At 71.1% G+C, this 51,517-nt stretch carries 46 protein-coding genes and 1 tRNA gene; 13 read left to right on the top strand and 34 right to left on the bottom strand.

The window, feature by feature from the left end; genetic code table 11:
- Positions 1-91 precede the first annotated feature (91 nt).
- From atpD to ACZ5XZ_RS04400, 23 genes are all read right to left on the bottom strand, one after another.
- On the bottom strand, positions 92-1,534 hold the full coding sequence (gene atpD, locus ACZ5XZ_RS04510; RefSeq protein ID WP_468974556.1) for a F0F1 ATP synthase subunit beta: 1,443 nt from the start codon (positions 1,532-1,534) through the stop codon (positions 92-94).
- Between the two features lie 5 nt (positions 1,535-1,539).
- Entirely contained in the window at positions 1,540-2,484 is a 945-nt protein-coding gene (locus ACZ5XZ_RS04505) for a F0F1 ATP synthase subunit gamma (RefSeq protein WP_468974554.1), read from the bottom strand.
- Between the two features lie 20 nt (positions 2,485-2,504).
- Positions 2,505-4,097 carry a F0F1 ATP synthase subunit alpha gene (atpA, locus tag ACZ5XZ_RS04500; protein ID WP_468974552.1) on the bottom strand — a complete coding sequence of 531 codons (1,593 nt, stop codon included), beginning with the start codon at positions 4,095-4,097 and terminating at the stop codon, positions 2,505-2,507.
- Between the two features lie 212 nt (positions 4,098-4,309).
- The gene (locus tag ACZ5XZ_RS04495) at positions 4,310-5,125 is read right to left on the bottom strand and encodes a F0F1 ATP synthase subunit delta (protein WP_468974549.1); all 816 of its coding nucleotides are present in this window, start codon (positions 5,123-5,125) and stop codon (positions 4,310-4,312) included.
- Positions 5,122-5,670, bottom strand: a complete 549-nt coding sequence (locus ACZ5XZ_RS04490) for a F0F1 ATP synthase subunit B (RefSeq protein ID WP_468974903.1) — start codon at positions 5,668-5,670, stop codon at positions 5,122-5,124. The genes ACZ5XZ_RS04495 and ACZ5XZ_RS04490 overlap by 4 nt, the downstream gene beginning before the upstream one ends.
- A gap of 55 nt (positions 5,671-5,725) precedes the next feature.
- Positions 5,726-5,977: an ATP synthase F0 subunit C gene (atpE, locus tag ACZ5XZ_RS04485; RefSeq protein WP_030414140.1), complete on the bottom strand. Its 252-nt coding sequence runs from the start codon at positions 5,975-5,977 to the stop codon at positions 5,726-5,728.
- A 77-nt stretch (positions 5,978-6,054) separates the two neighbouring features.
- On the bottom strand, positions 6,055-6,852 hold the full coding sequence (gene atpB / locus ACZ5XZ_RS04480; protein ID WP_384434221.1) for a F0F1 ATP synthase subunit A: 798 nt from the start codon (positions 6,850-6,852) through the stop codon (positions 6,055-6,057).
- A gap of 279 nt (positions 6,853-7,131) precedes the next feature.
- Complete coding sequence (locus ACZ5XZ_RS04475; protein WP_468974547.1) at positions 7,132-7,569, bottom strand: hypothetical protein; 438 nt, start codon at positions 7,567-7,569, stop codon at positions 7,132-7,134.
- 288 nt (positions 7,570-7,857) lie between these two features.
- Complete coding sequence (locus ACZ5XZ_RS04470) at positions 7,858-9,195, bottom strand: MraY family glycosyltransferase (RefSeq protein ID WP_468974546.1); 1,338 nt, start codon at positions 9,193-9,195, stop codon at positions 7,858-7,860.
- A gap of 99 nt (positions 9,196-9,294) precedes the next feature.
- Entirely contained in the window at positions 9,295-10,683 is a 1,389-nt protein-coding gene (locus ACZ5XZ_RS04465) for a serine hydroxymethyltransferase (RefSeq protein ID WP_468974544.1), read from the bottom strand.
- A gap of 134 nt (positions 10,684-10,817) precedes the next feature.
- Positions 10,818-11,501 (bottom strand): arsenate reductase/protein-tyrosine-phosphatase family protein, encoded by a 684-nt coding sequence (locus ACZ5XZ_RS04460; RefSeq protein WP_468974543.1) that lies wholly within the window; start codon positions 11,499-11,501, stop codon positions 10,818-10,820.
- The gene (locus tag ACZ5XZ_RS04455) at positions 11,498-12,145 is read right to left on the bottom strand and encodes an L-threonylcarbamoyladenylate synthase (protein ID WP_468974540.1); all 648 of its coding nucleotides are present in this window, start codon (positions 12,143-12,145) and stop codon (positions 11,498-11,500) included. Before ACZ5XZ_RS04455 ends, ACZ5XZ_RS04460 begins: the two co-directional genes overlap by 4 nt.
- 70 nt (positions 12,146-12,215) lie before the next feature.
- Positions 12,216-13,055 (bottom strand): peptide chain release factor N(5)-glutamine methyltransferase, encoded by an 840-nt coding sequence (gene prmC / locus ACZ5XZ_RS04450; RefSeq protein WP_384434218.1) that lies wholly within the window; start codon positions 13,053-13,055, stop codon positions 12,216-12,218.
- A 113-nt stretch (positions 13,056-13,168) separates the two neighbouring features.
- Positions 13,169-14,248 carry a peptide chain release factor 1 gene (gene prfA / locus ACZ5XZ_RS04445; protein WP_468974538.1) on the bottom strand — a complete coding sequence of 360 codons (1,080 nt, stop codon included), beginning with the start codon at positions 14,246-14,248 and terminating at the stop codon, positions 13,169-13,171.
- 165 nt (positions 14,249-14,413) lie between these two features.
- On the bottom strand, positions 14,414-14,635 hold the full coding sequence (rpmE, locus tag ACZ5XZ_RS04440) for a 50S ribosomal protein L31 (protein WP_468974534.1): 222 nt from the start codon (positions 14,633-14,635) through the stop codon (positions 14,414-14,416).
- A gap of 166 nt (positions 14,636-14,801) precedes the next feature.
- Entirely contained in the window at positions 14,802-15,926 is a 1,125-nt protein-coding gene (locus ACZ5XZ_RS04435) for an LCP family protein (protein WP_468974532.1), read from the bottom strand.
- Between the two features lie 390 nt (positions 15,927-16,316).
- Entirely contained in the window at positions 16,317-18,407 is a 2,091-nt protein-coding gene (gene rho / locus ACZ5XZ_RS04430) for a transcription termination factor Rho (protein WP_468974530.1), read from the bottom strand.
- 374 nt (positions 18,408-18,781) lie between these two features.
- Positions 18,782-19,699 (bottom strand): homoserine kinase, encoded by a 918-nt coding sequence (thrB, locus tag ACZ5XZ_RS04425; RefSeq protein WP_384434119.1) that lies wholly within the window; start codon positions 19,697-19,699, stop codon positions 18,782-18,784.
- Between the two features lie 342 nt (positions 19,700-20,041).
- Positions 20,042-21,127, bottom strand: a complete 1,086-nt coding sequence (gene thrC / locus ACZ5XZ_RS04420) for a threonine synthase (RefSeq protein ID WP_468974526.1) — start codon at positions 21,125-21,127, stop codon at positions 20,042-20,044.
- A gap of 8 nt (positions 21,128-21,135) precedes the next feature.
- On the bottom strand, positions 21,136-22,428 hold the full coding sequence (locus tag ACZ5XZ_RS04415) for a homoserine dehydrogenase (protein WP_384434112.1): 1,293 nt from the start codon (positions 22,426-22,428) through the stop codon (positions 21,136-21,138).
- A 160-nt stretch (positions 22,429-22,588) separates the two neighbouring features.
- Positions 22,589-23,980 carry a diaminopimelate decarboxylase gene (lysA, locus tag ACZ5XZ_RS04410; protein WP_468974524.1) on the bottom strand — a complete coding sequence of 464 codons (1,392 nt, stop codon included), beginning with the start codon at positions 23,978-23,980 and terminating at the stop codon, positions 22,589-22,591.
- A gap of 29 nt (positions 23,981-24,009) precedes the next feature.
- Positions 24,010-25,059: an ArgS-related anticodon-binding protein NrtL gene (gene nrtL / locus ACZ5XZ_RS04405; protein WP_468974522.1), complete on the bottom strand. Its 1,050-nt coding sequence runs from the start codon at positions 25,057-25,059 to the stop codon at positions 24,010-24,012.
- A 237-nt stretch (positions 25,060-25,296) separates the two neighbouring features.
- On the bottom strand, positions 25,297-25,815 hold the full coding sequence (locus ACZ5XZ_RS04400; protein WP_468974520.1) for a response regulator: 519 nt from the start codon (positions 25,813-25,815) through the stop codon (positions 25,297-25,299).
- A gap of 223 nt (positions 25,816-26,038) precedes the next feature.
- Between ACZ5XZ_RS04400 and ACZ5XZ_RS04395 the strand changes: the two genes are divergently transcribed.
- A tRNA-Arg gene (locus tag ACZ5XZ_RS04395) sits at positions 26,039-26,110 on the top strand.
- Positions 26,111-26,527: 417 nt separating this feature from the next.
- On the opposite strand, the gene ACZ5XZ_RS04390 is transcribed toward ACZ5XZ_RS04395, so the two are convergent.
- Entirely contained in the window at positions 26,528-26,797 is a 270-nt protein-coding gene (locus tag ACZ5XZ_RS04390; RefSeq protein WP_468974518.1) for a hypothetical protein, read from the bottom strand.
- A gap of 317 nt (positions 26,798-27,114) precedes the next feature.
- A complete protein-coding gene (locus ACZ5XZ_RS04385) occupies positions 27,115-28,410 on the bottom strand; it encodes a cytochrome P450 (protein ID WP_468974516.1) in 1,296 nt (431 codons plus the stop codon).
- A gap of 924 nt (positions 28,411-29,334) precedes the next feature.
- On the opposite strand from ACZ5XZ_RS04385, the gene ACZ5XZ_RS04380 reads away from it, so the two are divergent.
- From ACZ5XZ_RS04380 to ACZ5XZ_RS04355, 6 genes are all read left to right on the top strand, one after another.
- Positions 29,335-29,715, top strand: a complete 381-nt coding sequence (locus ACZ5XZ_RS04380) for an SH3 domain-containing protein (protein WP_468974514.1) — start codon at positions 29,335-29,337, stop codon at positions 29,713-29,715.
- An 83-nt stretch (positions 29,716-29,798) separates the two neighbouring features.
- Positions 29,799-31,202, top strand: a complete 1,404-nt coding sequence (locus ACZ5XZ_RS04375) for an FtsW/RodA/SpoVE family cell cycle protein (RefSeq protein WP_468974512.1) — start codon at positions 29,799-29,801, stop codon at positions 31,200-31,202.
- On the top strand, positions 31,199-32,650 hold the full coding sequence (locus ACZ5XZ_RS04370) for a penicillin-binding transpeptidase domain-containing protein (RefSeq protein ID WP_468974510.1): 1,452 nt from the start codon (positions 31,199-31,201) through the stop codon (positions 32,648-32,650). The genes ACZ5XZ_RS04375 and ACZ5XZ_RS04370 overlap by 4 nt, the downstream gene beginning before the upstream one ends.
- A 45-nt stretch (positions 32,651-32,695) precedes the next feature.
- Complete coding sequence (locus ACZ5XZ_RS04365) at positions 32,696-33,184, top strand: HD domain-containing protein (RefSeq protein WP_468974508.1); 489 nt, start codon at positions 32,696-32,698, stop codon at positions 33,182-33,184.
- A gap of 86 nt (positions 33,185-33,270) precedes the next feature.
- Positions 33,271-34,152: an ABC transporter ATP-binding protein gene (locus ACZ5XZ_RS04360; protein WP_468974506.1), complete on the top strand. Its 882-nt coding sequence runs from the start codon at positions 33,271-33,273 to the stop codon at positions 34,150-34,152.
- Between the two features lie 28 nt (positions 34,153-34,180).
- Positions 34,181-34,492, top strand: coding sequence for a hypothetical protein (locus ACZ5XZ_RS04355; RefSeq protein WP_468974504.1), 312 nt, complete (start codon positions 34,181-34,183; stop codon positions 34,490-34,492).
- Positions 34,493-34,578: 86 nt separating this feature from the next.
- On the opposite strand, the gene ACZ5XZ_RS04350 is transcribed toward ACZ5XZ_RS04355, so the two are convergent.
- Complete coding sequence (locus ACZ5XZ_RS04350; RefSeq protein ID WP_468974502.1) at positions 34,579-35,688, bottom strand: ferritin-like domain-containing protein; 1,110 nt, start codon at positions 35,686-35,688, stop codon at positions 34,579-34,581.
- 164 nt (positions 35,689-35,852) lie between these two features.
- Here ACZ5XZ_RS04350 and ACZ5XZ_RS04345 point away from each other — a divergent pair, with 164 nt between their 5' ends.
- The 3 genes from ACZ5XZ_RS04345 to ACZ5XZ_RS04335 all read left to right on the top strand — a co-directional run bounded on the left by ACZ5XZ_RS04345 (position 35,853) and on the right by ACZ5XZ_RS04335 (position 37,914).
- Positions 35,853-36,800 carry an AurF N-oxygenase family protein gene (locus ACZ5XZ_RS04345; RefSeq protein WP_468974500.1) on the top strand — a complete coding sequence of 316 codons (948 nt, stop codon included), beginning with the start codon at positions 35,853-35,855 and terminating at the stop codon, positions 36,798-36,800.
- A gap of 73 nt (positions 36,801-36,873) precedes the next feature.
- On the top strand, positions 36,874-37,614 hold the full coding sequence (locus ACZ5XZ_RS04340) for a TetR/AcrR family transcriptional regulator (RefSeq protein WP_468974498.1): 741 nt from the start codon (positions 36,874-36,876) through the stop codon (positions 37,612-37,614).
- A 36-nt stretch (positions 37,615-37,650) separates the two neighbouring features.
- Positions 37,651-37,914: a hypothetical protein gene (locus tag ACZ5XZ_RS04335; RefSeq protein WP_468974496.1), complete on the top strand. Its 264-nt coding sequence runs from the start codon at positions 37,651-37,653 to the stop codon at positions 37,912-37,914.
- Between the two features lie 13 nt (positions 37,915-37,927).
- On the opposite strand, the gene ACZ5XZ_RS04330 is transcribed toward ACZ5XZ_RS04335, so the two are convergent.
- From ACZ5XZ_RS04330 to ACZ5XZ_RS04310, 5 genes are all read right to left on the bottom strand, one after another.
- Positions 37,928-39,178, bottom strand: coding sequence for a styrene monooxygenase/indole monooxygenase family protein (locus ACZ5XZ_RS04330; RefSeq protein ID WP_468974494.1), 1,251 nt, complete (start codon positions 39,176-39,178; stop codon positions 37,928-37,930).
- 95 nt (positions 39,179-39,273) lie between these two features.
- Positions 39,274-39,948: a GTP-binding protein gene (locus ACZ5XZ_RS04325; protein ID WP_468974492.1), complete on the bottom strand. Its 675-nt coding sequence runs from the start codon at positions 39,946-39,948 to the stop codon at positions 39,274-39,276.
- Entirely contained in the window at positions 39,929-40,327 is a 399-nt protein-coding gene (locus ACZ5XZ_RS04320; protein WP_468974490.1) for a DUF742 domain-containing protein, read from the bottom strand. Before ACZ5XZ_RS04320 ends, ACZ5XZ_RS04325 begins: the two co-directional genes overlap by 20 nt.
- Positions 40,324-40,815, bottom strand: coding sequence for a roadblock/LC7 domain-containing protein (locus tag ACZ5XZ_RS04315; protein ID WP_468974488.1), 492 nt, complete (start codon positions 40,813-40,815; stop codon positions 40,324-40,326). The genes ACZ5XZ_RS04320 and ACZ5XZ_RS04315 overlap by 4 nt, the downstream gene beginning before the upstream one ends.
- Entirely contained in the window at positions 40,815-43,865 is a 3,051-nt protein-coding gene (locus tag ACZ5XZ_RS04310) for a sensor histidine kinase (RefSeq protein ID WP_468974486.1), read from the bottom strand. Before ACZ5XZ_RS04310 ends, ACZ5XZ_RS04315 begins: the two co-directional genes overlap by 1 nt.
- A 482-nt stretch (positions 43,866-44,347) precedes the next feature.
- On the opposite strand from ACZ5XZ_RS04310, the gene ACZ5XZ_RS04305 reads away from it, so the two are divergent.
- Positions 44,348-45,193 (top strand): hypothetical protein, encoded by an 846-nt coding sequence (locus ACZ5XZ_RS04305; protein ID WP_468974484.1) that lies wholly within the window; start codon positions 44,348-44,350, stop codon positions 45,191-45,193.
- 321 nt (positions 45,194-45,514) lie between these two features.
- Here ACZ5XZ_RS04305 and ACZ5XZ_RS04300 read toward each other — a convergent pair whose 3' ends face one another.
- Entirely contained in the window at positions 45,515-46,018 is a 504-nt protein-coding gene (locus ACZ5XZ_RS04300) for a MarR family winged helix-turn-helix transcriptional regulator (RefSeq protein ID WP_468974482.1), read from the bottom strand.
- 278 nt (positions 46,019-46,296) lie between these two features.
- Between ACZ5XZ_RS04300 and ACZ5XZ_RS04295 the strand changes: the two genes are divergently transcribed.
- Positions 46,297-47,157 (top strand): lysozyme, encoded by an 861-nt coding sequence (locus tag ACZ5XZ_RS04295; protein WP_468974480.1) that lies wholly within the window; start codon positions 46,297-46,299, stop codon positions 47,155-47,157.
- 117 nt (positions 47,158-47,274) lie between these two features.
- On the opposite strand, the gene lon is transcribed toward ACZ5XZ_RS04295, so the two are convergent.
- Together lon and ACZ5XZ_RS04285 are read right to left on the bottom strand one after the other, a co-directional pair.
- On the bottom strand, positions 47,275-49,731 hold the full coding sequence (gene lon, locus ACZ5XZ_RS04290) for an endopeptidase La (protein ID WP_468974479.1): 2,457 nt from the start codon (positions 49,729-49,731) through the stop codon (positions 47,275-47,277).
- Between the two features lie 162 nt (positions 49,732-49,893).
- The gene (locus ACZ5XZ_RS04285; RefSeq protein WP_384434054.1) at positions 49,894-50,739 is read right to left on the bottom strand and encodes a pentapeptide repeat-containing protein; all 846 of its coding nucleotides are present in this window, start codon (positions 50,737-50,739) and stop codon (positions 49,894-49,896) included.
- A gap of 181 nt (positions 50,740-50,920) precedes the next feature.
- On the opposite strand from ACZ5XZ_RS04285, the gene ACZ5XZ_RS04280 reads away from it, so the two are divergent.
- Positions 50,921-51,424: a YfbM family protein gene (locus tag ACZ5XZ_RS04280; RefSeq protein ID WP_468974476.1), complete on the top strand. Its 504-nt coding sequence runs from the start codon at positions 50,921-50,923 to the stop codon at positions 51,422-51,424.
- Positions 51,425-51,517: the final 93 nt, after the last annotated feature.

The raw sequence follows: 51,517 nt of genomic DNA, 5'->3' as shown, positions 1-51,517 counted from the left end.
TCTTTTTTTTTGTTTGTCTTCTTTGCCCCCCCCCCCCTCCCCCCCCCCCCCCCCCCCCCCCCCCCCCCCCCCCCCCGGGACCGTGCCGGGGTCAGGAGACGCCCAGCTCCTTGGCATTGGCCTTGAGGTCCTCGATGCCACCGCACATGAAGAACGCCTGCTCGGGGAAGTGGTCGTAGTCACCGTCCGCGATCGCGTTGAACGCGGTGATCGACTCGTCGAGCGAGACGTCCGAGCCGTCGACACCGGTGAACTGCTTCGCCACGTGGGTGTTCTGCGACAGGAACCGCTCGATACGACGGGCGCGGTGGACGGTGAGCTTGTCCTCCTCGCCCAGCTCGTCGATACCCAGAATCGCGATGATGTCCTGGAGGTCCTTGTACTTCTGCAGGATCGTCTTGACGCGCGAGGCGCAGTTGTAGTGGTCCTGCGAGATGTAGCGGGGGTCCAGGATCCGGGACGTCGAGTCCAGCGGGTCCACCGCCGGGTAGATGCCCTTCTCCGAGATCGGGCGCGACAGAACGGTGGTCGCGTCCAGGTGGGCGAAGGTGGTGGCCGGCGCCGGGTCGGTCAGGTCGTCCGCGGGGACGTAGATCGCCTGCATCGAGGTGATCGAGTGACCGCGGGTCGAGGTGATGCGCTCCTGCAGCAGACCCATCTCGTCCGCCAGGTTCGGCTGGTAACCCACCGCGGACGGCATACGGCCGAGCAGCGTGGAGACCTCGGAACCCGCCTGGGTGTAGCGGAAGATGTTGTCGATGAAGAAGAGCACGTCCTGCTTCTGCACATCGCGGAAGTACTCCGCCATGGTCAGACCGGCCAGGGCGACGCGCAGACGGGTGCCCGGCGGCTCGTCCATCTGACCGAAGACCAGCGCGGTCTTGTCGATGACGCCGGAGTCCGTCATTTCCTCGATGAGGTCGTTGCCCTCACGGGTGCGCTCGCCGACACCGGCGAACACCGACACACCGTCGTGGTTGTTCGCCACGCGGTAGATCATTTCCTGGATCAGAACGGTCTTGCCGACACCGGCACCACCGAACAGACCGATCTTGCCGCCCTTGACGTACGGGGTCAGCAGGTCGATGACCTTGACGCCGGTCTCGAACATCTCGGTCTTGGACTCGAGCTGGTCGAACGACGGGGCCTTGCGGTGGATGGGCCAGCGCTCGGTGACCTCGGAAGCCGCCTCCGGCTTGTTGAGGATCTCACCGAGGGTGTTGAACACCTTGCCCTTGGTGACATCGCCGACCGGGACGGTGATCCCGGCGCCGGTGTCGGTCACCGCGGCCTGGCGGACCAGACCGTCGGTGGGCTGCATGGAGATGGCACGGATCAGGCCCTCGCCCAGGTGCTGGGCGACCTCGAGGGTCAGGACCTTCTTGGCGCCGGCCTGAGCCGGGTCGGCGACCTCGACGGTCAGCGCGTTGTAGATCTCCGGCATCGCGTCGACGGGGAACTCCACGTCGACGACCGGGCCGATGACCCGGGCGACGCGGCCCGTTGCCATGGCCGTTTCAACAGTGGTGGTCATAGTGGTCAGTCACTCCCCGCGGTCGCGTCGGCCAGAGCACTGGCGCCACCGACGATCTCGCTGATTTCCTGGGTGATTTCGGCCTGTCGGGCCGCGTTGGCAAGCCGCGAGAGCGACTTGATGAGCTCTTCTGCGTTGTCGGTCGCCGACTTCATCGCACGACGCGTGGCGGCGTGCTTGGAGGCGGCGGCCTGCAGGAGCGCGTTGTAGATCCGCGACTCGACGTACCGCGGAAGCAGGGCGTCGAGGACGTCCTCGGCCGACGGCTCGAAGTCGAAGAGCGGAAGGATCTCGCCCTTGGACGACTCCGCCACCGGGGCGTCAGCCCCTGATGTCGCAGCCGCGGCCGTCTTGTCGAGGGACAGCGGCAGCAGCCGGTCGTCGAGCGCCGTCTGCGTCATCATCGAGATGAACTCGGTGTAGACGATGTGGAGTTCGTCCACGCCGCCCTCGGCGGTGTCCTTCTGGACGGCCTCGATCAGCGGCGCGGCGATCGCCTTGGCGTCCGCGTACGACGGGCTGTCGGTGAAGCCGGTCCACGACTCCACGACCTTGCGCTCGCGGAAGCTGTAGTACGACACCCCCTTGCGCCCGACGATGTACGCGTCGACCTCCTTGCCCTCGGCCTTGAGCCGCTCGGTGAGCTGCTCCGCGGCCTTGATGACGTTGGAGGAGTAGCCGCCGGCCAGACCGCGGTCGCTCGTGATGAGCAGCAGCGCGGCCCGGGTCGGCTTCTCCGCCTCGGTCGTCAGCGGGTGCTGGGTGTTCGAGCCCGTGGCAACCGCCGTCACCGCGCGGGTCAGTTCACTCGCGTACGGCGTCGACGCCGCCACCTGGCGCTGCGCCTTGACGACGCGCGAGGCGGCGATCATCTCCATCGCCTTGGTGATCTTCTTGGTCGCGGTGACGGAGCGGATGCGACGCTTGTAGACCCGGAGCTTGGCTCCCATGGATCAGGTCCCTTCCGTCGTCACTTGCTCGTGCCGGCCTGGGCGTCCTCGCCGAGCAGCTTGCCGTCCGAGGTCTCGAACTGCTGCTTGAAGCCGTCGACGGCCTCGGCGATGGCACCGATGGTGTCGTCGGACATCTTGGCGCCCTCGCGGATGCTGGTCAGCAGGTCCTTCTTCTCCCGGTGGAGGTGGTCCAGGAGCTCCCGCTCGAAGCGGCGGATGTCCTCGACCGGCACGTCGTCCATCTTGCCGTTGGTGCCGGCCCAGATGGAGACGACCTGGTCCTCGGTCGCGTACGGGGAGTACTGCGGCTGCTTGAGCAGCTCGGTCATGCGCTTACCGCGCTCCAGCTGCTGCTTGGAGGCCGCGTCCAGGTCGGAACCGAAGGCGGCGAACGCCTCCAGCTCGCGGTACTGGGCGAGGTCCACGCGGAGCCGGCCGGAGACCTGGCGCATGGCCTTGTGCTGGGCGCTGCCACCGACACGGGAGACGGAGATACCCACGTTCAGCGCCGGACGCTGGTTGGCGTTGAAGAGGTCCGACTCCAGGAAGCACTGGCCGTCGGTGATGGAGATGACGTTGGTCGGGATGAACGCCGACACGTCGTTCGCCTTGGTCTCGACGATCGGGAGGCCGGTCATCGAGCCGGCGCCCATCTCGTCGGAGAGCTTGGCGCAGCGCTCCAGCAGACGCGAGTGCAGGTAGAAGACGTCGCCCGGGTAGGCCTCACGGCCCGGCGGACGGCGCAGCAGCAGGGACACGGCGCGGTAGGCGTCGGCCTGCTTCGAGAGGTCGTCGAAGATGATCAGGACGTGCTTGCCCTGGTACATCCAGTGCTGGCCGATGGCCGAGCCGGTGTAGGGCGCCAGGTACTTGAAGCCCGCCGGGTCGGACGCCGGGGCGGCGACGATGGTGGTGTACTCCAGGGCTCCGGCCTCCTCCAGCGCACCGCGCACGGACGCGATGGTGGAGCCCTTCTGGCCGATGGCGACGTAGATGCAGCGGACCTGCTTCTTCGGGTCGCCCGAGCGCCAGTTGTCGCGCTGGTTGATGATCGTGTCGACGGCCAGGGCGGTCTTGCCGGTCTGGCGGTCACCGATGATCAGCTGACGCTGGCCGCGGCCGATCGGCACCATCGAGTCGACGGCCTTGTAGCCGGTCTCCATGGGCTCGTGGACCGACTTACGGACCATGACGCCCGGAGCCTGCAGCTCCAGGGCGCGGCGGTCCTCGGACTCGATCTCGCCGAGGCCGTCGATCGGGTTGCCCAGCGGGTCGACGACGCGGCCGAGGTAGCCCTCGCCCACGGCGACCGAGAGCACCTCACCGGTGCGCTGCACCGGCTGGCCCTCCTCGATACCGCTGAACTCACCGAGGACCACTGCACCGATCTCGCGCTCTTCCAGGTTCAGCGCAAGACCGAGCGTGCCGTCCTCGAACTTCAGCAGCTCGTTCGCCATCGCCGAGGGAAGGCCCTCGACCTTCGCGATGCCGTCTCCGGCCTCGCTTACCGTGCCGACCTCCTCGCGCGAGGCCGCGTCCGGCTTGTACGCCTGGACGAAGTTCTCCAGCGCGTCCCGGATCTCCTCCGGCCGGATCGTGAGCTCCGCCATCTGGGTTCCCTGCTCTCCTTGTTGGGCCCGAAGTTACTTGCGGGGGTCTGGGGGATGTCCCCAGGGGGTTTCCGCCTACGGCCCAACTCGGGCCGCCGTCATGCTTGTGCTGGTCCCCGGGGCTTCTTCCGGACCGCAGCCGGACCTCTCGGTCCGGCCGGCTGGCCCGGCGCCTGGCCGCCGGTTGTGCAGCTCTTGAGTTGGTGGCTGGGTCAGCCGGCCATCCGCCGGGCCGCCTCGTCGAGGCGCTCCGCGATGGTCCCGTTGATGACCTCGTCGCCGATCCGTACCTGGACGCCGCCGAGGACCTCGGGGTCCACGTCGAGGTTCAGGTGGATCTGCCGTCCGTACAGCGAGGACAGGGAGGCGCTCAGCCGCTCCCGCTGCCCGTCGCTGAGGGGCACCGCGGAGGTGACCACCGCGACCATGCGGTCCCGGCGGCTCGCCGCCAGCTTGGAGAGGGCGTCGAGCCCCGCTTCCAGGCTACGGCCCCGCGGCTGTGCGACAAGACGGATCACGATCCGCTCGGTGACCGGGTTGGCCCGGCCGCCCAGCAGCGAATGCAGCAGCTCCGTCTTGGCCGCGACCGTCGCGTTCGGGTCGGTCAGCGCACGACGCAGCTCGCCGTTGGAACCGACGATCCGGCCGAACCGGAACAGCTCGTCCTCGACGTCGTCGAGCCCGCCGGCCCGCTGGGCCGCGACGAGGTCGGCGCTGTAGGCCAGCTCCTCGAGCGCGTCCGTCAGGTCGCGCGAGCGCGACCAGCGGGCGCGGACCATGCCGCTGATCAGGTCGAGGGCCGGTCCGCCGACCTGGCCGCCGAGCAGCCGTCCGAGCAGTTCGGCCCGCGCCTCGCCGGCCTGCGCCGGGTCGGTCAGGACCCGACGCAGCGACGCCTCGCGGTCGAGCAGAGCGGTGACGGCAGCCAGCTCCTCGGCGAGCTTCGCCGCGTCGACGGCAGCATCGTCCGTCAGCGCGTTGAGCTGCTCGCGTGCGGAGGCGAGTGCCTCGCGGCTCGCTCCGTTCATCGGCCGGCCTCAGCCTTCGTCGTGTCCGACGCCGCCTGGGCCTCGAGCTCGTCGAGGAAGCGGTCGATGGTCCGGCTCTGCCGGGCGTGGTCCTCGAGGGACTCGCCGACGAGCTTGCCGGCCAGGTCGGTGGCGAGCGTGCCCACGTCCTGACGCAGTGCCTGCGCGGCCGCCTTACGGTCCGCCTCGATCTGGGCGTGACCGGCAGCGATGATCTCCTCACGCTGCCGCTGGCCCTCGGCGCGCATCTCAGCAATGAGAGTTGCACCCTGCTCCTGCGCCTCCTGGCGCAGGCGCGCGGCCTCGTGGCGGGCGTCGGCCAGCTGGGCCCGGTAGTCCGCGAGCACCTGCTGGGCCTCGGCCTGAATCGCCTCGGCGTCCTCCATCCGGCCTTCGATCAGCTTCCGACGCTCGTCCAGAACCTTGTTGATGGTCGGGAGGAGCTTCTTGGCCAGGATGCCGAAGACGATGAAGAACGCGATCAGGCCGATGACCAGCTCCGGAATCGGCGGGACCAGGGGGTTCTCGGGAACCTCCGCCGCCATGTTCACCAGGGGCTTCACATCAGTGCCTTCCGTCTAAATGGGTGTCGTGGTTCGTTTACTTGAAAACGAAGCCCATGACGATGCCGATGAGGGCGAGCGCCTCACAGAAGGCGAAACCCATGATCTGGTTGGTGCGGATCAGGCCGGCGGCCTCGGGCTGACGAGCCAGGGCCTGGGTGCCGTTACCGAAGATGATGCCGACGCCGACGCCGGGGCCGATCGCGGCGAGGCCGTAGCCGATGGCGCTGGCACTGCCGGTGAAGGCGGTCGCGGAGGCGAGGTTGACAGTCTCGAGAGCAGCGGACATGCCGTTACTTCCTTCTCATTTCACGGACCGGTGGGGGTTGGCCACCGGACAGCTGTTGGGGCTGGGAGGCGGGGTGCTCAGTGGTGCTCGGCGAGCGCGCCCTGGACGTAGTTGCAGGCCAGGAGGACGAAGACGTACGCCTGGACAGCCTGGATGAAGAGCTCGAAGGCCGTCATCGCGAGGGTCATGGCGAACGAGGCGCCGGCGTAGACGATGCCGATGCCGTTCAGCAGGTACCAGCTGGCGATGGTGAACATCAGGATCAGCAGGTGGCCGGCGAACATGTTCGCGAAGAGCCGGACCGCGTGGGTGAAGGGCCGAATGATCATGTTCGACAGGAACTCGATGACGACGATCAGCGGCAGCACCCAGCCGAGCGACTTGTCATAGCCCGTGATGTTCTTCAGGCCGCCGACGAACCCGTGCTTCTTGAAGGTCAGGTAGACCCACAGGATGTAGACGATCGCCGCGAGGCCGATGGGGAAGGCGATGACCGACGTCACCGGGAACGCCATGACCGGGATGATCGACCACAGGTTCATGATCCACACGAAGAAGAACAGCGAGACCATCAGAGGGACGTACTTCTCGCCCTCCTTCTTGCCCAGCGCGTCATAGACCAGACCGCGGCGCACGAAGTCGTAGCCCGCCTCGCCGATCATCTGGAGCTTTCCGGGCACGACCTTGGCCTTGCCGAATGCGGCCCAGAAGAACCACACCACGACGACCGTGCTGAGCAGAGCCAGCAGCATCGGCTTGTTGAACTCGAAGCCGCCGATCGTGAAGAGGGGTTCGAATACGAACGAATGAAGACCCGGGGCCTCGAAGCCACACCCCGGAATGAGGAGGTGGCACTCCGTGTTGAAGGCGAGCATCGTTTCAGCACTCACCGCGGGCTCCTTCAGCGTGGCGCATGGGTACGGCAACCTCGTTGTGTCGGCGCGGCGTTGAGCCACGGAGCGGCACTGGACTGGTCTTACGGATTTGGGGGCGGCCGGCCGGCGCTGGGCCGGGCCGGATCACAGGCATCGGCCGCGAGAACTGCCCGTTTCCTCGAGTGGAACTCGGGAGCTCAGCCGCCTGCGCCATCTGTGCCGCAGTTGGCACCGGACGATAGCAGGCCCGCATGAGGGCATTTATTTCGGCCCTACGTGTCACGTCGGCGACCCCGCCGTCTCCGCCTTCTTCGCGTCGGCAGAGTCGGGATCCACGTAAAGAATCTTCGCCTTCATATGGCCGCGGGTCTGCGCCGCGATCCACACGAGGGTCGTGCCGAGCAGAGTGAACGCAAATGCCTTGGTGTCGAAGAGGGTTGTGTCCTTGAAGACGATCAGGAAGACCAGCACGAACAGGATCTGCGTCGTGTAGAGCAGCAGCCCCATCATCTGGAACAGGTCCGGGAGGCTCTTCGCGGTCTTCTGCAGGACAACCAGGCCCGCTCCCATGACGAGCATCACCAGCGCGGTGCCGACGACGGCGCCGATCGCTCCCTGCGCGCCCGCGACCACGGCGCTCACGACAACGGCGAGGACGCCGAGGGCGAGCGTGGGAACAACGGCGTGAAGGAGTAGTCGGGCGTCATTCGACTGCATGGCGGCGCTCCGGCAAGGGGTGGGGGTGTGTCGTCAGGGACGAGCGTAGACCCGGCCTGAGGCGGAACCTGAGGCCCAAGGACAGTCGCACTACGGTCCTTCGGCTCTGTCGCCGGGTTTCGTGAACGGTATCACAAACTATTTGATGAGGTCTTTACCTGGTTCGTGTGGACCCTGTCACACCTGAGCGTGAACGTGCGCGTTGGTGCACTGACGGCCGGCCTTTTGTCTGGTATGGGGTCAACCGCCCCGATTTTCGATGCCCGTTCGGGCGACCGGACGACGGGATCAGCGGTGACTCCCCGCCCTCCGACGGTCCACGAAGCGTGATCGGTCACCGATCGCGGTGGCCCCGTTGATGCCCGCCGGGACCGGCTCGCGCTCCTCCTCCGGCACGTCGGCGCTCCCGCCGTCCGTCGCCGACACCGGTGCCGCCTCCGTACGGGTGACCCTGCGATAGCGGGGCGGAACCATCCGCTCCGCCCAGCGCGGCGCCCGCGGGGTGAAGCGCGGCAGCAGAAGCAGCACCAGGCCCACCGCGCTCAGCAGCACGATGCCCAGCACGATCCACATGCTGGCGTTGTTCGCCGAGTACGCCACCGCGCCGAACGCGATCAGCGCCGACCAGAAGTACATGATCAGCACGGCCCGGCTGTGCGAGTGCCCGATCTCCAGCAGCCGGTGGTGCAGATGCCCCCGGTCGGCGGCGAACGGGGACTGCCCCTTCCACGTACGGCGCACGATCGCCAGGATCAGGTCGGCGACCGGCACCGCGATGACCGTCAGCGGAAGCAGCAGCGGGATGTAGACCGGCACCATCGCGTGGGTGGCCTCGCGCAGACCGCCCGCCTTCAGGTTGAGCAGATCCGGGTCGACCTGGCCGGTCACCGAGACCGCGCCGGCCGCCATGACCAGGCCGATCAGCATCGACCCCGAGTCGCCCATGAAGATCCGCGCCGGGTGCATGTTGTGCGGCAGGAAGCCCAGGCACATGCCCATCAGAACGACCGAGAACAGCGTTGCGGGCGCGGCCGCCTCGATGCCGTAGCCGAACCACATCCGGTACGCGTACATGAAGAACGCCGCGGCGGCGATGCACACCATGCCCGAGGCCAAGCCGTCCAGGCCGTCCACGAAGTTCACCGCGTTGATGGTGATCACGACCAGCGCGACGGTCAGCAGCGTGCCCTGCATCGGGGTCAGCGAGACCGTGCCGACACCCGGGATCGGGATCCACAGGATCGTCAGGCCCTGCAGCACCATCACACCCGCGGCGATCATCTGGCCGCCGAGCTTGACCAGCGCGTCCACGCCCCACTTGTCGTCCAGCACGCCGAGGATCCAGATCAGCGCCGCGCCCGACAGCAGCGCCCGCGGCTCGTTGGAGTTCTCGAAGACGCTCTTGAGGTTGGTCAGATGCGAGGCGACCAGCAGGCCGGCGCACAGCCCGCCGAACATGGCGATACCGCCGAGCCGCGGTGTCGGTTCGCGGTGCACATCACGCGCGCGGATCTCCGGCATCGCACCGGCCGCGATCGCGAACTTCCGCACCGGCCCGGTCAGCAGGTAGGTGACCGCGGCCGTGACGCACAGCGTCAGCAGGTATTCACGCACGGGCTGCCCCATTGGTATAGCTGGCCATCACAGCCCCACACCCTATGCGTGTCCGCCCCCTGGCCGTGAATACAGGAGAAGACGTCACACGTCAGCGGACGGTTCCCGCCATCATCCGTGATCGGGATAAGGCGGAAAGCCGCGGACCAATGCGACGGTCCTGGAGCGGACCTTGCCGTCTTCCCGCAGCGCCGCCACGATCAGCTCCGCGACCTGCCGCATCTCGGCCTCGCCCATCCCCTGGGTCGTCACCGCGGCGGTGCCCAGCCGCAGCCCGGTCCGGCGTGTCGCGGGCGTGTCGGCGCAGGGCAGAGCGCAGGTGTCCAGCACGATCCCGGCGGCCGCCAGCCGGCCCCGGGCGGTGCGGGCGTCCAGGTCCAGGGGCGTGGTGTCGGCGGTGATCAGATGGGTGTCGGTGCCGCCGGTGGTGATCGTCAGGCCCTGCTCGGCCAGCGCCCCGGCGAGCGCCCGGGCATTGGCGACGACCTGGCGGGTGTACCCGGCGAAGGCGGGCGTGGCGGCCTCCGCGAAGGCGACGGCCTTGGCGGCGATCGCGTTCATCTGTGCACCCCCTTGAGTGAAGGGGAACACCGCGCGGTCGATCCGTTCGGCCAGCTTCGCCCCGCACAGGATCAGCCCGCCGCGCGGCCCGCGCAGCACCTTGTGCGTGGTGCCGCACACCACGTGCGCGTACGGGACCGGGCTGGGCGCCGCTCCCCCGGCGATCAGCCCGAGCGGGTGCGCGACGTCCGCGATCAGATACGCGCCGGTCTCGTCGGCGATGTCGCGGAAGGCGGCGTAGTCGATGTGCCGGGGGTAGGAGATCGAGCCGCAGACGATCGCCTTGGGGCGGTGGGCGCGGGCCAGCTCGCGGATCACGTCGTAGTCCAGCAGCCCGGTCTCCTCGTCGAGGCCGTACCCCGCGAAGTCGAACCAGCGGCCGGAGAAGTTCGCGGACGATCCGTGGGTGAGGTGTCCGCCGTGCGGCAGGGACAGGGCCAGGACGGTGTCTCCCGGGCGCAGCAGGGCGGCGTAGGCGGCCAGTACGGCCGAAGACCCGGAGTGTGCCTGGACGTTGGCGTGTTCGGCGCCGAAAAGGGCCTTGGCGCGCTCCACCGCGATCCGCTCGGCGAGGTCGACGATCTCGCAGCCGCCGTGGTGCCGGGCGCCCGGATAGCCCTCGGCGTACTTGTTGCCCAGCGGGGAGCCGAGGGCGGCGAGGACGGCCGGTGAGGTGAAGTTCTCCGCGGCGATCAGCTGCAGCCCGTCGCTCTGCCGGGCGCTCTCACCGAGCAGTACGCCGGCGATCTCGGGGTCCTGGCTCAGCAGCGCGGCGAAGTCCGGCGCGCCGGCCGGGTGGGTGACTCCCTCACGGACCGCGGCCCGGGCCCGCTCCTCGGCCGCCTGGGCCCCGCCGGCACCGGGGCCGGCGGCGGGCTCGGCGGCCGGCGCACGACCGGCCGGGGACTCGCTGCGGGGTGACGCGGTGGTAGCGGGCATCGCTGACTCCGGGCCTCGTACGGGGACGTAGTCCCAATGTAGGCGCGGCGGACAATCGGGGCACCCCGCGACGTGGCGGGCCGGACAGGAGCCGTTGGTGGTTGCGGCCGGGGGCTGCTGCGCCCCGGCCGCCGCTAGGCGCGCGCCGGAACCCCCGTGAGCGCCGTGACGACCGGGTCCAGCGCCTGGTTGATCTCGTCGCCGATGGAGCGGAAGAAGGTGATGGGGGCGCCGTAGGGGTCGTAGACCTCGTCGGACTCCGGGTTGGGCGCCAGCAGCCAGCCGCGCAGCGCGGCGGCGGCGCCGACCAGCGCACGGGCCCGCTCGACCAGCCCGCCGTCCGGCAGGCCCGGGTCGGGCTCGGGCAGCGTGGCGGGGTCTATGGCCCGCACCAGCCGGTTGAACTCCTTGAGCGTGAAGGTGCGCAGTCCCGCGGAGTGGCCCATCGAGATCACCTGCGCGCGGTGGTCGCGGGTGGCGGTGAGCACCAGGTCGGCGCGGATGACGTGCTCGTCGAGCAGCTCCCGTCCGATGAAGCCGGCCGGGTCCGCGCCGTAGTCCGCCAGCACCGTGGCGGCGTGCGCCTCCATGGGGGCGCCTTCATGGCCCCAGGTGCCGGCGCTCTCGACGACCAGCCCGCCGCTGTGGGTCCCGCCGAGGCGCAGTTCCAGGGCATGGCGGTGCAGCCGCTCGGTGATCGGCGAGCGGCAGACGTTGCCGGTGCTGACGTGGAGGATTCGGAAGGGGGGTGAGGGGGGTACCGGAGGGTGGGTGTCACCGCCTGGTCCCGCTATGCCACGCCCCAGGGGCGCCATCAATTGGCCACCTCGAGCTCGGGTACCACCTTGCGCAGCTCGTCCACGCTGATCGCGCCCTCGCGCAGCAGCACCGGGACCTTGCCGGTGACGTCGACGATCGAGGACGGTACGGCGGCGGGCGTGGGGCCGCCGTCGAGGTAGACGGAGACCGAGTCGCCCAGCATCTCTTGCGCGGCGTCGCAGTCCTGCGGGGACGGGTGGCCGGTGAGGTTGGCGCTGGAGACGGCCATCGGGCCGAATTCGGTGAGCAGCTCGATCGCGACGGGGTGCAGCGGCATCCGCACCGCGACCGTGCCGTGGGTCTCGCCCAGGTCCCAGGTCAGCGACGGCTGGTGCCTGGCGACGAGCGTGAGCGCGCCGGGCCAGAAGGCGTCGACCAGCTCCCAGGCCTGCTCGGAGAAGTCGGTGACCAGCCCGTGCAGGGTGTTGGGGGACCCGACGAGGACCGGGGAGGGCATACCGCGGCCGCGGCCCTTGGCCTCCAGCAGGTCGCCGACGGCCTCCGCGCTGAAGGCGTCCGCGCCGACCCCGTACACGGTGTCGGTCGGCAGCACGACCAGCTCACCGCGGCGGACGGCCGAGGCGGCTTCGCGCAGACCGGTCGCGCGGTCCGTGGCGTCGCTGCAGTCGTATCGCCGTGCCATTACGGGACCTCCTCGTGCGGAACGAATACATCGGATGCATCGGCTGCATCGGGCGCCAAGGCGGGACGCGTCATGGCGTCGCCCGGCGTGCGGTGGCGAAGCGGGGCCTGTTGTTGAGGTCGGGGTGGTCGGCCGCATCGGCCCAGCCCCGCTCCTCGGTGAAGATCCACGGCACTTGTCCGCCCTGGGTGTCGGCGTGCTCGATGACGACCAGACCACCGGGCCGCAGCAGGCGGTGTGCGGTCCGCTCGATGCCACGGATGGTGTCCAGGCCGTCCTGGCCCGAGAACAGCGCCAGCTCCGGGTCGTGGTCGCGGGCCTCGGGGGCGACGTACTCCCACTCGGTCAGCGGGATGTACGGCGGGTTGGAGACGACCAGGTCGACCTGCCCGTCCAGTTCGGGAAGCGCGGTCAGCGCGTCGCCGTGATGGAGAACGACGCGGGACCCCTCGACGTTCTTGCGGGCGTACTCCAGGGCCTCTTCGGACAGCTCCACGGCGTGCACCCGCGAGCGCGGCACCTCCTGCGCGAGCGCCAGGGCGATCGCCCCGGAGCCGGTGCACAGGTCGACGATCAGCGGCTCGACGACGTCCATGGCCCGTACCGCGTCTATCGCCCAGCCGACCACCGACTCGGTCTCCGGACGGGGCACGAACACCCCCGGCCCGACGTGGAGTTCGAGGTACCGGAAGAACGCCCGGCCGGTGATGTGCTGGAGCGGCTCACGTGCCTCGCGGCGGGCGATCGCCTCCCAGTAGCGGGCGTCGAAGTCCGCATCGGGGACGGTGTGCAGCTGGCTCCGCTTGACGCCGTGCACATGCGCGGCGAGCTCCTCGGCGTCGAAACGCGGCGAGGGCACGCCGGCGTCGGCCAGCCGCTGGGTGGCCTGCGCCACCTCGGCGAGCAGCAGAGACCGGGGGCTCGGCCCGCGGCGGGGCCGCTGGGGGTCGCTGTGCCCCCCGGGGGATTGCTGCACTGGGGTCCTCCAGCCGGTTCGTGCAGGGTCTTACGGGTGGTGCCGCCTTACTGGGCGGCGGCGAGCTTTGCGGCCGAGTCGGCGTCGACGCACGCCTGGATGACCGGGTCGAGTTCGCCGTCGAGCACCTGGTCCAAGTTGTACGCCTTGAAGCCGACGCGGTGGTCCGAGATGCGGTTTTCCGGGAAGTTGTACGTGCGGATGCGCTCGGAGCGGTCGACCGTGCGGACCTGGCTGCGCCGGGCGTCGGACGCCTCGCGCTCGGCCTCTTCCTGGGCGGCGGCCAGCAGCCGGGAGCGCAGGATGCGCATCGCCTGCTCCTTGTTCTGCAGCTGGCTCTTCTCGTTCTGGCAGGAGACGACGATGCCGGTGGGCAGGTGGGTGATGCGCACCGCGGAGTCGGTGGTGTTGACGGACTGGCCGCCGGGGCCCGAGGAGCGGTAGACGTCGATCCGCAGGTCGTTGGCGACGATCTCGACCTCGACCTCCTCGGCCTCGGGCGTGACCAGCACGCCGGCGGCGGAGGTGTGGATCCGGCCCTGCGACTCGGTCGCGGGCACCCGCTGGACGCGGTGCACCCCGCCCTCGTACTTCAGCCGCGCCCAGACGCCCTGTCCGGGCTCGGTGGCACCGCCGCCGCCCTTGGTCTTCACGGCGACCTGGACGTCCTTGTAGCCGCCGAGGTCGGACTCGTTGGCGTCCAGGATCTCGGTCTTCCAGCCGACCCGCTCGGCGTAGCGCAGGTACATCCGCAGCAGGTCGCCGGCGAACAGCGCGGACTCCTCGCCGCCCTCGCCGGCCTTGACCTCGAGGATGACGTCCTTGTCGTCGCTGGGGTCGCGCGGGACGAGCAGCAGCCGCAGCTTCTCGGTCAGCTCCTCGCGCAGGGCGTCGAGCTCCTTGACCTCGTCGGCGAAGTCCGGGTCGTCCGCGGCGAACTCGCGCGCGGTCTCGATGTCCTCGCCGGTCTGCTTCCAGTCGCGGTACGTCGCGATGATCGGGGTCAGCTCGGCGTAGCGCTTGTTGAGCCGCATGGCCTCGCGCTGGTCGGCGTGGACCGCGGGGTCGGCCAGCCGCTTTTCGAGATCGGCGTGCTCACCGATCAGTTCTTCGACCGCCTCGAACATCGTGGGTTCCTCTGCTGGCTGGTGGCTGTGTCTCCCGGGGACTGCTGCTGCGGCTTCGCCGCGCCGCCCCCGGACCCCCGGCCGGACGGCTGGGACGACGAAACAAAGACGCCGGTCCGGTCACCCCAGGACAGGGGCGACCGGAAACCGGCGCCTTGAGAGTCGCTACTTCTTGGCAGCGGCGCCCTTGCCGAAGCGGGCCTCGAAGCGGGCCACGCGACCGCCCGTGTCCATGATCTTCTGCTTGCCGGTGTAGAACGGGTGGCACTCAGAGCAGACGTCGGCGCGGATGCTGCCGCCGGCGACGGTGCTACGGGTGGTGAAGGACGCGCCACAGGTGCAGCTGACCTGGGTCTCGACGTACTCCGGGTGGATGTCGCGCTTCAAGGGATTCTCCTAGGTTCGGGAGTGCACCGGGTCGTGTCGCGGATTACGTCACGTGAACCGGGGCCGACGGTCCAGTCTGCCAGGACTAGCCGTATCTCCCAAAACCGGGGTACGTGCCCGGCTATTCCCCGGCCGCTCCCGGGCCCCCGCGACCGGCCCCGTGCGGCTACTTCACGTAGTGGTCCGTGCCGCCCTTGTCGCCGGCCGAGCCCTTGATCGCGGACTTGGGGATGTCCCGGTCCCGCCGCAGCGCGTCCCAGACCTGCTTGCTCTGCTTGGTCAGCGGCACCACGCGGTCGGGGTTGGCGGTGTCGTACGTCACCGGCAGCGTCACCATGTCGATGCTCTCGGACCCGATGGAGCCCAGGCCCTTGGCCAGCCCGGTCAGCTCGCCGACCGAGTTGAGGTCGGTGTCGGTGGTGATGGCCTTGGTGGCCGTGTCGGCGACGTCGTAGAGCTTGGCGGGGCTGGTGAGCAGGCCGACGTTCTTGACCTGGTTCATCAGGGCCTTGATGAACGTCTGCTGCAGCTGGATGCGGCCCAGGTCGCTGCCGTCGCCGCCGGGCACACCGTGCCGGGTGCGGACCAGGCCGAGCGACTTCTCGCCGTCGAGGGTGTGCTTGCCGGGCTGCAGATGCAGATGGCTGCTGTTGTCGTCGATCGCCTTGCTGGTGGTGATCTCCACCCCGCCGAGGGCGTCGATGAGCTTCTTGAAGCCGGTGAAGTCGACCTCGATGAAGTGGTCCATCCGGATCCCGCTGATCGACTCGACGGTCTTGACGGCGCAGGCCGGCCCGCCGACCTCGAACGCGGTGTTGAACATCGCCCGCTGCTCACCGGGGACGCTCTTGCCGTCCTTGGTGCTGCACTGGGGCCGCTCGATCAGGGTGTCGCGGGGGATGCTGACGACGCTGGCCTTCTTGTGGCCCTTGTAGACGTGCACGACCATCGCGGTGTCGGAGCGGGCGCCGCCCTCGTCCCTGCCGTAGTCGCCGTTCTTGCCGGCGCGGGAGTCGGACCCCATGACGAGGATGTCCATCGATCCGTCGTCGACGTTCTTGGGCCGGTCGTGGCCGAGGGCGGCGTTGATGTCGACGCCCTTGAGGTTGCCGTTGAGCTTGAAGTAGACGTAACCGAGTCCGGCGCCACCGAGCAGTACGGCGCTGGTCAGCGCGCACAGCGAGATGGTCAGTACCCGGCGGCGCCGGCTGGGCGCCTTGCGCCGGCGGCCCGTGGCACGTATGCCGCGAGCGCGGCTTTCGGCCGTCGCGGTCCCGTTGCTGTCCGCCATCTGCTCCTCAGTCCTTGGTCGCTCGGCTACCCCTCGCCGCCGCCGTGCTGCGTGCTGTCACGGCCCGTTGCTCCTTGTCAGACGGGAGGTCGACGGGAAGGGTTGCACAGCGTTCGGTGAGCGAATTCTTAGAAATTCGCCGGGGCGCTCACGGACGGGGCACGAGGGCCGCCCCTCTCACCTGGGCTTTCGTCCTGTTTTCGGCCATGGCTGAAACGTTGCCTCGGGAGCGGATCTGTGCCGAAGGTCTCAGGCGGGGCCTTCGCGCGGGCCCCTGGACGCGGCGCGGCTCACAGATCACCGGCCGCGGCGCACACCGTACGGGTCGCCCAGCACACAGCCCCCCTCACCCGTATGGGCGAGGGGGGCTGTGGCTACGGCGCCAGGGCGTCAGTCGTTGCCGTTGCCCGCGGTCGGCGTCGTCTTCTGGATCTGCAGCAGGAACTCCGCGTTGGACTTGGTCTGCTTCATCTTGTCCAGCAGCAGCTCGATCGCCTGCTGCTGGTCCAGGGCGTGCAGCACCCGGCGCAGCTTCCAGACGATGGCCAGCTCGTCGCTGCCCATGAGGATCTCTTCCTTACGGGTGCCGGACGCGTCCACGTCCACCGCCGGGAAGATCCGCTTGTCGGCGAGCTTGCGGTCGAGCTTGAGCTCCAGGTTGCCGGTGCCCTTGAACTCCTCGAAGATCACCTCGTCCATCCGCGAGCCGGTGTCGACCAGCGCGGTGGCCAGGATGGTCAGCGAACCGCCGTCCTCGATGTTGCGCGCGGCACCGAAGAAGCGCTTCGGCGGGTAGAGCGCGGTCGAGTCGACACCACCGGACAGGATGCGGCCCGAGGCCGGGGCGGCGAGGTTGTACGCACGGCCCAGACGGGTGATCGAGTCCAGCAGCACGACCACGTCGTGGCCCAGCTCCACCAGGCGCTTGGCGCGCTCGATGGCGAGTTCGGCGACGGTGGTGTGGTCCTCGGCCGGGCGGTCGAAGGTCGAGGAGATGACCTCGCCCTTGACCGACCGCTGCATGTCGGTGACCTCTTCGGGACGCTCGTCGACCAGGACGACCATCAGGTGGCACTCGGGGTTGTTGCGGGTGATCGCGTTGGCGACCGCCTGCATGATCATGGTCTTGCCGGTCTTCGGCGGGGCCACGATCAGACCGCGCTGGCCCTTGCCGATCGGCGCGACCAGGTCGATGATCCGGGTCGTCAGACCGCCCGACTCACCCTCCAGGCGCAGTCGCTCCTGCGGGTAAAGGGGCGTCAGCTTCCCGAACTCCGGCCGTCCGCGGCCCTGTTCGGGCGCCACGCTGTTGACCGTGTCGAGCCGGACCAGCGCGTTGAACTTCTCGCGCCGCTCGCCGTCCTTGGGCTGGCGGACCGCGCCGGTGACGTGGTCGCCCTTGCGCAGGCCGTTCTTGCGGACCTGGGCGAGCGAGACGTAGACGTCGTTCGGGCCGGGGAGGTAGCCGGAGGTCCGGATGAACGCGTAGTTGTCGAGGATGTCCAGGATGCCCGCGACCGGGATCAGGACGTCGTCCTCGGACACCTGCGGCTCGTTGCCGAAGTCCTCGCGGCCACCACGGCGGCCACGGCGGTCGCGGTAGCGGCCGCGACGGCCCCGGCGGCCGCCCTCGAAGTCGTCGTCGTCGTCCCGGCGGTCCCGCTGACGCTGGCCGCCCTGTCCGCCCTGGCCGCCGTCGCCGGCGTCGCCCTTGCGGCCTCGGTCGCCTCGGTCGCCGCGGTCGCCTCGGTCACCACGGTCGCCGCGGTCACGCTGGCGCCGCTCGCCGCGCTCGCCCTTCTGCCCGCGGTCCTGGCGGTCGCCCTTGCCGGGCCGACCCTCGCCGGTCTCCTGCGGGGACACCGCGGTCTCGGTCTTGGCGTCCGCCTTGAGCTCGGCCTTCGCCTCGACCTTGGTGTCGGTCTTGACGTCGCCCGCGGTCTCGGGGCTGCCCGCGGCGGCGGTCGCCCGGCGCCGGCGGCGCTCGCCGGCCGGCTGCTCGTCTCCCCCAAGCTCTCGGCTGCGCTCGAGCAGGGCGGTGCCCCCCTCCGGCTGACCGGGGATGTCGATCTGCTGCTGGGCGCCGGCCTTGGCCGCGGCCTTGTCGGCCTTGGCGCCCCGCTCGGCCTTGTCCGCCTTGGCGGCGGGCTCCGCGCCGTCGTCGCCGGTGCGTGCCTTGGAGGTCGTACGGCGCTTGGGCTTGGTCTCGGTGTCGGCGGGCGCGTCGGCCTTGGCCGCGGCGCCCGAGCCGCCGGCCTGCTTCTCCTTGATGACCTCGATCAGCTGGCTCTTGCGCATCCGCGCGGTGCCCTTGATACCGAGGCCGGAGGCGACCTGCTGCAGCTCTGCCAGGACCATGCCGTCAAGGCCGGTGCCGGAACGGCGGCGCCGCGTGGTGGCAGGCGCGGCGGGAGCGTCCGTGGCGGGCGTGGTGGCACTGCCATCGGTGCGCGCGCCCATCAGATCGGTGGTGTCGCTCACGAAGGGTCCTTCCCTGGAGCGGGCGTCGGCCTGTCTGGCTCGGCGACCGGTTGTGCTGTCCGGCTGGGTCCTTGGTCTCGTGGACTGGGCCGGGGCGGTGGTCCCGCCGGAAATGGCGGAGAAATCGATTCATTGGTTCCGGCGCGATGAGATGCAGAGTGACTCATGTCGTCACGCCGATTCCGGAGCATGCTCGCTTCTGCTCAGGCAACTGCTCCAAGCAGTTTGGGAGGCTCCCGGAAGAAAGGTGGTCCCGAATGGGGACACGAAGCACAGCGCCACTGCGGCGTCTCGTACTCACTTGAGGTTAACACTACCGGATCCAACAAACATTCCCCCTCTCCAAGACCGGCAATCGTCGATCACCCGTGTGATCACCCGGCGAGCGGCAGCACACAGGCCCCTGCCGCGTCGAGGGTCAGCCGGTTGGCCGCCCACCCCTCACCCGCCAGCGCCGCGACCTTCTCGGCCGCCGCGTCCTCGACCAGCGCGAGCACCGTGGGGCCCGCACCGGACACGACTGCAGGGACGCCGTCCGCGCGCAGTCGGTTCACCAGGGCCACGCTCTCCGGCATCGCGGGGGCGCGGTACTCCTGGTGGAGTCGGTCCTCGGTCGCGGCCAGCAGCAGCTCGGGGCGCCTGGTCAGGGCCTCGACGAGCAGTGCGGCGCGGCCGGCGTTCGCCGCGGCGTCCACATGCGGGACGGTACGCGGCAGCAGTCCGCGGGCGGTCTCGGTGAGCACCGGTTTCCCGGGCACGAAGACCACCGGAACGATGGAATCGGCGGGATCCATCCGGATCGCCCGCGCGGTTCCGGTGTCCATCCAGGCGAGCGTGAAGCCGCCCAGCAGGCAGGCGGCGACGTTGTCGGGGTGGCCCTCGATCTCGGTGGCCAGCTCCAGCAGCGCGGTGTCGTCGAGCTTCTGCTCGCCGCCTATGGTCACGGCGCGGGCGGCGACGATGCCCGCGCAGATGGCGGCCGAGGAGGAACCCAGGCCGCGGCCGTGCGGGATGCGGTTGGCGCAGACGATCTCCAGGCCGCGCGGCTGGCCGCCGAGCAGCTCGAAGGCGGCGCGCATCGACCGTACGAGCAGGTGGCTCTCGTCGCGCGGCAGGGTGTCGGCGCCCTCACCTGCGATGTCGATGTGCAGCCCGGAGTCGGCCACCCGCACCACGACGTCGTCGTACAGGCCCAGGGAAAGACCCAGGGCATCGAAGCCGGGACCGAGATTGGCGCTGGTAGCGGGGGTGCGCACCCGGACGGCGGCGGCGCGGAACGCGGGACCGGCCATCGCTCGATGACTCTCCTTGATTGATGCTGCGGTACTGCCCCGGAGCGCCGCGGCACCGAGATGCCCGGCCGGCTCATGGGGACTGTTCTGACCTGCCCTGAACACCACTGCGTTATGCCGTGGGGAGGGGAGTTGGCTGCCAGCCTATCGAAGGAAGGTTCTGTCGCGACATAGGGCGCACAGGAGGCGCACGATGCGTGTCGCGCGCCTTCCTGCGCCCCGGCACTGCCTTCGCCGGGCTTTGCAGCCTTTGCACAATTTGCAGTGTGCGGGGTGACGGGACGCCGAGCGCCCCGCCACCGGGTGCCGTATGCGCAGGTCAGCGCCGTACGGCGGGAGGTGCTACGCGAGGCCGAGCCGCTCGGCCGCGGCGTCCGCGTCGATCGGGACCGTGACCGGCTGCGGCGCTCCGGCCACCGCCCAGTCCGGGTCCTTGAGGCCGTTGCCGGTCACCGTGCAGACGATGCGCTGGCCGGGGTCGACCTTGCCCTCCTCGGCGGCCTTGAGCAGGCCGGCGACGGAAGCGGCCGAGGCGGGCTCCACGAAGACGCCCTCCTGTGCGGCCAACAGGCGGTAGGCGGCCAGGATTTGACGGTCGGTCACATCGTCGATGAAGCCGCCGGACTCGTCCCGGGCGCGCTCGGCGTTCGCCCACGAGGCGGGGTTGCCGATGCGGATCGCGGTGGCGATGGTGTGCGGGTCCTTGACGACCTCACCGCGCACGATCGGCGCACTGCCGGAGGCCTGGAAGCCCCACATGCGCGGGGTGCGGCTGGCGATGCCGTCGGCCGCGTACTCCTGGTAGCCCTTCCAGTACGCCGTGATGTTGCCGGCGTTGCCGACGGGCAGCACATGGATGTCGGGCGCGTCGGCGAGCATGTCGACGATCTCGAAGGCAGCGGTCTTCTGCCCCTCGATGCGCACCGGGTTCACGGAGTTCACAAGTGCGACCGGGTAGTTCTCGGACAGGCCCCGGGCCAGCGTGAGGCAGTCGTCGAAATTCCCGTCGATCTGCAGGATCTTCGCGCCGTGCACCAGCGCCTGGCCCATCTTGCCGAGCGCGATCTTGCCCTGCGGGACGAGCACCGCGCAGACCATCCCGGCCCGCACCGCGTAGGCGGCGGCCGAGGCGGAGGTGTTGCCGGTGGAGGCGCAGATGACGGCCTTGGCGCCCTCCTCCTTGGCACGCGTGATGGCCATCGTCATGCCCCGGTCCTTGAAGGAGCCGGTGGGGTTGGCACCCTCGACCTTGAGGTGGACCTCACAGCCCGTGCGCTCGGAGAGCACCTGGGCCGGTACGAGGGGCGTGCCGCCCTCCCGGAGGGTGACGACCTCGGTCGTGTCGCTGACCGGAAGCCGGTCACGGTATTCCTCGATGATTCCGCGCCACTGACTGCTTGTCTTGGTCACGGTGGAATTGGCAGACATGGGTTCCTTTACTCCCCTTCGACCCGCATGATGCTGGCGACACCGCGGACGGTGTCCAGCTCGCGCAGTGCCCCGACGGTCGACGACAGCGCCGCGTCGGCCGCCCGGTGGGTGACGACGACGAGGGAGGCCTCGCCGTCCTTGCCCTGCTGACGGACCGTATCGATCGATACGCCGTGTTCGGCGAAGACCGTCGCGACCTGCGCAAGAACGCCGGGCTTGTCGGCCACGTCGAGACTGATGTGGTACCGCGTGACGACCTCGCCCATGGGGCTGACCGGCAGCGCCGTATAGGCCGACTCCCCGGGCCCGGTGGAGCCGGCGAGCTTGTTGCGGCAGACCGCGACGAGGTCGCCGAGGACCGCGGAGGCGGTCGGCGAACCGCCCGCACCCGGGCCGTAGAACATCAGCTGACCGGCCGCGTCGGCCTCGACGAAGACCGCGTTGTACGCCTCGCGTACGGAGGCGAGCGGATGCGTCAGCGGAATCATGGCGGGGTGCACCCGCGCGGTGACCGAGCCCCCGTCGGCGGCCCGCTCGCAGATGGCCAGCAGCTTGACCGTACAGCCCATCCGCTTGGCGGAGGCGATGTCGGCCGCGGTGACCTCCGTCAGCCCCTCGCGGTGCACATCGTCGATGGTGACCCGCGTGTGGAAGGCGATACCGGCCAGGATCGCGGCCTTGGCGGCGGCGTCGAACCCCTCGACATCGGCGGTCGGGTCGGCCTCGGCGTACCCCAGCGCGGTCGCCTCGTCCAGCGCCTCGCTGTACCCCGACCCCGTCGAATCCATCTTGTCGAGGATGAAGTTGGTGGTGCCGTTGACGATGCCGAGCACCCGGTTGACCTTGTCGCCGGCCAGCGACTCGCGCAGCGGCCGCACCAGCGGGATCGCGCCCGCGACGGCGGCCTCGTAGTACAGATCCGCGCCGTTGGCCTCGGCCGCCGCGTGCAGCGCCGCGCCGTCGGCCGCGACCAGCGCCTTGTTGGCGGACACCACGCTCGCGCCGTGCTCGAAGGCGGTGGTGATCAGCGACCGCGCGGGCTCGATCCCGCCGATGACCTCGATGACGACGTCGATGTCACCGCGTTTGACGAGCGCGGTCGCGTCGGTGGTGACCAGCTCGGCCGGAACGCCGGCGCGCACCTTGTCGGGGCGGCGCACGGCGATCCCCGCGAGCTCCACGGGCGCGCCGATGCGGGCCGTGAGGTCGTCCGCGTGCGTCGTCATGATGCGTGCCACCTCTGAGCCGACGACACCACAGCCCAGGAGCGCCACCTTCAGCGGACGCGTACGCATCATTCGACCTCTGCTTCTCATCGATCAGCGATTTTCGGCTTGCTCATGCACCAGCAGCCAACCTGCTCATGCACCAGTCTCACGCACCGGACGGCAGATTCCGTCCGTCGTCCGGATGCCGAGACATTTATTTCATCCGGGGCCGGGCCCCGGCGATCCGGCCCTACCCGACATCCAACCGCAGGAGATCTTCCTCCGTCTCCCGCCGGACGATCACCCTGGCCTCGCCGTCCCCGACCGCCACGACCGGCGGCCGCAGCGCGTGGTTGTAGTTGCTCGCCATGGACCGGCAGTACGCGCCGGTGGCCGGCACCGCGAGCAGGTCCCCCGGCGCCACGTCGGCCGGCAGGAAGGCGTCACGTACGACGATGTCGCCGCTCTCGCAGTGCTTGCCGACCACCCGCGACAGCATCGGCTCGGCGTCGGACGTGCGCGACACCAGGGCCACGCTGTACTCCGCGTCGTACAGGGCGGTGCGGATGTTGTCCGACATCCCGCCGTCCACGGACACATACGTCCGCAGGCCTTCCAGCTCCTTGACCGTGCCGACCTCGTACAGCGTGAAGGCCGTCGGCCCCACGATCGCGCGCCCCGGCTCGACCGACAGCCGCGGCACGCCCAGCCCCGCCGCCGCGCACTCCTTGCGCACGATCTCGCTCAGCGCCTTGGCGATCTCGTGCGGCTCGCGCGGATCGTCGTCCGAGGTGTAGGCGATGCCGAGCCCGCCGCCGAGGTCGATCTCGGGCAGTTCGATGCCGTGCTCGTCGCGTACCTCGGTCAGCAGCTGCACCACGCGACGGGCGGACACCTCGAATCCCGCCATGTCGAAGATCTGCGATCCGATGTGGCTGTGGATGCCGATGAGCTCCAGGCCGTCGAGCTTCAGGGCGCGGCGTACGGCCTCGGCGGCCTGCCCGCCCGCCAGCGCGATCCCGAACTTCTGGTCCTCGTGGGCGGTCGCGATGAACTCGTGCGTGTGCGCCTCGACACCGACCGTGACCCTGATCTGCACGCGCTGGCGCCTGCCGAGCCGCTCGGCGATGTGCGCGACGCGCACCATCTCCTGGAAGGAGTCCAGGACGATCCGCCCGACCCCGGCCTCGACGGCCCGGGTGATCTCCTCGGTGCTCTTGTTGTTGCCGTGCAGCGCGATCCGCTCGGCGGGCATCCCCGCCGCCAGCGCCGTCGCCAGCTCGCCGCCGGAGCAGACGTCGAGGTTGAGCCCCTCTTCGTGCAGCCAGCGCACGATGGCCCGGGAGAGGAACGCCTTGCCGGCGTAGAAGACGTCGGCGTCCGGCCCGAAGGCGTCCTTCCAGGCCCGGCAGCGCGCCCGGAAGTCGTCCTCGTCCAGGAAGTAGGCCGGCGTGCCGAACTCCTCGGCGAGCGCGGCCACGTCCAGCCCGCCGACGGTCACCACACCGTCGGCGTTGCGCCGGACGGTACGGGACCAGACACGCGGGTCAAGGGTGTTGAGATCGGCGGGCGGCCCGGCGTAGTGCCCCTCGGGCAGCACGTCGGCATGCCGGGGCCCTGCGGGATGCGCGGAACGACTCATGGCGTGGAGATCCCCTCAAAATTCGTTCATCAGAGGTGTTCGGGAGCGGAGATGCCGAGCAGGCGCAGGCCGTTGGCGAGCACCGTTCCGCCGGCCTCGGCAAGGGCCAGGCGGGCACGGTGCACGGCCGAGGGTTTCTCGTCCCCGACGGGCAACGGCGCAAAGGCGTCGTGCCACCGGAAGAACGCGTCCGCCGTCGCCTCCAGATGCCGCACCACCCGGTCCGGCGCCCGCAGCCGCGCGGCGGTCTCGATGGCGGAGGGGTAGGTGGCGAGGAGGGTGTGCAGCGACTGAAGGCAGTGCTCGGCGGGCCCGTCGGCGACGGTGACGGCCACCGGGGCGCCCACCTCCCCCGGCTCGCTGCTGAACCCCAGCTCACGCGCGCCGCGCACCAGCGCCCGGGTCCGCGCGTGGGCGTACTGCACCCGGAACCGCGGATTGCTCTCCCGCTGCACCACACGCTCGGGCACCCGCACCGGGTCATGGGCGGCGGGCCGCAGCAGGACCCAGCGGGCCTCGTCGGAGCCCAGCCGGCCGATGAGGGCGGCCAGCTCCTCGGGGGTGGCGGCCGGCTCCCCGGGGGCGGCGGGCCGCGCATCGGCGTCGACGCGGCCGGCCGGAGCCTGCGGCCGGATCCCCGCCGCGGCCTCGATCCGCGCCAGCGCCTCGGCCACGACCACCTCGCGGGCACCGCGGCCGGTCGCGGTACCGCCCGTGACCGGGCCGCCCTCCGCGCCGCGGTCCCCGTACCGTTCCCCTTGCGCCAGCACATTCCGTACGAGCGCGGCCTGCGCGCCCTCGCCCAGCGTGAAGTTCAAAAAGCCCGGCCCGGCGATCTCGACCCGGGCGATCCCGGCGCTCCCCGCCAGCCGCTTCCGCAGGATCTCGGCGACCTCCCGGGCCGGCCGCCCCGCCGGCTTGGCGAGCTGCAGCGCGACGTTGGAGGCGTAGTCCCCACACCCTGGCCGCGGCGGCGGCTGCACAACGATCCGCGCCGGCACGGGCACGGAGAGCTCCTGCTCCTCCACGGCACCGCGCACGGAGCGCAGGACGGTACGGGAGAGCTCAGCGGGGGTCACGGGACAAGCGTATGGGAGAACAGGGGCATCCACGCGACCCGGTTTCGCCCTGTGGACACTCCGCGGGACCCACCCGCCCCTGTGGACCCTGCGCGGCCGCCGGACCGGGCCGGGCTGGGCCGGCGCTCAGCCGCGGGCCGAGCTTGACCGGCTGCCCAGCCGCCGGGCCGGGCGTGGCTGGCACTCAGTGGCCGGGCTTGGCCGGCGCTCAGCCGCCGGACCGGGCGTGGCCTGCACTCAGCCGCCGGGGCAGACCACCGGCCCCGCTTCGCCGCCCCCCGCCTCCACCATCCCCACCCGGCCCCGATCGCTCTCCCCGTCCTCGCCCCCGCTGTCTTCCTTGCCCATCCCGCCGCCCTCGGGCCCGCGCTCCCGCTGCCGACCCTCGCGAACCAGCTTCCCCACGGTCCGCACCAGCTCGGTCGGCTCGAACGGCTTCGCCAGGAAGGCGTCCACCCCGACCGTCTCGCCGTTGTTCACCTCGCCCTGCGTACACGCGCTGACGATGGCGATCGGGATGTCCCAGGTCCGAGGATCGGAGCGCAGCCGGGCCGCGGTGCGCAGACCGTTGAGCCGCGGCATCACCACATCGAGGGTCACGACATCGGGTCTTACGTGGTGCACGACATCCAGACATTCGGCACCATCAGCCGCGGTCACGACCTCGAAGCCCTCCAGCTCGAGATTGACCCTGATCAACTGCCGGATCACCTTGTTGTCGTCGACAACCAGGATCCGACCGGACAAGCCAGGCACACCATGAGACTAGGGGCCCACCTGCGGCGCCGTCCCGGTTTTGCCCACTTCCGCCCCCATGCGAGGGACCTTTCCCCGACCCCCACCGGCACACCCCGCACATGCGCTAGGGCCCCACCCATCGGACAGTCCCGACCCCTCCCCCGCCTCCCGCAAATCCTGTTCATGAACACCCCATCAGAGCTGGTAGGGTTCTACCCGTCGCCGCACAAACAGCGGCAACGCCCCCGTAGCTCAGGGGATAGAGCAACGGCCTCCGGAGCCGTGTGCGCAGGTTCGAATCCTGCCGGGGGCACTCGCCATCTCACCGAAAATTCGTAGGTGATCAGGGCGGATGCCGAAAGAAGAGGGCGGGAGTCAGTCTCACTGACTCCCGCCCTTTCTCGTTCCCGGTCACCTTTCGCTTAATTGTCGGCCTGGAATGCAAAGATCCACTGCCTGGGTGCCATCTGCCGGCCTCTTTCCGACCCTCCCCAGCGTGAGCGCAGGTTGTGGCACGGGGGATCGACGTACGGCGTCGGTGGTTCAGGACCTCGCCCCACTCGCGATGGAGCTCCGCGGTGAGCCTTAGGGCGTTGCCGACGCTCTGCCGGCTGCCCAGGGCGCGGTGAGCGGCGAGGGCCGCTTGGATCGCGCGTGCAAGAGCGAGGGCGCGGCCCAAGTAGTCCACCGCTTGGTCGAGTTGATCCCGACCCGTGGGGCAATGGGGACGTCAGGCATCGGGGATGTCCGGCTTTGCGGCGGTGAGCATGGTGCCGGGGATGACGACGAGTCGTTCGTCAGGGCCGATGGTCACGCCTTCGGGTAGGCGCGGAGCGTAGTGGTCGGTCATATCGCGGCCTATGACGGCGATATCGCCGTTGCTGAGCTGCCAGATGTCCGGGCACTGCTCCCTGCCCTGGGAATTGCCCAGTTCTTCCGCCGACTTTCCCAGGCGTCTGACGAATAACGCCGACGGGTCGGCTTCCCAGGCTCGGGCCACGACGTGCCACCTCCAGGTCCCCGTTGTCACGGAATGCCACCGGCACGATACCGTGCGAGACCGGGCGCGGGGAGTCTGAATTCGCGCCGCCCGCGGGCGGCGCGGACAACGCGGACAACGGGGAGGACGCGCCGCCGCGGCCGCCCGCGGGTGGCCGTCGAGAGCGGGCGGTGCGCCGCCGGGAGGGCGGCGGCAGCCGGGCACCGGACCGCCGGCGTGGTTCCGCCCGGCCCGGCTCTGCTCGACTCGGTGTGGGCCGAGGGGGCGGGCCCGGTTGTCAGTCGTCCAGCCCGAGAGTCAGCCGTTCAGTCCGGGTGTCAGCCGTCCAGGCGGACCGGGAGGGACTCGATGCCGTAGACGATCGACAGCTTGCGGAAGGCCAGGTCCTCCGGCTTGGCGGCGAGGCGCATGTGCGGGAAGCGGCGGACCAGGGCGGGGTAGGCGGCGCGGAGTTCCATCCGGGCGAGTTCGGCGCCCACGCAGCGGTGGATTCCGTAGCCGAAGGCCAGGTGGGACGGGACGTTGCGCGAGGGGTCGAACCGCTCCATGTCCGGACCCAGTTTGCCGTCCCGGTCGGAGCCGCTCAGGGAGCACAGCACCACGTCTCCCGCGGCGATCTGCACACCGCCGATCTCCAGGTCCTCGCGGGCGAAGCGCGGGAAGGCGACCTGTACGACGGTCAGGTAGCGCAGCAGCTCCTCGACATAGCGGTCGACGACGTCATCGCCGTCGTGGAGGGCCGCGAAGTGCTTCGGGTCCTGGAGGAGAACCAGGGCGCCGAGCGCCAGCATGCTGGCGGTGGTCTCGAAGCCTCCGGTCAGCACGCCGTCGGCCAGGCCCGCCAGTTCCTCGTCGCTGACCGAGTCGCCGTGCTCCTTGACGATCATGCCGAGCAGGCCGTCACCCGGATTCTCCCGCTGCTTCTTGACGATGTCCCGGAAATAGGAGAGCGATTCGGATATGGCGCCGAAGGACGCGTTCGCGCCGCTGAAAAGGTCGAAGCGGGCCGCGCTGAGGCGTTCGAAGTCGTCGCGGTCCTCGTAAGGGACGCCGAGGAGTTCGCAAATGACGAGGGAGGGGATGGGCAGGGCGAAAGAGTGGACGATGTCGACCGGGTCGCCGTTTTTCCCCGCCGCTTCCATGGCGTCGAGGCGCTCCTCGACGATCTCGTGGATGCGCGGGGTGAGCCGGCCGAGGCGGCGCATGGTGAATTCGGGGGTCAGGAGCCGGCGGAGGCGGGTGTGCACCGGCGGGTCGGCGAATCCGAGGCCCCCGGGGTTCTGTTCGACGCCGGCGCCGGCCTTGCCGACGAGGTTGGTGAAGTCCGAGCTGAAGGCATTGGCCTTTCCCAGCACCGCCTTGACCTCGTCGTATCCGGTGACCAGCCAGACGTTGGCGGCTATCGGTACCGGCAGCTTGCTGATCGGCTCCTTCTCCCGGACGGTCGCCAAATCGCCTACGGGGTCGAGCCCCTCGCGACGCAAGGGCATCAGGACAGACTCGGGCAAGAAAGACATTCGAGACAGGTCGAAGCCTTTCTTCTGTGTTCTCGCCAGATACATACGGCCGGCCCAGGCGATGATCCGGGAACGGAGAGTCGTCATGACGCTCATACTGCCTTTCGTCGAGGGGGACGGTCACCCGCACTCGGCGCCCCAAGGCGGCCGGGACAGCACGGGACCCACTCGGCGCGGACGGGTGTGTCGTACGCCATAGCCCCTCGCTTGCGGTGGTCATGGCGCGAGTCCATGCCATCAACCGGTGCCTTAGGTCGTCCGCATCAGCGTGACGAGTTCGGCCTTCTTCTATTCGGTCGGGAAGAGTTTACAAACTGCCATTGGCCGCGTTCACGGAACAACCCGGGTCGCCCCTGGGAGACCCCTGAGCCGACCCTGACTCCTCCCTTGGTCCGGCATGGAGGGGGCGGGGCCGTGTCCGACATGACCGCGCCGCGCGTGCGGAGCGCGGGGCGGGGCGGGGCGGTGCGGGGCGGGGCGGTGCGGGGCGGTGCTCGACGGCCGCGCCGGATGCGGGCGGTGACCACCGCTCGTATCCGGCGGGCTCGGGCGTACCCACCCGGACGGGGATCCGTGCCGCGGGCCGGGCGGTGATCCGGACCGTGGGGCGAGCGGTGATCCGGACCGCGGGCCGGGCCGTGAGCCGGACCCGCGGGCCGGACCGTGAGCCGGGCGGCCCTGTGCGCGCTCCGCATGGCGGGAGAGAGGTGTGTGAAGGTTGCACGGCGTTTCCGGCGGTCGGACGCATGCCGGGCCGGGCGAGTCAACCGGGCGCTCGCGGGGGCGGGTTGGCGCGGGCAACGGGGGTGCTACCCCCGAGTGCGACTGCTACGTACCGTGACAAGTTGCGGACCCTTCGGAGTCTCTTTAGCGTGAGACGAGTGCGAGGTAGGCGACAGGACGCGGCGCGCGACAGCGGTCCGCAGGCACCGATCCGTCCGTCCCGTTGACGCCCGGTAGACCCCACTCGTTTTCGACTCCCCCTTTTCGCAGGACTCTCCCTTTCGCAGGAGGAAGCGCATGTTTCCGAAGCGCATGTTTTTGAGGTCGAAGTCCGGCAGCTTCACTCTGTGTGCCCTTTCCGGGGCGCTGGCCGGCGCCCTCACGGCAGGACCGGCACTGGCGGCGGGATCCGACGGGGGTGACGGCGAGGGCTCCACCATCCCCATGCGCATGGGTCGGGTCGTCGCCAAGGAAGGCCTCGTGGTGCGTACGGGCCCGAGCACCCACTACCGCGTCATCGGCTCGAAGCAGTACGGGACGGTCGTGGAGATCGCGTGCCGGGTCAACGGAGAGCGCGTCAAGGGCAACCCCGTCTGGTACAAGCTCGGCGACTCCTCGTACGCCTGGTCCTCGGAGCGCGACATCGTGCACGACGGGGACGAGCCCCGCTGGTGCTGACGCGGGGCGGCCCGGCGTCGACGCCCCGAACGCCGTATCCGGCATAACGGAAATAGCGGCCGCCGCTTGCTACGTTGCCAGACATGACGGCAACGGCAAGGGCGGCCGCCACGGCGCGCCCGGCGGACACTCCCCCACCCTTGCCGCCACCGCCCGGACGGCGGGGAATCGAACTGGCCCTCCTCGTAGGCGCGGTGCTGATCAGCGTCTGCGGCTACGCCGTGGTGGGGCTGGCCAGGGGGCACGCCCTCCCGGGCGGTGCGGTCCGCTACGGCGCCGGGCTCGGCGGGCTCGCACTGCTCGCGCACCTCGCGGTGCGCCTGCGCGCCCCGTACGCCGACCCGCTGCTGCTGCCCACCGCCGTGCTCCTCAACGGGCTCGGGCTGGTGCTGATCTTCCGGCTCGATCTGGAGACCCCGGCCGACCACGCCGCGCCCACCCAGCTGATGTGGTCGACGGTGGGAGTGCTGCTGTTCATGGCGGTGGTGGTGCTGCTGCGCGACCACCGCACGCTGCAGCGGTACGCCAACCACTGCGCGGCGCTGGCGCTGGCGCTGATGGTCGCGCCGATCGCCTTCCCCGCCGTCAACGGGGCGAAGATCTGGATCCGTGTCGCCGGATTCTCGATTCAGCCCGGCGAGTTCGCGAAGGTGCTGATCACGGTCTTCTTCGCGGCCTATCTCGCCGCCAACCGCGGTGCGCTGGCGCGCGCCGGCCAACGGGTGGCCCGGCTCCAGCTCCCCGCCGGCCGGGTGCTCGGGCCGATCTCCGCGATCTGGCTGCTCAGCGTGGCCGTGCTGGTCCTGGAGCGCGATCTGGGGACCTCGCTGCTGTTCTTCGGGATCTTCGTGGTGCTGCTGTACGTCGCGACGGGGCGGACCGGCTGGATCGCGCTCGGGCTGCTGCTGGCCGGGATCGGGGCGGCGGCCGTCGGCACGCTGGAGCCGCATGTGCACGGCCGGGTCGAGGACTGGCAGCACCCGTTCGCCGGCATCGCGGCGGGCGAGGGGCCCGGTCAGCTCGCCCAGTCGCTCTTCGCCTTCGCCGCGGGCGGGGTGCTCGGCACCGGGCTGGGCCAGGGCCACTCGTCCCTGATCGGCTTCGCCATGAAGTCCGACTTCATCCTCGCGACCTTCGGCGAGGAGCTGGGGCTGGCCGGACTCACCGCGCTGTTCCTGCTGTACGCCCTGCTGGTGGCGTGCGGCTACCGGGCCGCACTGGGGCTGGGCGACGCGTTCGGCAGCCTGCTGGCCGTCGGACTCGCGGCGCTGCCGGCCCTGCAGGTCTTCGTCATCGCGGGCGGGGTGATGGGGCTGATCCCGCTGACCGGCATGGCCATGCCGTTCCTCGCGCAGGGCGGGTCCTCCGTCGTCACGAACTGGATCATCGTCGCGCTGCTGCTGCGGATCAGCGACCGGGCGCGGGCGCCCCGGCCGGAGGGGAGCGGGGTGGCGAGCGGCAGCGGCAACGGGGAGGCCGTCCGTTGAACCGCTGCATCCGGCACACCGCCGCGTTCTGCCTGCTGCTCCTGCTCGCCCTGCTGGTCAACGCCGCGCGGGTGCAGATCGTCGAGGCGGAGCACTACGACGCCAGCCCGGCCAACCGGCGGCTGCCGATCGCCCGTTACGCAAAGCCGCGCGGTGAGCTGCTCGTCGACGGCAGGCCGGTCACCGGATCCCGGGACAGCAGGGGCCGGCTGCGCTACGAGCGCACCTACACCGACGGCCCGCTCTACGCCCCGGTCACCGGCTACTCCTCGCAGACCTACGGGACCTCGCTGCTGGAGCGGGCCGAGGACGGCATCCTCTCCGGCGCCGATGCGCGGCTCGCCGCCTTCCCCTGGTGGGACCAACTGACCCGCGGCCGCCACCGGGGCGGCGATGTGCACACCACCATCAACCCCCGGATGCAGCGCGCCGCCTACGCCGGGCTGGGCGGCAAGAAGGGCGCGGTGGCCGCGATCGAACCGCGCACGGGGCGCATCCTGGCGCTGGTCAGTACGCCGTCGTACGAGCCGGGTGAGCTGTCCGGCAACGGCGCGCCGGTCGGCGAGGCCTGGCGCCGGCTCAACGCCGCCGCGCAGCGGCCGATGCTCAACCGGGCGCTGCAGCAGACCTACCCGCCCGGCTCCACCTTCAAGGTCGTCACCGCGGCGGCTGCGCTGGAGAGCGGCCTGGTCACCGACATCGAAGCCCCTACGGACTCCCCCGATCCCTATCCGCTGCCCGGCAGCTCCACCCTGCTCGGCAACACGGCCGAGGACTGCGAGGACGCCCCCCTCATCTACGCCTTCCGGGCCTCGTGCAACACCGTCTTCGCGCGGCTGGGGACCGCGGTCGGGCTGCGCGGCATGGCGGCGACGGCCCACCGGTTCGGCTTCAACGACCGGCGGCTGCGCATCCCCTCGCCGGTCGCGCCGAGCACCTTCGACACGCGGATGGATCCCGCGCAGCTCGCGCTCTCCGCCATCGGGCAGTACGACACCGCCGCCACCCCGCTCCAGATGGCGATGGTCGCGGCGGTGGTCGCCAACGGGGGGCAGCTGACGCCGCCGTACCTCGTCGACAAGGTGACCGACGCCGGCGGGGTCATGGTCTCGGCCGGTCCGCAGCGGCCCACGCGCCAGGTGGTCGGCCCGGCCACCGCGCAGCAGCTCCAGGAGTTGATGATCGACGTCGTCGAGCACGGCAGCGGCCGGCGCGCCGCCGTCGAGGGCCTGACGGTCGGCGGCAAGACGGGCACCGCCCAGCACGGTGCGCACAACGAGGGCACGCCGTATGCCTGGTTCATCTCCTGGGCGCGCGAGCGGGACAACTACGAGCCGACGGTGGCGGTGGCGGTGGTCGTCGAGGACGCGGCCGCCGATCGCGCGGACATCAGCGGCGGGGGGAGCGCGGCACCGATCGCCCGGGCGGTGATGGCGGCGGCGCGATGAGGTACGACTCCGGCGCGGCCGCCGTACCCGCGTCACAATGGCCGTATGACCGACGCTCCCCCGCCCACCTCCTCCGCCGCACCGGACCCCGCCCCGCTGCTGTCACTGGCCGAAGTGGAGGCGCTGGCCCGGCGGGCGCACGCGGGGCAGACCGACAAGGCCAGCCGCCCGTACACCGAGCATCTGGAGGCTGTCGCGGCGGGCGTGCGGGCGCGGGGCGGCAGCGACGAGCAGATCGCCGCGGCCTGGCTGCACGACGCGGTCGAGGACGGCGCGCTGAGCCGTGAGTGGCTGGCCGGCGCGGCGCTCGGCGAGGCGACCAAGGCGATGGTCCTGGCGGTCACCAAGCGGGCCGGTGAGCCGGTCGAGGAGTACACCGCGCGGATTCTGGCCACGCCCGGTGCGCTGCTGGTCAAGGAGTCCGATCTCGCGCACAACGCCGATCCGGCGCGGCTGGCCGTTCTGGACGCGCCGACGCGGGAGCGGCTGACGGCGAAGTACGCCCGGATGCGGGGCCTGTTGGGACTTCGCTGAGCCGGCCGGCCTCCGGGCCGCGAAGCCGCGGGTCCGCACAGTGGACGCCCGCCCGGAAAGATGCCCTACGCAGCTACTCTGCGGCGATGACCCCTACGGAACCCCCGCAGCCCTCCCACCCGCGAGCTGCGCGCGTGGTCGCCGCCCTGGAGGGCGTCGGCGTCCGCCGCCACACCACGGGCCAGGTCATCCTCGACGCCGTCGACTGGACCGTACGGTCCGGTGAGCACTGGGCGTTGCTCGGCGCGAACGGCGCGGGCAAGACCACCGTCCTGCGCCTCGTCGGCGCGCTGATGTTCCCCACCGTCGGCACCGTCGAGGTGCTCGGCCACCGGCTCGGCTCGGTGGACGTCCGCGAGCTGCGCGCCGTCATCGGCCTGGTCTCCGGCGCGCAGAAGGTGCCGCAGGACGCGACCGGCCACACCGTCGTACTGACCGGCGCGACCGGCACCGTGCAGCCCCTGTGGCGCACGTACGACGCCGCCACCCGCGAGCGGGCGCACGAGCTGCTCGCCGAACTGGACTGCAAGGAGCTGGCGGACCGCCCCTACGGGGTGTGCTCGGGCGGCCAGCGGGCCAGGATCCTGATCGCCCGCGCGCTGATGGCCGACCCCTCGCTGCTGCTGCTCGACGAGCCTTTCAACGCGCTCGACCTGCCCTCCCGCGAGGATGTGATCGACGCGCTGCACCGGCTGGCCCTGGGGCGCCCGGAGTTGGCGACCGTGACGGTCACCCACCATCTGGAGGAGCTGTCCCCGGCCATCGCCCACGCCCTGCTGCTGCGCGAGGGCCGGGTGCAGGCACGCGGCCCGGTGGCGGAGGTCCTGACGGGCGCGCGGATGACGGCCTGCTTCGGCCGCCCGATCGAGGTGTCCCGCCACGAGGGGCGGTGGCTGGCGCGATCGGGGCGGCGGGGCCAGGGGCAGTTCCCGGTACCCGGCTCGGGCTATGACAACCGGTCCGTCTAGCAGGCCGGGCAGCGACAGGGAGGACGGCATGACGCAACCAGAGCTCCCCGATATGGGCGATCCGATCCCGCGAGAGGGGCTGCCGCCCTGGAAGCAGCGCTTCTACGAGTACGCGCTGGTGGTCATCGGGCTGCTGGCCCCGTGGGCCTTCCTGTGGGTCGCGGCGGCGAGGAATGCGGGGCTGCTGTGGATTCCGGTGCTGAATCTCCTCGGTACGTATGCGGGGCTGTATGTCATGGTCCGGGGATGGCGGGGCCGGTCTCGCCGGATGTTCGCGGTGCTGGCCGGTGTGGTGGTGTGCTGGATCGTCTGGACGGAGTTGTTCCGGCGGCTGAATTGAGGGGCCGGAATTGAGGGGACGGAAACGGGGCGTCACCATCGAGGCGGGGTGCCGGAGGGGCGGGCCCCAGTCCCGGCCCCGGCCGGTCAGTCCTCCGCCTCGCCCCGCGCTATCGCCTCCGCGACCTCCGCCGTGCGGGCCGCCTCCTCGGCGGCGAAGCGCTCCGCGTCCAGCTTGTCGGCGAGCTCCTCGTCCTGGGCCATCAGCAGATCGAGGTTGGCGTCGCCCAGGTCGAAGACGCCCAGGTCCACATAGGCGCGCTGCAGGCGTTCGCCCCACAGCCCGATGTCCTTCACGCAGGGCACGATCCGGCTGAAGAGCAGCTTCCGGAAGAGGTGCAGGAATTCGGAGCGCTCGGTGAATTCCGCGGCCTCCTTGGGGGGAATGCCGAAGTTCTCCAGGACTTCCAGGCCGCGCAGCCGGTCGCGCATCAAATAGCAGCCCTCGATGACGAATTCCTCGCGTTCGCGGAGTTCGGCGTCGGTGAGCTGTTTGTAGTAGTCGCGCAGGGCCATCCGGCCGAAGGCGACATGGCGGGCCTCGTCCTGCATGACGTAGGCGAGGATCTGCTTGGGCAGCGGCTTGTCGGTGGTGTCGCGGATCATCCCGAAGGCGGCCAGCGCGAGGCCCTCGATCAGCACCTGCATGCCGAGATACGGCATGTCCCAGCGGGAGTCCTTGAGGGTGTCGGAGAGCAGCGTCTGGAGGCTGTCGTTGACCGGGTAGAGCATCCCGATCTTCTCCTGGAGGAAGCGGCTGTAGATCTCGGCGTGCCGCGCCTCGTCCATGGTCTGGGTGGCGGAGTAGAACTTCGCGTCGAGGTCGGGGACGGATTCCACGATCCGCGCCGCGCAGACCATGGCACCCTGCTCGCCGTGCAGAAACTGGCTGAACTGCCAGGCGGTGTAGTGCCGGCGCAGATCACCGCGGTCCTTCTCGGTCATCTTGCCCCAGTACTTGGTGCCGTACAGGGACATGGACTCGTCGGGCGTACCGAGCGGATCCTGGGGGTCCACTTCCAGGTCCCAGTCGATCCGCAGCGTGGCGTCCCACTGCTTGTCCTTGCCCTTCTGGTACAGCGCGAGCAGCCGGTCGCGACCGGCGCCGTACTCCCAGCTGAAGCGGGCCGCACCGGAGGCGGGGACCTGCCACAGCGGGTCGCCGGGGTCCTGCACATAGAGCTCTCGGGTCGACACGGACGCCTCCTCGGCTCGCCAAACGCCTTGCCCTGGCCGGTGGTTGGCAGGCTCACACGTTTCTTACTCGCGGGTCAATAACTCGCGCACAGGGGATTGACGCCCTTGCTGACAAGCAGTCTCATAAGAGCTGACCGCGGGTAACCCACTAGCGAGGTAGCCAGATGACGAGCGCGCCCACCGCCATGACCGTGACGGACACCGACGTCCTGCGGGACGCCCTCGGCCTGCTCAAGGACCGGGAACAGGTCGCCGAGCGACTGCTCGACTCCTCCGCCAGGCACTCCTTCGACCCCGACACCGAACTCGACTGGGAGGCACCCCTCGAAGAGGGCAAGTGGTTCTGGCCGCCGGAGCTGGTCTCGCTCTACGACACCCCGCTGTGGAAGAAGATGTCCCTGGAGCAGCAGCAGGACCTCTCCCGGCACGAGGCCGCCTCGCTCGCCTCGTTGGGCATCTGGTTCGAGATCATCCTGATGCAACTGCTCGTACGGCACATCTACGACAAGCCGGTCACCAGCGCGCATGTCCGCTACGCGCTCACCGAGATCGCCGACGAATGCCGGCACTCCAAGATGTTCGCCCGCATGATCCAGCGGGGCGGTGCGCCCACGTACCCCGTCTCGCGCCTCAACCACAATCTCGCCCGGATCCTCAAGACGGTCTCCACCACCCCGGGCTCGTTCGCCTGCACCCTGCTCGGCGAGGAGATCCTGGACTGGATGCAGCGGCTGACCTTCCCGGACGAGCGGGTGCAGACCCTCGTGCGCGGGGTGACCCGGATCCATGTCGTCGAAGAGGCCCGCCATGTCCGCTACGCACGCGAGGAGCTGCGCCGCCAGATGGTCACCGCGCCGCGCTGGGAGCGGGAGTTGACCCGGATCAGCTCCGGCGAGGCGGCCCGGGTCTTCTCCGTCGCCTTCGTCAACCCGGACGTCTACCCCAACGTCGGGCTGGACAGGCGGGAGGCCGTCGCCCAGGTGAAGGCCAGCGGCCACCGCCGCGAGGTGATGCAGTCCGGCGCCCGGAGGCTGACCGACTTCCTCGACGAGATCGGCGTGCTGCGCGGTGTGGGCCGCAGGTTGTGGCGCAGCTCGGGCCTGCTGGCCTGAAGCACTCGGCATGCCCTGTCCGCGACCCGAGCACGTGTACGAGCCGACCCCCGGGCCGGTTACGCTGCTGTTCATGAACGGCAGCGGCACCGCCCCAGCAGTACCCCGACCCGCCTATCGCAGGCTCAGCGTCGAGCAGCGCCGCAGCCAACTGCTCGCCGCCGCGCTCGGGCTGTTCGCCCAGCGCGCGCCCGAGGACGTCTCGCTGGACGACGTCGCCACCGCCGCCGAGGTCTCGCGGCCGCTGGTCTACCGCTACTTCCCCGGCGGCAAGCAGCAGTTGTACGAGGCCGCGCTGCGCAGCGCGGCCGACATCCTGGAACGCTGCTTCGCCGAGCCCGAGACCGGGCCGCTCACCCGGCGGCTGTCCCGCGCGCTCGACCGCTACCTGGCGTTCGTCGACGAGCACGACGCCGGCTTCAGCGCGCTGCTCCAGGGCGGCAGCGTCGTGGAGACCTCCCGTACCTCCGCGATCGTCGACGAGGTGCGGCGGGCCGCGGCCGACCAGATCCTGCGGCATCTGGGCGAGCCGGAGCCGGGCGTCCGGCTGCGGATGACCGTGCGCATGTGGATCACCGCCGTCGAGGGCGCCTCGCTGATCTGGCTCGACGAGCACAAGCAGCCCGCCCTCGACGAGCTGCGGGACTGGCTGGTGGACCACTTCATCGCGCTGCTGACCGCGACCGCGGCCCGCGACCCGCAGACCGCGCGGGTGACCCGGGCGGCGCTGAGGCTGGAGACCTCCGACGGCCCGGTCGGTGATCTGTCCCGGCGCATCCTGCCCGTCGTCAGCGACGCCGCGCACCTGCTGTGACCAGCGGTTCCGCTCCGGTGGTGGAAGACTGAGGGCGTGCGAAGCGAGAACACGCCCTTCGTCGGCGGACCCTTGGACGGCCGGGTGCTGCCGGTGCTGGTCGGCATGACCGGACAGCCGCCGAAGACCTACGAGATCCCGGTGCCCAACGACGACGGGCGGCCGCCGACGCTGCACGTCTACCGGCGCGTCCCCGCCCGCGTGAGCCGCCTGGGCCTGCCGAGCGGCTGGAAGTACGAGTACGTCCCCGAGGGGCGGCGGGAGGTCCAGGGCCACCGGAAGTGGCCCTGGACCAAGTAAGGGCCCGCCGAGGTCAGCCGTGCGAGGCGAGGTAGGCCCGTGCGGCGTCCGGCTCGTAGAGGAAGTTCTCGAAGTCGGACGGGTCGTCGAAGCCGTTGGCGAAGCGGTCGGCGACGGGCTGGATCTGGCCGGCCGCGCCGATGATGTCCAGTACGTGCTCCGGCGGCGGGGCCAGCATCGCGTTGGTCCACTTGGTGACGTGCCGGGCGGTGTCCCAGTAGCGGTCGAAGGTGGCGCGCATCCAGTCCTCGTCGAACGGCTCCTCGCCGCGCTCCTCGATGGCGGCGAGGTAGGACGCGGCGCACTTGGAGGCCGAGTTGGAGCCCTGGCCGGTGATCGGGTCGTTGGCGACGACCACGTCGGCGACGCCGAGGACCAGGCCGCCCGAGGGGAGCCGGCCGATGGGGTTGCGCACGGTCGGGGCGTAGCGGCCGGCCAGCGTGCCGCCTGCGTCGGTCAGTTCGACCTTGGTGGCGCGGGCGTACTCCCAGGGCAGGAACTTCTCCATCAGCTCCAGTGTCGTGGCCAGGTGCTCGTCGGGGTCCTTGACGGACTGGAAGACGTCCAGCGGGCCGCCGGGGATGCCCTCCCAGAACAGGATGTCGGCGCGGCCGGAGGTGGTGAGCGTCGGCATGACGAAGAGCTCGCCGACGCCGGGGACGAGGTTGCAGCGCACCGCGTCGAAGTGGGGGTGCTCGGGGCGCGGGCCCAGGCCGTGGACGTAGGCGACGGCCAGTGCGCGCTGGGGGGCGTCGTAGGGGGAACGCGCCGCGTCCCGGGCGAACATGGACACCAGCTCGCCCTTGCCGGCCGAGACCAGCGTCAGGTCGTAGCGGCCGGCGAAGAAGTCCAGGTCGGAGACGGCCGCGCCATGGATGACGAGTTGGCCGCCGCGCTGCGCGAAGGTCTCCATCCAGCCGGCCATCTTGACCCGCTGGTCGACGGACTGGGCGTATCCCTCCAGCGTGCCGACCCAGTCGACGGCGCGCTGCGAGCCGCCGGGTTCGGCGTGGCTGCCGGGCGCGGCGACCGAGACGCCCAGGCCCTCGATGCGCGGCGCCTGGCTCTCCCAGAAGTTGATCTCCAGGTCGCGCTCGTGCTGCAGGGCGGTGTCGAACATGCACTGGGTCGACATGACCCGGCCGGAGCGGATCTCGTCGGCGGTGCGGTTGGACATCAGGGTGACCTCGTAGCCCTTGGACTGGAGGCCGAGGGCGAGCTGGAGCCCGGACTGGCCGGCTCCGACGACGAGTATTTTCCGCATGGCGGCACTCTTCTCTGTTACTGCGGTGTTCGGGGGTGAGGCGTGGGGGGTGGGGCGGGGTCCGGCCCTCGGGGGCGGGTCCCGGGCGGGCCCGGCTACTCCGGCGCTTCCTCCAGCGCATGGCCGACCAGCGCGAGCAGCGAGGTGACCACCGTGGTCCGCCGGCGCGCGTCCATGATCACGACGGGTACCCGGGGCGGCACGGTCAGCGCCTCGCGGACGTCCTCGACGGCGTACTCCTCGGTGCCCTCGAAGTGGTTGACCGCGACGATGTACGGCAGTCCGCAGCTCTCGAAGTAGTCCAGCGCCGGGAAGCAGTCCTCCAGGCGCCGGGTGTCGGCCATCACGATCGCACCGATCGCGCCGCGCACCAGGTCGTCCCACATGAACCAGAACCGCTGCTGTCCGGGCGTGCCGAACAGATACAGCACCAGGTCCTGGTCGAGGGTGATCCGGCCGAAGTCCATCGCGACCGTGGTCGTGGTCTTCTCGGGGGTGGCGGTCAGATCGTCGGTGTCCTCGCTGGCCCGGGTCATCACCGCCTCGGTCTGCAGCGGGGTGATCTCCGAGACCGAGCCGACGAAGGTGGTCTTGCCGACGCCGAAGCCGCCCGCCACCACGATCTTGGTGGCGACCGGCGCCCGCGAGCGGTCGGTCTGCCAGCTGTGCAGCCCCGCCTCGTCGGCTGTCGCCGCGGGCTCGGGCCGGTCCGTGGGAGGGACCGTCGCCGTCGTACCGGCCGATGTCGTGTCAGAGCCTGTGAAGTCCACCCAGCACCCTTTCCAGCAGCGCGCGGTCGGGCCGGCCGGTGGGGTGCCCGGTGCCGTAGACGCGAATCCTTCCCTGGTCGGCGAGGTCGCTGAGCAGGACCCGGACCACGCCCAGCGGCATCTTCAACAGCGCGGAGATCTCCGCGACCGAGCGCATCCGGCGGCACAGTTCGACGATCGCCCGCATCTCGGGCATCACCCGCTCGGCCCAGCCGCCGCCGGTCAGCTCGCGCCGCTCCTCGGGGGCCTCCAGCGCGGCCACGAACGTCTCGACGAGCAGCACATGACCGAAGCGGGTCCGCCCGCCGGTGAGCGAGTAGGGCCGCACCCGCGCGGGTTTGCGGTTCCCGCCGCGTATGGGGAGTTTGGGGTTGCTCACTGGGCGCTCTCCATCGACTTGCGCAGTTCGCTGCGGAGTTCGGGGGTGAGGACATGGCCGGCCCGGCCGACGAACAGCGCCATGTGGTAGGCGATGACGTTCATGTCGCAGTCCGGGGCGGCGTGCACACCGAGCAGCGAGCCGTCGCTGATCGACATGACGAACACGCTGCCCTCGTCCATGGTGATCATCGTCTGCTTGACGGCACCGCCGTCCATCAGCTTCGCGGCGCCCTGGGTAAGGCTGCCCAGCCCGGACACGATGGTGGCCAGGTCCGCACTGGACCCCCTGGGCCCTTCATCGCCGTCCGGCTGCGCCTTGGCGGCCGCGCGGTCCGGGTCGGAGCTGAGCAGCAGCAGGCCGTCGGAGGAGACCACCGCGACCGAGCGGATGCCCGGCACCTCGTCGACCAGGTTCGTCAGCAGCCAGTGCAGATTCTGTGCCTGGCTGCTCAGTCCTTTTCCTTGAGCAGTGGGCGCTTGCGCCATCAATCGCGTGCCTCCTCGGCAATCTGGCTCTCTCCCGGGGCCCCCGCTCCGTCGGTGTCGGTCTGTGGGATGGTCTGCTCCGCCGTGCGCTCCGCGATCTCGGTCTCGACCTCGCGCCGGCCGTCCCTCGCCCCCTGCTGGAATCCGCCCAGCCGGCGCCTCAGCGCCTCGGCACCGACCGCGCCGCTCTTGCGCGGGGCGGCGGGCGCCGGGCGCTGCGCCACGATGTGCGGCGTGCGCTTGGGCAGCCCCTTGGCCGTCCGTGGCTTCTCCGGCGCCGCGGCGGGTGCCGGGTCGGCGGCCTGGGGTGCCGGGTCCGTGGCGGCCGGGTCGTTGGCTCCCGCGTCCTTGGCTGCCGGGTCCTTGGCTGCCGCGTCCGTTCCGGGGCCCGTGTGCTGGTCCGGGCCGATGGCGTACGGATCGGCGGCCACGGGCTCGGCGACGGACGCGTCGGACTGTGCCGGCGGCTCGGCGGCCGGGCTCGCGTCGTCCTCGGTCCGGGTGTGCTCGTCGTCGCCGGCGCCGCCCTCGGCCGCGTCGACGGCCCGCTCGGCGGCGGCGACCAGCGGGTCGCTGTCCGGGGCGGTGTCCGGGGCTTCGCTGTCCGGGTCGGCGTCGGGCGCGGCCGCCGCCGGGTCCTTGCGCGGCACCCTCGTCTGCAGGGTGTTGGAGTTCGCCTCGGCGACCGAGCCGGGCAGCGCGGGGGTGTGCACCGCCTCGCGCGGCGCCGTCGTGGAGGGCGACGGGGCCGGGCGGGTGGGCAGGATCGAGCCGGGCAGTACGACGACGGCCGTGACGCCGCCCTGCTTGGCGTCCCGCAACTGGACCCGTACACCGTGCCGGGCGGCCAGCCGCACCACCACGTACAGGCCCAGTCCCAGGGCCTCGTCGACGGTCTCGGAGGACGAGGCGGCCTCGGCGTCCGCGAGCCGCTCGTTGAGCTCGGCCAGCCGCTCCCCGGTCATCCCTATGCCCTCGTCCTGGACCGAGAGCATCAGCTCGCCGCTCTCCAGCAGCCAGCCGGACAGCTCGACATGGGCGTCCGGCGGTGAGAACGCGGTGGCGTTCTCCAGGAGTTCGGCGACCAGATGGCTGAGGTCGTCCGCGGCGAACCCGGCGACCTGCGAGTGCGGCGGCAGCGACTCGATGCGCACCCGGTCGTACCGCTCGATCTCGCTGACCGCGGCACGCAGCACGTCCAGCAGCGGTACCGGGCCCTGGTGGCCGGTGCCGTGCTGTTCCGCGCCCGCCAGCACCAGCAGGTTCTCGCTGTTGCGGCGCATCCGCGCGGCGAAGTGGTCCAGCTTGAACAGCGTCTCCAGCCGCTCCGGGTCCCGCTCGCTCTCCTCCAGCGACTCGATGACGGCGAGCTGGCGCTCCACGAGGCCGAGGGTGCGCAGCGAGAGGTTGACGAACCGGCCGTGCACACCGGTCTGCGCGGTGGCCAGCCGCTCGGTGAGATCGGCGACCTCCTCCTTGAGCGACGCGCTCTGCTCCTGCAGCACCTCGCGCTCGGCGACCAGCCGCTGCCGGCCGCCGACCAGCCGCTTGCGCTCGCCCTCCAGCTCGGCGGTGCGCCGCGCCATTTCTCCCACCTGGGCGTGCAGTGCGTTGACGGACCCGACGACGGCGGCGAACTCGTCGTTGCGGCCCTTGTAGCCGATGGGCTCCTCCTGCGCGGGGTCACCGGCCACCCGCTTGGCGCCGATCCGCAGCGCCGCCAGGGGCTGGGTCAGGGTGCGGGCGGCCCAGACGCCGGCGCCGACGGCCAGCAGCAGGCAGAGCGCCTCCAGGCCGACGCGGATCTCCAGCTCGGTCACATCGTCGTCGCGCAGGGCACCGAGCCGCTCGATGTCGGCGGTGGCCATGGCCGACTCCACGCCCCGCATCAGCCCGATGCGGGTGGTGAGGGTTTCGGCCACCTTCTGGCGGCTGAGCCGCAGGTCCGCGGCGTCCAGGCGGGGCTGGTCGGTCAGCCGGGTCAGATAGCGCTCGGCGGCGTCGACGTCGGCGCCGGTGACGGTGCGTTCGAAGCGGTCCCGGGCGCCCTGGCCGGCGGTCTGCCGGAAGTCGCCCAGCGCGCCCTGGGCGCGGAGGTGCGCGACCTGGGCGAGGGCGGTCAGCCGGGGCTGGCCGCCGCCCGCGTTGAGCCCGGCCAGCAGCAGGGCGCGGGTGCCGGCGGCCTGGTCGGTGAGGCGGCCGAGGGCGGGCAGCGCACGGGTGTCGGCGTCGGCGGAGTCCGCGCGGGCGGGCAGGTGGCGGGCGATGGTGTCGCCGATCGCGGCGAGCGCCTGGATGACCTCGGTATAGGCGTGGTAGACCTGCTCGGCCGATTCGGCACCGGACAGCGCCCTTTGACGGGTCTGCGGGAGGGCGGCCAGGAGCTTGGCGGCCGCCGCGTAGACCTCGGTGTCGCCCGAGGCGTCCTGGGCCTCGGTACGCAGCTCGGCGATCTGCCGGTCGACACGGGCACGCTGGGGCCCGGTGGCGGCGGAGGCGTCGGCGGACACGGCGGTGTTGGCGGACACGGCGGTGTTGGCGGACACGGCGGCATCGGCAGCGGCGGTGTTCCCAGTGCCGTTGGTGCCGTTGGTGGCAGCGGCGCCGTTCCCGGTGCCGTTGACTCCCGTGCCGCCGGTCTGCGCGCCGTTGGGCCGCGCGCCGTCGGCCCCGCCGGTCCGGCTGCCGTTGCCGCCGGATGCGCCGGGCTTGGCACCCGCGCGGCCGGCCGGTCGGGCGGCGCCCGCGGTCAGCGCGTCACGCTCGTCCGCGAGGGAGTGCGCGAGGGCGATCGCCCGGGCGTTCAACTCGGCGAGGTCGACCAGCTGCTGGCTGCCGTGGGCGTTGTCGGCCGTGGTGGCGAGGCCGGGGGCACCGGCGCCGAGGACCGCGGCGGCGACCACGGCCACCGCCCCGACGAGCCGGTTGCGCACCCGCGCGGGACGCCGCCCCGAGAGGTCCTCCCCACCCGTCGTGCCCAGCCCCTTGCCCGGTCCCGAGACCGAACCGGCCGGTGAACCCGGCTTCCCTGCGCCGCCCCGAAGCCGCATCTTCCGCACCGCTGCTCGCATTCCTGTCTCGCCTGCCCACGCCGTATGGCGTCGCGGACCCGGTTCGCTCGCCGCTCGCGGGGCGGGACCTGCGCGCACACCGCAGCAGCACACACTTCCGCGAGGGTAAACAGTCCGGCTCTGCGCGTCGCGATGGATGTCCTGGTCCCGCCCTTGACCGGGCAACGACCCTTCCACCGGCGCCGCACAGTGGCCCGGCAACACATGCCTGGCCACCTGAACGAGTGAACATCACTCGGAGTTTGACCATCAACTTCCCGGCGCCGCCGATTTTCGCGGCGGACCCGCGCACCGCCCGGACGGGTTTGGAGATGCGTGCCGGTCCTGGAAGGATGCCCGCCCGCACGCCGCCGGGCCGGTGGTCCATACCTTCTGTACGCCGCTGACCTGCCCGTACGCCGACGCCGCCGGCAGCGCCCGGTCAGCGGGGCGCCGACGGGGCCTCCGGCAGACTTGCGGCCATGCGCATCGAACTCGCCACCGAGCCGGGCGATCCCCAACGCCCAAACGAGGACTACGCATCGGTCGCCCTGCCGGCCTTTGGCCAGGGCGGAGTCATGGTTCTGCTGGACGGTGTGACGCCGCCCGCCGAGGACTACGGATGCGTGCACACCCTGCCGTGGTTCACCGCGCGGCTCGGCGGCGCATTGCTCGAACTGTCGGTTTCACGCCGGGATATGACACTTGCTGAGGTGCTGGCCGCCGCCATCTCGCGGACGGCCGAAGACCACCGCGACACCTGTGACCTTTCTCACGTCCGCACTCCGCAGGCAACCGTGGTGGCCGCACGGTGGTCCGAGGACGCCGTCGAGCATCTCGTCCTGTCCGATTCGGTCCTCCTGCTGGAGCGGGTGGACGGCTCGGTGCACCCGGTGCTGGACCCGCGGCTGGATGAACTGCCGCCCACGGTCCGTGCCCAGCGCGCCGCCGTACGGGCGCTGCCCCGCGGCTCGGCGGAACGGGCGGTGGCGGGCCGTGCGTACGGCCGCGCGGTCGAGGCGCTGCGCAACGCCGAGGGCGGCTTCTTCACCGCGGCCGCCGATCCGTCGGTGGCCGCCCGCGCGGTGACCGGCAGCACCCCGCGCGCCGAGGTCCGCTCGCTGACCGCACTCACCGACGGCGCGGGCCGCTGGGTGGAGGTCTTCCAGCAGGGCTCCTGGAAGGACTGCCTCGACCTGGTGGCCGAGCGGGGCCCGCAGTCCCTCATCGACCGGGTCCGGGCGGCCGAGGCGGCGGACCCGGGGTGCGCGACCCATCCACGCGGCAAGGCCCGGGACGACGCAACGGTGATCTACGTGGCGCCCTGAGCAGGGACACCGCACCCTGAACCGCGACGTCCCGAGCAGTGGGCCCCGAACCGCGACGTCCCGGGCGGTGGCGCCCTGAACCGCGACGTCCCGAGTGGTGGCGCCCTGAACCGTGGTGCCCGGCCCTGGGGCAACGTCCGGGAATACCTCTCGCCCCGCACCACGTCCCGGAGTTCCCCACCGTCTCCCCAGCGTCCGGGAATACCCCCCACCCCCACCACGTTGTGGCCCCGCAGGGGGCGTTCGCATCCCCTACGGAATGCGTTCGACCACCCCTACCCCCCTCGGCCCCCTCCCCCTACCCCTACCCCTACCCCGGCCCTACCCCTCCTCGCTCTCCTGCTCCGTGTTCAAGCGGTGCAGCAGCCGCGCCAGTTCGGCCACCTCCGCGCGGTCCCACGAGGCGAGCCGGCGCGCGTACTGGGCGCGGCGTCCGTTGCGGACGCGGGTGAAGCGGGCGCGGCCTTCGTCCGTGATGCGGACGAGGACGGCGCGGCCGTCGGCCGGGTCCGGCTCGCGGGCGACCAGCCCCAGCTTCTCCAGGGCGTGCAGCTGGCGGCTCATCGTGGCCTTGCCGACGCCGAAGAAGCCGGCGAGGTCGGTGGCGCGCTGCGCGCCGGCGTCGGCCAGCCGGAGCAGGAGCCCGTACGCGGACGGCTCCAGATCGGGATGCACCTCGCGGGCCAATTCGCCGGACGAGGCCCGGGCGCGGCGGAGGAATACCGCCAATTCCCTTTCCAGGGCGAGAAATACGTGGTCCACACCAGTCGGCTCGCCGTCCGCCGCGGTGCCGCCGGCTCCGGTGTTGTGCACGTCAGCGCCCATTCCCGCTTTCCTCATCTGAAAGTTTCCGCCCTCGGCGGCCGAAGCCGCAGCTCGGCCAGTATTTCGCAGGATTAGACCAACGGCAGCCCGGCAACCCTCTTTTGCCCCATCGGTCTACGCGCGTATCGTAGTTTCTGGCATGGCCATACCAAGCGACCCGGTCGGCGACAAAGGTTCCGCCGCGCGTCATGCACACCGCACCTCCGTGTCATCGCGTCTGCGTCATGCCGTCAGATCATCCCCCCTCAGGTCACCCACCGAGATCTCCGGAGACACGTATGACCGTGCTCAGATCCGGCCTCCCCCACCGCCCCGCCCGCTCCCTCGCGACCGTGGCCGGGGCCCTTCTCGCGATCCTCGCCCTCCTCCTCGGCCTGCCGTCCGCCGCCGGCGCCCAGGCCCCGCGGCGCGCACCTGAACCCACCCATCCCGGACAGGACTGGGCCGGCTCGCAGATCGCCAGGCACGAAGGCACCGCGGCCGGCACCGCCCCGCCGGCGTCCTCGCTCGCGGCGTCCGTCGAGGGCGTGGACGTCAGCAGCCACAACGGCAACGTCGCCTGGTCGACGCTCTGGAACAGCGGCGTCCGCTTCGCCTATGTCAAGGCGACGGAGTCCACCAGCTACACCAACCCGTACTTCGCGCAGCAGTACAACGGCTCCTACAACGTGGGCATGATCCGTGGCGCGTACCACTTCGCCACGCCCAACACCTCCAGCGGCGCCGCCCAGGCCAACTACTTCGTCGACCACGGCGGCGGCTGGTCCAGGGACGGCAGGACGCTGCCCGGCGCGCTCGACATGGAGTACAACCCCTACGGCGCGACCTGCTACGGCCTGAGCGCGGCCGGCCTGGTCAACTGGATGAAGGACTGGTTCGCCACCTACAAGGCGCGCACCGGCCGGGACGCGGTCGTCTACACCTCCACCGGCTGGTGGAAGCAGTGCACCGGCAACTCGTCCGCCTTCGGGGCGATCAACCCGCTGTGGGTTCCGCGCTACGGCTCCTCGGTCGGCGAACTCCCGGCCGGCTGGGGCTTCCACACCATCTGGCAGTACACCTCGACCGGCCCGACGGTCGGTGACCACAACCGCTTCAACGGCGCCTACGACCGGCTCCAGGCGCTGGCGAACGGCTGAGCGCACCCGGCCGACGGCCCGGGCGTACGGTCCCGCCCGCGCCCGGGCCGTACGCGCGAACGGGCCCCTGCCGCACGGTCCGTGCGGCAGGGGCCCGTCCCGTCAGCCCCGCGCGGCTCAGGCCGCGAGGGGGATCTCCGGCACGGCGCCGTTGGACGCCGGCGTCAGCGCCAGTTGGAGGACCTGGCGGACGTCCGCGACCGGGTGGACCTCCAGGGAGCTGAGGACCTCGGCCGGGACGTCGTCCAGGTCCGGTTCGTTCCGCTTGGGGATGATCACCGTCGTGATCCCGGCACGGTGCGCCGCGAGCAGCTTCTGCTTGACGCCGCCGATCGGCAGCACCCGCCCGGTCAGCGAGATCTCACCGGTCATCGCCACGTCCGGCCGGACCTGCCGGCCCGACAGCAGCGAGGCCAGCGCCGTCGTCATCGTCACGCCCGCGCTCGGCCCGTCCTTGGGGACGGCGCCCGCCGGTACGTGCAGATGCACTCCGCGCTCCTTGAGGTCGGCGACCGGCAGTTCCAGCTCCGCGCCATGGGAGCGCAGGAACGACAGCGCGATGTGCGCGGACTCCTTCATCACGTCGCCGAGCTGGCCGGTCAGCTGGAGCCCGGACGCACCGGTCTCCGGATCGGCGAGCGAGGCCTCCACATAGAGCACGTCGCCGCCGGCGCCGGTGACCGCGAGGCCGGTGACCACACCGGGGACGGCCGTCCGCCGCTCGGCCGGGTCCTGGGCGGACTCGGGGGTGTGGTGCGGCCGCCCCAGCAGCGGGCGCAGCTGCTCCACGCCGACGGTGAACGGCAGCTCCCGCTCGCCGAGTTCGTGCTGGGCGGCGACCTTGCGCAGCATCCGGGCGAGGGCCCGCTCCAGATTCCGTACGCCCGCCTCGCGGGTGTACTCCCCCGCCAGCTTGCGCAGCGCGTCGTCCTGAAGCGTCACCTCGTCCGGCTCCAGGCCGGCCCGCTCCAGCTGGCGCGGCAGCAGGTGGTCCCGGGCGATGACGACCTTCTCGTCCTCGGTGTAGCCGTCCAGCCGGACCAGCTCCATCCGGTCGAGCAGCGGCTCGGGGATGGCTTCGAGGACGTTGGCGGTGGCCAGGAAGACGACATCGCTGAGGTCGAGTTCGACCTCCAGGTAGTGGTCGCGGAAGGTGTGGTTCTGCGCCGGGTCCAGTACCTCCAGGAGGGCGGCGGCCGGGTCGCCCCGGAAGTCGGACCCCACCTTGTCGATCTCGTCGAGGAGGACGACCGGGTTCATCGAGCCGGCCTCCTTGATGGCGCGGACGATCCGGCCGGGCAGCGCGCCGACGTACGTACGGCGGTGGCCGCGGATCTCCGCCTCGTCGCGGACGCCGCCGAGCGCGACCCGGACGAACGTGCGACCCATGGCGCGGGCGACGGACTCGCCCAGCGAGGTCTTGCCCACGCCGGGCGGGCCGACGAGCGCGAGCACGGCGCCGCCCGCCCGGCGCCCGCCGCCCTTGCCGGAATCGCCGGGCGAGGCCGCCTTCGCCCCGCCGCCGACCAGCCCGAGGCCGCGCTCGGCCCGGCGCTTCCTGACGGCCAGGTATTCGGTGATCCGCTCCTTGACCTCCTCCAGGCCGGCGTGGTCGGCGTCCAGCACCTGCTTGGCGCCGGCGATGTCGTAGGCGTCCTCGGTCCGTTCGTTCCACGGCAGTTCGAGGACGGTGTCCAGCCAGGTGCGGATCCACGATCCCTCGGGGCTCTGGTCGCTGGCCCGCTCCAGCTTGTCGACCTCCTTGAGGGCGGCCTTGCGGACGTCCTCGGGCAGCTCGGCGGCCTCGACCCGGGCGCGGTAGTCGTCGCCCTCGTCCTCCGGATCGCCGTTCAGCCCGGCGAGTTCCTTGCGGACCGCCTCCAGCTGCCGCCGCAGCAGGAACTCGCGCTGCTGCTTGTCGACACCCTCCTGGACGTCCTTGGCGATGGACTCGGCGACGTCCTGTTCGGCGAGGTGGTCGCGCAGCGCCTCGGTGGCGAACTTCAGGCGGGCGACCGGGTCGGTGGTCTCCAGCAGCCGGACCTTCTGCTCGGTGGTCAGGAAGGGCGAGTAGCCGGAGTTGTCGGCCAGCGCCGGCACGTCCTCGATCTGCTGGACGCGGTCGACGACCTGCCAGGCGCCGCGCTTGCGCAGCCAGCTGGTGGCCAGCGCCTTGTACTCCGTGACGAGTTCGGCGACGGCCCCGGGCAGCGGATCGGGGACCTGTTCGTCGACGGTCGTGCCCTCCACCCACAGCGCGGCGCCGGGCCCGGTCGTGCCGGAGCCGATCCGCACCCGGCCCAGGCCCCGGATCAGCGCTCCGGGGTCGCCGTCGGACAGCCGCCCGACCTGCTCGATCCGCCCGAGCGTGCCGATTCCCGCGTAGGTGCCGTCGATGCGGGGCACAAGCAGCACCCGCGGCTTGTTACCCGAGGTGGCGGCGGCCTGTGCGGCCTCCACCGCGGCGCGGACGTCCGCGTCGGACAGGTCCAGCGGCACCACCATGCCGGGGAGCACGACCTCGTCGTCGAGCGGCAGCACGGGCAGGGTGAGCGATGTGGACGTCGAAGCCATGATCTCCCCTTCGGCAATCAAGTTGAGCTTTACCCACTCAATGCAGGGGGACGGGGAGTTGTTCCCCCACACGCGTTCGCTGTGAGCGATCGGGACGGGGTGGGTGGCGGGGAGCGCCCGGCGCCTGTCGGTGCGCGGCGCGGGTGCCCGGGGAGCGCCCGGCTACCAGTGCGCGGGGCGGGTCAGCGTCTCGGGCAGCTTGGTGGCGGCGTTCCCCCGGGCCGCGTTCAGCTGGGACTGGGTCAGGAAGAGGGCGCCGGTGAGGTCGGCACCGCTCAGGTCGGCGTCGCGCAGATCGGCGCCGATCACATCCGCCCGGCGCAGATCGGCGCCCTTGAGGTCGGCGGCGATGAGGTACGCCCCGCGGAGGTTGGCGCCCTGGAGGTCGGCGCCCTTGAGGCGGGCTCCCATGAGGTCGGCGCCCCGCCGCTCCTTCTTGCGGCCCGGGACCTTGGCCCGTACGAGCTCGCTGGTGCGCAGCAGCAGGGCGTTGACCTCGCCCCGGTGGGCCGGCACATCCAGCGCGGCGAGGTCCTCGGCGCTGCCGCGGGTGAGGCGTTCGGTCTTCTCCAGCGCGGCCCGCAGGTCGGCGTGCAGGGGGCGGGCGGCCCGCAGGGTGAGCGCCTCGGCCAGGTACCAGAGCAGTTCGTGCAGCTGCCGCATGACGGGGAACACGTCGAACATCTGCCGGGCAGTGCCGGGAGCCTGCCGCCAGTCCCGCCCGCCGAAGGTGACCTGGGAGACCTTCTGCCCGGCGCCGAAGCAGTCGAAGACGGTGCAGCCGGAGAAGCCGCGCTTGCGCAGATCGGTGTGGATGCCGCAGCGGAAGTCGGTCTGCAGGTTGGGGCAGGGCCGGCCGGCCTCCTTGTCGAGGGCGAAGTCCGCGGAGGCAGCGAACGGCAGCGCGACGCAGCACAGCCCGAAACAGCTGCCGCAGTCGGACTGCAGGCCCAGCTCGACAGTGTCCGGATTCGATTGCTTGCGCTCGGGCGCGCGGTCTGGGGACAAGGTGCGGGTACTCCTGCGGCCGGTGTGCGCCGCACGGGCGGCGCCTGGAAAGGACGTCCATTCTCCCAGGCCCGGACGGGTGGCGCGGCTGGCCGGTTTCGCTCGCCGCGAGCCGCCCGCGGACCGCCAACGCGGCGCCGGCCGCCGGGCGTTGTCAGTGGTCGCCCCTAGCCTCGGGTCCATGAGCATGATCGGACAGTACGCACGTGTCACACCCGCCGAATTCGACCGCGCCCTCGGTGACCCGGAGTGGGCGTTGAAGCTGGTCATCGGGCGGATGGAAGCGGAAGCCGGACAGCCCGCGGAGCCGGCCGCCGCGCGCTGCCTGGACGTCGACAAGGCCTGGGACGCCCTCGGGTTCCTGTTGCGCCGGGCGGCCTTCCCGGTGGACATCGTGCACGGCGAGGGGGACATCCCGACGGCGGAGGACTGGGGCTACGGCCCGCCTCGCTACCTCACCGCCGAGCGGGTGCGGGTCGCCGCCGAGGTGCTCGCGGGGATATCCGGCGCGGATCTGACGGCCGGCGTCGGCCCCGAGGACCTCGCCAAGGCGGAGGTGTATCCGTCGATCGTGTGGGAGCGCGGCGAGTCCCTGGACTACGTGCGCGAGCACTACGACGCGCTGCGCCCGTTCTTCCGCGCGGCGGCGGACCGGGGGGACGCGGTGCTGGTCTGGCTCGGCTAGGGCGGGTCCGGGGGGGGGGGGGGGGGGGGGGGGGGGAGGGGGGGGGGGGGGGGGGGGGGGGGGGGGGGGGGGGGGGGGGTGGGTGCCCGAAGA

Source organism: Streptomyces sp. NPDC033270 (assembly GCF_055576575.1).
This window is presented reverse-complemented; position numbering and strand designations above follow the sequence as displayed.

Bases quoted from the DNA above. Each gene is read 5' to 3' on its own strand.
- atpD (WP_468974556.1), bottom strand. From the start codon at position 1,534: ATGACCACCACTGTTGAAACGGCCATGGCAACGGGCCGCGTCGCCCGG.
- ACZ5XZ_RS04505 (WP_468974554.1), bottom strand. From the start codon at position 2,484: ATGGGAGCCAAGCTCCGGGTCTACAAGCGTCGCATCCGCTCCGTCACC.
- atpA (WP_468974552.1), bottom strand. From the start codon at position 4,097: ATGGCGGAGCTCACGATCCGGCCGGAGGAGATCCGGGACGCGCTGGAG.
- ACZ5XZ_RS04495 (WP_468974549.1), bottom strand. From the start codon at position 5,125: ATGAACGGAGCGAGCCGCGAGGCACTCGCCTCCGCACGCGAGCAGCTC.
- ACZ5XZ_RS04490 (WP_468974903.1), bottom strand. From the start codon at position 5,670: ATGGCGGCGGAGGTTCCCGAGAACCCCCTGGTCCCGCCGATTCCGGAG.
- atpE (WP_030414140.1), bottom strand. From the start codon at position 5,977: ATGTCCGCTGCTCTCGAGACTGTCAACCTCGCCTCCGCGACCGCCTTC.
- atpB (WP_384434221.1), bottom strand. From the start codon at position 6,852: ATGCTCGCCTTCAACACGGAGTGCCACCTCCTCATTCCGGGGTGTGGC.
- ACZ5XZ_RS04475 (WP_468974547.1), bottom strand. From the start codon at position 7,569: ATGCAGTCGAATGACGCCCGACTACTCCTTCACGCCGTTGTTCCCACG.
- ACZ5XZ_RS04470 (WP_468974546.1), bottom strand. From the start codon at position 9,195: ATGGGGCAGCCCGTGCGTGAATACCTGCTGACGCTGTGCGTCACGGCC.
- ACZ5XZ_RS04465 (WP_468974544.1), bottom strand. From the start codon at position 10,683: ATGCCCGCTACCACCGCGTCACCCCGCAGCGAGTCCCCGGCCGGTCGT.
- ACZ5XZ_RS04455 (WP_468974540.1), bottom strand. From the start codon at position 12,145: ATGGCACGGCGATACGACTGCAGCGACGCCACGGACCGCGCGACCGGT.
- prfA (WP_468974538.1), bottom strand. From the start codon at position 14,248: ATGTTCGAGGCGGTCGAAGAACTGATCGGTGAGCACGCCGATCTCGAA.
- ACZ5XZ_RS04435 (WP_468974532.1), bottom strand. From the start codon at position 15,926: ATGGCGGACAGCAACGGGACCGCGACGGCCGAAAGCCGCGCTCGCGGC.
- thrB (WP_384434119.1), bottom strand. From the start codon at position 19,699: ATGGCCGGTCCCGCGTTCCGCGCCGCCGCCGTCCGGGTGCGCACCCCC.
- thrC (WP_468974526.1), bottom strand. From the start codon at position 21,127: ATGTCTGCCAATTCCACCGTGACCAAGACAAGCAGTCAGTGGCGCGGA.
- ACZ5XZ_RS04415 (WP_384434112.1), bottom strand. From the start codon at position 22,428: ATGATGCGTACGCGTCCGCTGAAGGTGGCGCTCCTGGGCTGTGGTGTC.
- lysA (WP_468974524.1), bottom strand. From the start codon at position 23,980: ATGAGTCGTTCCGCGCATCCCGCAGGGCCCCGGCATGCCGACGTGCTG.
- ACZ5XZ_RS04385 (WP_468974516.1), bottom strand. From the start codon at position 28,410: ATGAGCGTCATGACGACTCTCCGTTCCCGGATCATCGCCTGGGCCGGC.
- ACZ5XZ_RS04380 (WP_468974514.1), top strand. From the start codon at position 29,335: ATGTTTCCGAAGCGCATGTTTTTGAGGTCGAAGTCCGGCAGCTTCACT.
- ACZ5XZ_RS04375 (WP_468974512.1), top strand. From the start codon at position 29,799: ATGACGGCAACGGCAAGGGCGGCCGCCACGGCGCGCCCGGCGGACACT.
- ACZ5XZ_RS04365 (WP_468974508.1), top strand. From the start codon at position 32,696: ATGACCGACGCTCCCCCGCCCACCTCCTCCGCCGCACCGGACCCCGCC.
- ACZ5XZ_RS04360 (WP_468974506.1), top strand. From the start codon at position 33,271: ATGACCCCTACGGAACCCCCGCAGCCCTCCCACCCGCGAGCTGCGCGC.
- ACZ5XZ_RS04355 (WP_468974504.1), top strand. From the start codon at position 34,181: ATGACGCAACCAGAGCTCCCCGATATGGGCGATCCGATCCCGCGAGAG.
- ACZ5XZ_RS04345 (WP_468974500.1), top strand. From the start codon at position 35,853: ATGACGAGCGCGCCCACCGCCATGACCGTGACGGACACCGACGTCCTG.
- ACZ5XZ_RS04340 (WP_468974498.1), top strand. From the start codon at position 36,874: ATGAACGGCAGCGGCACCGCCCCAGCAGTACCCCGACCCGCCTATCGC.
- ACZ5XZ_RS04330 (WP_468974494.1), bottom strand. From the start codon at position 39,178: ATGCGGAAAATACTCGTCGTCGGAGCCGGCCAGTCCGGGCTCCAGCTC.
- ACZ5XZ_RS04315 (WP_468974488.1), bottom strand. From the start codon at position 40,815: ATGGCGCAAGCGCCCACTGCTCAAGGAAAAGGACTGAGCAGCCAGGCA.
- ACZ5XZ_RS04310 (WP_468974486.1), bottom strand. From the start codon at position 43,865: ATGCGGCTTCGGGGCGGCGCAGGGAAGCCGGGTTCACCGGCCGGTTCG.
- ACZ5XZ_RS04305 (WP_468974484.1), top strand. From the start codon at position 44,348: ATGCGCATCGAACTCGCCACCGAGCCGGGCGATCCCCAACGCCCAAAC.
- ACZ5XZ_RS04300 (WP_468974482.1), bottom strand. From the start codon at position 46,018: ATGGGCGCTGACGTGCACAACACCGGAGCCGGCGGCACCGCGGCGGAC.
- ACZ5XZ_RS04295 (WP_468974480.1), top strand. From the start codon at position 46,297: ATGACCGTGCTCAGATCCGGCCTCCCCCACCGCCCCGCCCGCTCCCTC.
- lon (WP_468974479.1), bottom strand. From the start codon at position 49,731: ATGGCTTCGACGTCCACATCGCTCACCCTGCCCGTGCTGCCGCTCGAC.
- ACZ5XZ_RS04280 (WP_468974476.1), top strand. From the start codon at position 50,921: ATGAGCATGATCGGACAGTACGCACGTGTCACACCCGCCGAATTCGAC.